Origin of the sequence: Streptococcus sp. HMSC073D05 (genome assembly GCF_001812015.1) — a bacterium.
In the GTDB taxonomy this organism is placed as follows: domain Bacteria; phylum Bacillota; class Bacilli; order Lactobacillales; family Streptococcaceae; genus Streptococcus; species Streptococcus parasanguinis_D.
In genome coordinates this window covers 158,788-215,167 of sequence record NZ_KV807489.1, presented here as the reverse complement: position 1 = coordinate 215,167, position 56,380 = coordinate 158,788, and the positions used below count along the sequence as shown (strand labels likewise).

At 40.8% G+C, this 56,380-nt stretch carries 60 protein-coding genes, 1 riboswitch and 1 other annotated feature (1 of these 62 cut by a window edge); of the genes, 53 read left to right on the top strand and 7 right to left on the bottom strand.

The window, feature by feature from the left end:
• The 17 genes from HMPREF2832_RS04490 to HMPREF2832_RS04410 all read left to right on the top strand — a co-directional run.
• Positions 1-396: the 3' portion of an SAG1386/EF1546 family surface-associated protein gene (locus HMPREF2832_RS04490; protein WP_049482462.1), read on the top strand. It extends 60 nt beyond the left edge of the window; 396 of the gene's 456 nt are visible here — the last part of the coding sequence; its start codon lies off the left edge, out of view; its stop codon occupies positions 394-396.
• Between the two features lie 14 nt (positions 397-410).
• Complete coding sequence (gene cmk, locus HMPREF2832_RS04485; protein WP_070505709.1) at positions 411-1,091, top strand: (d)CMP kinase; 681 nt, start codon at positions 411-413, stop codon at positions 1,089-1,091.
• 23 nt (positions 1,092-1,114) lie between these two features.
• Positions 1,115-1,243 (top strand) — a sequence feature (ribosomal protein L20 leader region).
• Positions 1,244-1,259: 16 nt separating this feature from the next.
• A complete protein-coding gene (gene infC, locus HMPREF2832_RS04480; protein ID WP_003003721.1) occupies positions 1,260-1,790 on the top strand; it encodes a translation initiation factor IF-3 in 531 nt (176 codons plus the stop codon).
• A 33-nt stretch (positions 1,791-1,823) separates the two neighbouring features.
• Positions 1,824-2,024 carry a 50S ribosomal protein L35 gene (rpmI, locus tag HMPREF2832_RS04475; RefSeq protein WP_003003453.1) on the top strand — a complete coding sequence of 67 codons (201 nt, stop codon included), beginning with the start codon at positions 1,824-1,826 and terminating at the stop codon, positions 2,022-2,024.
• A gap of 49 nt (positions 2,025-2,073) precedes the next feature.
• Positions 2,074-2,433, top strand: coding sequence for a 50S ribosomal protein L20 (gene rplT, locus HMPREF2832_RS04470; RefSeq protein WP_000124830.1), 360 nt, complete (start codon positions 2,074-2,076; stop codon positions 2,431-2,433).
• A 249-nt stretch (positions 2,434-2,682) separates the two neighbouring features.
• Entirely contained in the window at positions 2,683-3,150 is a 468-nt protein-coding gene (locus HMPREF2832_RS04465; protein ID WP_141561980.1) for a deoxycytidylate deaminase, read from the top strand.
• 173 nt (positions 3,151-3,323) lie between these two features.
• Positions 3,324-3,764: a hypothetical protein gene (locus tag HMPREF2832_RS04460; RefSeq protein ID WP_070505706.1), complete on the top strand. Its 441-nt coding sequence runs from the start codon at positions 3,324-3,326 to the stop codon at positions 3,762-3,764.
• A gap of 137 nt (positions 3,765-3,901) precedes the next feature.
• On the top strand, positions 3,902-4,333 hold the full coding sequence (locus HMPREF2832_RS04455) for a hypothetical protein (protein ID WP_070505704.1): 432 nt from the start codon (positions 3,902-3,904) through the stop codon (positions 4,331-4,333).
• Between the two features lie 136 nt (positions 4,334-4,469).
• Positions 4,470-5,696, top strand: coding sequence for an ABC transporter permease (locus HMPREF2832_RS04450; protein ID WP_070505702.1), 1,227 nt, complete (start codon positions 4,470-4,472; stop codon positions 5,694-5,696).
• A gap of 409 nt (positions 5,697-6,105) precedes the next feature.
• Entirely contained in the window at positions 6,106-7,296 is a 1,191-nt protein-coding gene (gene metK / locus HMPREF2832_RS04445; RefSeq protein WP_070505700.1) for a methionine adenosyltransferase, read from the top strand.
• A 192-nt stretch (positions 7,297-7,488) separates the two neighbouring features.
• Positions 7,489-8,748, top strand: coding sequence for a UDP-N-acetylglucosamine 1-carboxyvinyltransferase (locus tag HMPREF2832_RS04440; protein ID WP_070505698.1), 1,260 nt, complete (start codon positions 7,489-7,491; stop codon positions 8,746-8,748).
• A gap of 56 nt (positions 8,749-8,804) precedes the next feature.
• Complete coding sequence (locus HMPREF2832_RS04435; RefSeq protein WP_070505696.1) at positions 8,805-9,356, top strand: GNAT family N-acetyltransferase; 552 nt, start codon at positions 8,805-8,807, stop codon at positions 9,354-9,356.
• A complete protein-coding gene (gene spxR / locus HMPREF2832_RS04430; RefSeq protein ID WP_070505694.1) occupies positions 9,349-10,626 on the top strand; it encodes a CBS-HotDog domain-containing transcription factor SpxR in 1,278 nt (425 codons plus the stop codon). The genes HMPREF2832_RS04435 and spxR overlap by 8 nt, the downstream gene beginning before the upstream one ends.
• A 20-nt stretch (positions 10,627-10,646) precedes the next feature.
• Complete coding sequence (locus tag HMPREF2832_RS04425; RefSeq protein ID WP_003003694.1) at positions 10,647-11,507, top strand: methionyl aminopeptidase; 861 nt, start codon at positions 10,647-10,649, stop codon at positions 11,505-11,507.
• A gap of 83 nt (positions 11,508-11,590) precedes the next feature.
• Complete coding sequence (locus HMPREF2832_RS04420) at positions 11,591-12,562, top strand: YihY/virulence factor BrkB family protein (RefSeq protein WP_049497323.1); 972 nt, start codon at positions 11,591-11,593, stop codon at positions 12,560-12,562.
• Between the two features lie 250 nt (positions 12,563-12,812).
• Positions 12,813-13,277, top strand: coding sequence for a MarR family winged helix-turn-helix transcriptional regulator (locus HMPREF2832_RS04415; protein ID WP_049497321.1), 465 nt, complete (start codon positions 12,813-12,815; stop codon positions 13,275-13,277).
• Positions 13,274-13,981, top strand: a complete 708-nt coding sequence (locus tag HMPREF2832_RS04410; protein WP_014713165.1) for a B3/B4 domain-containing protein — start codon at positions 13,274-13,276, stop codon at positions 13,979-13,981. The genes HMPREF2832_RS04415 and HMPREF2832_RS04410 overlap by 4 nt, the downstream gene beginning before the upstream one ends.
• Positions 13,982-14,005: 24 nt before the next feature.
• Here HMPREF2832_RS04410 and HMPREF2832_RS04405 read toward each other — a convergent pair whose 3' ends face one another.
• Positions 14,006-14,449, bottom strand: coding sequence for a GtrA family protein (locus HMPREF2832_RS04405; protein WP_049497318.1), 444 nt, complete (start codon positions 14,447-14,449; stop codon positions 14,006-14,008).
• Positions 14,450-14,477: 28 nt separating this feature from the next.
• Positions 14,478-14,584: riboswitch (PreQ1 riboswitch) on the top strand.
• Between HMPREF2832_RS04405 and HMPREF2832_RS04400 the strand changes: the two genes are divergently transcribed.
• From HMPREF2832_RS04400 to pulA, 4 genes are all read left to right on the top strand, one after another.
• Positions 14,582-15,091, top strand: a complete 510-nt coding sequence (locus HMPREF2832_RS04400; RefSeq protein WP_003006740.1) for a QueT transporter family protein — start codon at positions 14,582-14,584, stop codon at positions 15,089-15,091. (Overlaps the previous riboswitch by 3 nt.)
• 85 nt (positions 15,092-15,176) lie before the next feature.
• Complete coding sequence (ligA, locus tag HMPREF2832_RS04395) at positions 15,177-17,135, top strand: NAD-dependent DNA ligase LigA (protein WP_049497316.1); 1,959 nt, start codon at positions 15,177-15,179, stop codon at positions 17,133-17,135.
• A gap of 9 nt (positions 17,136-17,144) precedes the next feature.
• On the top strand, positions 17,145-18,107 hold the full coding sequence (locus HMPREF2832_RS04390; RefSeq protein ID WP_003006748.1) for a diacylglycerol kinase family lipid kinase: 963 nt from the start codon (positions 17,145-17,147) through the stop codon (positions 18,105-18,107).
• A gap of 78 nt (positions 18,108-18,185) precedes the next feature.
• Positions 18,186-20,495, top strand: a complete 2,310-nt coding sequence (gene pulA, locus HMPREF2832_RS04385; RefSeq protein ID WP_049497313.1) for a type I pullulanase — start codon at positions 18,186-18,188, stop codon at positions 20,493-20,495.
• A gap of 52 nt (positions 20,496-20,547) precedes the next feature.
• Here the strand turns inward: pulA and HMPREF2832_RS04380 are convergent, their stop codons facing one another.
• Positions 20,548-22,707 carry an LTA synthase family protein gene (locus tag HMPREF2832_RS04380; protein ID WP_049497311.1) on the bottom strand — a complete coding sequence of 720 codons (2,160 nt, stop codon included), beginning with the start codon at positions 22,705-22,707 and terminating at the stop codon, positions 20,548-20,550.
• A 230-nt stretch (positions 22,708-22,937) separates the two neighbouring features.
• Between HMPREF2832_RS04380 and HMPREF2832_RS04375 the strand changes: the two genes are divergently transcribed.
• The 20 genes from HMPREF2832_RS04375 to HMPREF2832_RS04280 all read left to right on the top strand — a co-directional run bounded on the left by HMPREF2832_RS04375 (position 22,938) and on the right by HMPREF2832_RS04280 (position 42,750).
• Complete coding sequence (locus HMPREF2832_RS04375) at positions 22,938-24,101, top strand: class I SAM-dependent rRNA methyltransferase (protein ID WP_049497309.1); 1,164 nt, start codon at positions 22,938-22,940, stop codon at positions 24,099-24,101.
• Positions 24,098-24,775: a type I 3-dehydroquinate dehydratase gene (gene aroD, locus HMPREF2832_RS04370; protein WP_003014374.1), complete on the top strand. Its 678-nt coding sequence runs from the start codon at positions 24,098-24,100 to the stop codon at positions 24,773-24,775. The genes HMPREF2832_RS04375 and aroD overlap by 4 nt, the downstream gene beginning before the upstream one ends.
• Positions 24,765-25,637, top strand: a complete 873-nt coding sequence (gene aroE / locus HMPREF2832_RS04365; protein WP_049497305.1) for a shikimate dehydrogenase — start codon at positions 24,765-24,767, stop codon at positions 25,635-25,637. Before aroD ends, aroE begins: the two co-directional genes overlap by 11 nt.
• A 161-nt stretch (positions 25,638-25,798) precedes the next feature.
• Positions 25,799-26,872: a 3-dehydroquinate synthase gene (gene aroB / locus HMPREF2832_RS04360; RefSeq protein WP_049497303.1), complete on the top strand. Its 1,074-nt coding sequence runs from the start codon at positions 25,799-25,801 to the stop codon at positions 26,870-26,872.
• A gap of 6 nt (positions 26,873-26,878) precedes the next feature.
• Entirely contained in the window at positions 26,879-28,045 is a 1,167-nt protein-coding gene (gene aroC / locus HMPREF2832_RS04355; protein WP_049497302.1) for a chorismate synthase, read from the top strand.
• A 16-nt stretch (positions 28,046-28,061) separates the two neighbouring features.
• On the top strand, positions 28,062-29,168 hold the full coding sequence (locus tag HMPREF2832_RS04350) for a prephenate dehydrogenase (RefSeq protein WP_049497300.1): 1,107 nt from the start codon (positions 28,062-28,064) through the stop codon (positions 29,166-29,168).
• Positions 29,169-29,268: 100 nt separating this feature from the next.
• Positions 29,269-29,607: a YlbF/YmcA family competence regulator gene (locus tag HMPREF2832_RS04345; protein WP_003014453.1), complete on the top strand. Its 339-nt coding sequence runs from the start codon at positions 29,269-29,271 to the stop codon at positions 29,605-29,607.
• 172 nt (positions 29,608-29,779) lie between these two features.
• Complete coding sequence (aroA, locus tag HMPREF2832_RS04340) at positions 29,780-31,063, top strand: 3-phosphoshikimate 1-carboxyvinyltransferase (RefSeq protein WP_049497297.1); 1,284 nt, start codon at positions 29,780-29,782, stop codon at positions 31,061-31,063.
• A complete protein-coding gene (locus HMPREF2832_RS04335; protein ID WP_049497295.1) occupies positions 31,056-31,541 on the top strand; it encodes a shikimate kinase in 486 nt (161 codons plus the stop codon). The genes aroA and HMPREF2832_RS04335 overlap by 8 nt, the downstream gene beginning before the upstream one ends.
• A complete protein-coding gene (gene pheA, locus HMPREF2832_RS04330) occupies positions 31,532-32,386 on the top strand; it encodes a prephenate dehydratase (protein WP_049497293.1) in 855 nt (284 codons plus the stop codon). The genes HMPREF2832_RS04335 and pheA overlap by 10 nt, the downstream gene beginning before the upstream one ends.
• Positions 32,383-33,696 (top strand): LCP family protein, encoded by a 1,314-nt coding sequence (locus tag HMPREF2832_RS04325; RefSeq protein ID WP_049490723.1) that lies wholly within the window; start codon positions 32,383-32,385, stop codon positions 33,694-33,696. Before pheA ends, HMPREF2832_RS04325 begins: the two co-directional genes overlap by 4 nt.
• Positions 33,697-33,758: 62 nt before the next feature.
• On the top strand, positions 33,759-35,117 hold the full coding sequence (rlmD, locus tag HMPREF2832_RS04320) for a 23S rRNA (uracil(1939)-C(5))-methyltransferase RlmD (protein ID WP_070505692.1): 1,359 nt from the start codon (positions 33,759-33,761) through the stop codon (positions 35,115-35,117).
• 238 nt (positions 35,118-35,355) lie between these two features.
• The gene (locus tag HMPREF2832_RS10400) at positions 35,356-35,511 is read left to right on the top strand and encodes a hypothetical protein (RefSeq protein ID WP_173019390.1); all 156 of its coding nucleotides are present in this window, start codon (positions 35,356-35,358) and stop codon (positions 35,509-35,511) included.
• 20 nt (positions 35,512-35,531) lie between these two features.
• Positions 35,532-36,023, top strand: coding sequence for a phosphoribosylanthranilate isomerase (locus HMPREF2832_RS04310; protein WP_070505690.1), 492 nt, complete (start codon positions 35,532-35,534; stop codon positions 36,021-36,023).
• 630 nt (positions 36,024-36,653) lie between these two features.
• Positions 36,654-37,082: an aminoglycoside 6'-N-acetyltransferase gene (gene aac(6'), locus HMPREF2832_RS04305; protein ID WP_049497276.1), complete on the top strand. Its 429-nt coding sequence runs from the start codon at positions 36,654-36,656 to the stop codon at positions 37,080-37,082.
• Positions 37,083-37,202: 120 nt separating this feature from the next.
• A complete protein-coding gene (locus HMPREF2832_RS04300; protein ID WP_013903433.1) occupies positions 37,203-38,078 on the top strand; it encodes an aminoglycoside phosphotransferase family protein in 876 nt (291 codons plus the stop codon).
• Between the two features lie 133 nt (positions 38,079-38,211).
• Positions 38,212-38,829, top strand: a complete 618-nt coding sequence (locus HMPREF2832_RS04295; protein WP_013903434.1) for a DNA alkylation repair protein — start codon at positions 38,212-38,214, stop codon at positions 38,827-38,829.
• Between the two features lie 684 nt (positions 38,830-39,513).
• Positions 39,514-41,055, top strand: coding sequence for a streptosactin export ABC transporter GggC (locus tag HMPREF2832_RS04290; RefSeq protein ID WP_070505687.1), 1,542 nt, complete (start codon positions 39,514-39,516; stop codon positions 41,053-41,055).
• 33 nt (positions 41,056-41,088) lie between these two features.
• The gene (locus HMPREF2832_RS04285; protein WP_070505685.1) at positions 41,089-41,874 is read left to right on the top strand and encodes an alpha/beta fold hydrolase; all 786 of its coding nucleotides are present in this window, start codon (positions 41,089-41,091) and stop codon (positions 41,872-41,874) included.
• A gap of 21 nt (positions 41,875-41,895) precedes the next feature.
• Entirely contained in the window at positions 41,896-42,750 is an 855-nt protein-coding gene (locus tag HMPREF2832_RS04280) for an ADP-ribosylglycohydrolase family protein (RefSeq protein WP_070505683.1), read from the top strand.
• A 104-nt stretch (positions 42,751-42,854) separates the two neighbouring features.
• Here HMPREF2832_RS04280 and HMPREF2832_RS04275 read toward each other — a convergent pair whose 3' ends face one another.
• The 3 genes from HMPREF2832_RS04275 to HMPREF2832_RS04265 are packed head-to-tail and all read right to left on the bottom strand — an operon-like array spanning position 42,855 to position 45,183.
• Entirely contained in the window at positions 42,855-43,571 is a 717-nt protein-coding gene (locus HMPREF2832_RS04275; protein ID WP_070505681.1) for an ABC transporter permease, read from the bottom strand.
• The gene (locus HMPREF2832_RS04270; protein ID WP_070505679.1) at positions 43,568-44,383 is read right to left on the bottom strand and encodes an ABC transporter ATP-binding protein; all 816 of its coding nucleotides are present in this window, start codon (positions 44,381-44,383) and stop codon (positions 43,568-43,570) included. Before HMPREF2832_RS04270 ends, HMPREF2832_RS04275 begins: the two co-directional genes overlap by 4 nt.
• Positions 44,380-45,183: a MerR family transcriptional regulator gene (locus HMPREF2832_RS04265; RefSeq protein ID WP_186823066.1), complete on the bottom strand. Its 804-nt coding sequence runs from the start codon at positions 45,181-45,183 to the stop codon at positions 44,380-44,382. Before HMPREF2832_RS04265 ends, HMPREF2832_RS04270 begins: the two co-directional genes overlap by 4 nt.
• A gap of 424 nt (positions 45,184-45,607) precedes the next feature.
• Between HMPREF2832_RS04265 and HMPREF2832_RS04260 the strand changes: the two genes are divergently transcribed.
• From HMPREF2832_RS04260 to HMPREF2832_RS04245, 4 genes are all read left to right on the top strand, one after another.
• A complete protein-coding gene (locus HMPREF2832_RS04260; protein ID WP_049497549.1) occupies positions 45,608-45,901 on the top strand; it encodes a type II toxin-antitoxin system RelB/ParD family antitoxin in 294 nt (97 codons plus the stop codon).
• Positions 45,894-46,232, top strand: coding sequence for a type II toxin-antitoxin system RelE/ParE family toxin (locus HMPREF2832_RS04255; RefSeq protein WP_070505675.1), 339 nt, complete (start codon positions 45,894-45,896; stop codon positions 46,230-46,232). The genes HMPREF2832_RS04260 and HMPREF2832_RS04255 overlap by 8 nt, the downstream gene beginning before the upstream one ends.
• A gap of 524 nt (positions 46,233-46,756) precedes the next feature.
• Complete coding sequence (locus HMPREF2832_RS04250) at positions 46,757-47,143, top strand: hypothetical protein (RefSeq protein WP_070505673.1); 387 nt, start codon at positions 46,757-46,759, stop codon at positions 47,141-47,143.
• A 36-nt stretch (positions 47,144-47,179) separates the two neighbouring features.
• On the top strand, positions 47,180-47,935 hold the full coding sequence (locus HMPREF2832_RS04245) for an alpha/beta fold hydrolase (protein ID WP_070505671.1): 756 nt from the start codon (positions 47,180-47,182) through the stop codon (positions 47,933-47,935).
• Positions 47,936-48,097: 162 nt separating this feature from the next.
• Here HMPREF2832_RS04245 and HMPREF2832_RS04240 read toward each other — a convergent pair whose 3' ends face one another.
• Positions 48,098-48,883 (bottom strand): CPBP family intramembrane glutamic endopeptidase, encoded by a 786-nt coding sequence (locus HMPREF2832_RS04240; protein ID WP_049472773.1) that lies wholly within the window; start codon positions 48,881-48,883, stop codon positions 48,098-48,100.
• Between the two features lie 4 nt (positions 48,884-48,887).
• A complete protein-coding gene (locus HMPREF2832_RS04235; RefSeq protein WP_070505670.1) occupies positions 48,888-49,775 on the bottom strand; it encodes a helix-turn-helix domain-containing protein in 888 nt (295 codons plus the stop codon).
• A 411-nt stretch (positions 49,776-50,186) separates the two neighbouring features.
• Here HMPREF2832_RS04235 and HMPREF2832_RS04230 point away from each other — a divergent pair, with 411 nt between their 5' ends.
• The 8 genes from HMPREF2832_RS04230 to HMPREF2832_RS04200 form a co-directional block, all read left to right on the top strand.
• A complete protein-coding gene (locus HMPREF2832_RS04230) occupies positions 50,187-50,387 on the top strand; it encodes a helix-turn-helix transcriptional regulator (protein ID WP_003003382.1) in 201 nt (66 codons plus the stop codon).
• Positions 50,374-50,892: a DUF3278 domain-containing protein gene (locus HMPREF2832_RS04225; protein ID WP_061604577.1), complete on the top strand. Its 519-nt coding sequence runs from the start codon at positions 50,374-50,376 to the stop codon at positions 50,890-50,892. The genes HMPREF2832_RS04230 and HMPREF2832_RS04225 overlap by 14 nt, the downstream gene beginning before the upstream one ends.
• A gap of 85 nt (positions 50,893-50,977) precedes the next feature.
• Complete coding sequence (locus HMPREF2832_RS04220; protein ID WP_013903449.1) at positions 50,978-51,418, top strand: GNAT family N-acetyltransferase; 441 nt, start codon at positions 50,978-50,980, stop codon at positions 51,416-51,418.
• Positions 51,419-51,604: 186 nt separating this feature from the next.
• A complete protein-coding gene (locus HMPREF2832_RS04215; RefSeq protein ID WP_061604578.1) occupies positions 51,605-52,624 on the top strand; it encodes a DNA/RNA non-specific endonuclease in 1,020 nt (339 codons plus the stop codon).
• Positions 52,625-52,744: 120 nt separating this feature from the next.
• Positions 52,745-52,921 (top strand): hypothetical protein, encoded by a 177-nt coding sequence (locus tag HMPREF2832_RS10395; protein WP_173018723.1) that lies wholly within the window; start codon positions 52,745-52,747, stop codon positions 52,919-52,921.
• A 186-nt stretch (positions 52,922-53,107) separates the two neighbouring features.
• Entirely contained in the window at positions 53,108-53,983 is an 876-nt protein-coding gene (locus HMPREF2832_RS04210; protein ID WP_049497573.1) for an Abi family protein, read from the top strand.
• A gap of 221 nt (positions 53,984-54,204) precedes the next feature.
• Positions 54,205-55,962 (top strand): glycoside hydrolase family 13 protein, encoded by a 1,758-nt coding sequence (locus HMPREF2832_RS04205; RefSeq protein WP_070505668.1) that lies wholly within the window; start codon positions 54,205-54,207, stop codon positions 55,960-55,962.
• Positions 55,963-56,072: 110 nt separating this feature from the next.
• A partial coding sequence (locus HMPREF2832_RS04200) for a hypothetical protein (RefSeq protein ID WP_070505666.1) occupies positions 56,073-56,380 on the top strand: 308 nt, incomplete at its 3' end.

Sequence of the window (56,380 nt, the reverse complement as noted above, 5' to 3'; positions counted from 1 at the left end):
ACGAGTAAGTTAAATGGAATGAAGGCAGATCGTCTATTGACAATTTTAGCCATTATTTTCTTTGTAGTAGTAGTAGCGATGGTCTGCTTGTTGATTTTCCTTTCAACAGGTGGCAGCAATAAATCAAAACAAATGTCTGGTTTCTACAATGGAGAGACTAAGGTTGAACAGAAATCATCAGCCCCTGCAGCACAAACTGACCAAGCGGCTAAAGACGATAGTTCAAAAGATGAGAACTCTGAAGAAGGCACGATCACTGTTCAAGCAGGTGAAGGGGAAGCAGCGATCGCTGCGCGTGCTGGTATTTCCATTGCCCAATTGGAACAGTTAAATCCATCTCATATGTCTACAGGATCTTGGTATGCCAATCCTGGTGATGTCGTTAAGATTCAGTAGGAGTTGAGGACAGCATGAAACAAATTCAAATTGCCATTGATGGACCGGCTTCTAGTGGAAAATCCACAGTTGCAAAGATCATTGCCAAGGATCTAGGCTATACGTATCTAGATACGGGGGCTATGTATCGTGCAGCGACTTATCTAGCTTTGCAAAATAATCTGACAGCTGAACAGGTTGATGACCTCTTAGCCCTTTTAGATCAGTATCCAATTAGTTTCGGTCGATCGGAAGAGGGAGAGCAGCTTGTCTTTGTAGCAGACGTGGATATTACCCACCCAATTCGCGATAACCAAGTGACCAACAATGTTTCATGGGTTGCAGCGCTTGCGCCAGTCCGTGAAAAACTTGTCACTCTACAGCAAGAAATTGCAGCAGAGGGGGGCATCGTTATGGATGGACGCGATATTGGGACGGTCGTCCTTCCACATGCAGAGTTGAAGATCTTTTTGGTCGCTTCGGTAGAGGAGCGGGCAGAACGTCGTTATAAGGAAAATGTTGAAAAGGGCATCACAGCGGATCTTGAATTGTTGAAAAAAGAAATCGCTGAGCGTGACTATAAGGACAGCCACCGTACCGTTTCTCCTTTGAAACCTGCAGCTGATGCCATTCATTTTGACACAACGGGTGTTGGAATTGCAGACGTTGTTGCATTTATTGAAGAAAAAGCAAAAAAACTTCTTGACAAAGAATAAAAAACTTGATATCATATAAAAGTTGAGAAAAGCAGAAGTGAGAACTTCTCGCCTTGTGACGCAAGTTGCTTGGCCCCTACGGATCAAGTTTCAGTAATGAAATACATCATGTAGTTCGGGCCTGTTTTGCAGGTCCGTTCTTTGTTTTTCTCGAATAATAAAAAAGAGGTGAAAACCATAGCAAAGCAAGACTTATTCATCAATGATGAAATTCGTGTACGTGAAGTTCGCTTAATCGGTCTTGAAGGTGAGCAATTGGGTATCAAACCACTTAGCGAAGCGCAAGCACTTGCGGACGATGCTAATGTTGACTTGGTTCTCATTCAACCTCAAGCTAAACCTCCTGTTGCGAAAATTATGGACTACGGTAAGTTCAAATTTGAGTATCAGAAGAAGCAAAAAGAACAACGCAAAAAACAAAGCGTTGTGACCGTGAAAGAAGTTCGTTTGAGCCCAGTGATTGACAAGGGTGATTTCGATACAAAACTTCGCAATGCTCGCAAATTCCTTGAAAAAGGAAATAAAGTGAAGGTATCCATTCGCTTTAAGGGTCGTATGATTACCCACAAAGAGATTGGTGCTAAAGTTTTAGCCGACTTCGCTGAAGCGACACAAGATGTGGCGATCATCGAACAACGAGCTAAGATGGATGGACGTCAAATGTTCATGCAATTGGCGCCAGCAACTGACAAGAAATAATCTGTCAGAAAGTTAAAAAAAGGAGAAAATATCATGCCAAAACAAAAAACACACCGCGCATCAGCTAAACGTTTCAAACGTACAGGTTCTGGTGGACTTAAACGTTTCCGTGCTTACACTTCTCACCGTTTCCACGGAAAAACTAAGAAACAACGTCGTCATCTTCGTAAAGCATCTATGGTGCATGCAGGAGATTTCAAACGTATCAAAGCAATGCTTACTCGCTTGAAATAATCGCGTATTCGTAAGTAAAGAATTCTAGGAAATATTGGAGGAAATATAAATGGCACGTGTTAAAGGTGGCGTTGTATCACGCAAACGTCGTAAACGTATTCTTAAATTAGCTAAAGGTTACTATGGAGCTAAACATATCTTGTTCCGTACTGCAAAAGAACAAGTAATGAACTCTTACTACTATGCATACCGTGACCGTCGTCAAAAGAAACGTGACTTCCGTAAATTGTGGATCACACGTATCAATGCGGCAGCTCGTTTGAACGGACTTTCATACTCACAATTGATGCATGGTTTGAAATTGGCTGAGATCGAAGTGAACCGTAAAATGCTTGCTGACTTGGCTGTTAACGATGCAGCAGCTTTCACAGCTCTTGCAGATGCAGCTAAAGCAAAACTTGGTAAATAATGTTTATGAGGCTGGGCAAAAGTTGTCCAGCCTTTGATGTATGATAGAAATAACTGTATGACGCAGTGGTTGATTGGTATCTTTATTCGCTTTTAAGCTCTAAAGATGACCTAATCAACTATGCGGGGGTGGGAAAACGAACTCTTTTTTACTAGTCAGAGTTCTTTCCCACTCCCTTTTTTTCTTGCTGATTTCATGCTATAATGAAATCAATTATAGGAGTAATCATATTAGATGGAGGAGCTAAAGGTGACACACAATCGGCTAGCATGGGATGAGTATTTTGCGGCACAGGCCTTACTGATTTCGAATCGTGCGACCTGTAATCGGGCGAAAGTAGGGGCTGTTCTGGTTAAGGATAATAAGGTCATTGCAACCGGCTATAATGGATCTGTTTCTGGAACAGATCATTGTTTAGAGGATGGCTGCCTTATGGTCGAGGGACACTGTGTCCGCACGATTCATGCGGAAGTCAATGCTATTTTGCAAGGAGCTGAAAGAGGGATTCCAAAAGGCTTCACAGCTTATGTCACGCATTTTCCTTGTCTCAATTGTACTAAGCAGTTACTTCAAGTTGGCTGCAAGCGGGTGGTATACATCCATCAATACCGCATCGATGAATATGCAGAATACCTCTACCGTGAAAAAGAAGTAGAACTGGTTCATCTGCCAATTGAAGAAGTGAAACGAGCCATTGCTGAGGCAGACTTCATTTAAAAAAATCCTGTCTAAAACTTGATATAGATCTAATAGAAAGCTTGTTTTTGAGATCATGCTTGGCTGATTCGTCTAGAGGAAGAAGAGTGGGATGATACGTAAAATTTGCTATCTAATTTTCTTATTCGCCCAGGGACCTGGGGCTGTTGTTATATGAAAGGTAGGAAACCGTGATGACAGACCAAGAGAAACATTTTGAAGAAAATAAGGAACATAGTAAGATCAGTGAAGATCATCCCAATTCTGTATTTGTTCAGAATCCTCCAAAAGAAAATAGCTTACATTCTATTCTTCTTTCAGTGACCTTTTACTTATCCATTATCTATCTTGTATTGTTTGTCTCTCTCTTTGCACTTTGGGGTTATGGATGGGGATTTGTCGTTTTGATTTTCCTTGGACCAAACTTATTAAGTCTTGCGATTGGGGCCTTTTTACTTCGACTAGGGATGAAGAAAGGGAATAAAAGCCTTCTTTATGCGAGTATTGGACTCTATCTGCTGTCTATCATCTTGGCTTTTGATCCAGACTGGGAAATATTTCGAATTGCTCCCTTATGTTTAGGTGTTCTGGATTTAATCGGAACACTCCTGGTTAAAGAAGAGAAAAGCTTTTAATTAAAAGATAGGTATGGGCCACTTTACTTAATAAAAAGTATTCGGGTCGATCAAAGCGATCGTTAAATCAATTCTTTTTGTCGATTTTTGAGTACTATTATTTTAAAAGATAACTAAGAACTTTAGGAAGAAATGAAATGTCAGATCAACCAAAACATTCTGCAGTAAAAAAAGAGAAAGAGGAAAGGATTACAGATGAAGTTCGTTCACCTGTTGGTGAATTTGATTCAGAAAAGAGAATTGGGAAATCTGGAATACTTGCTTTTGCCTCGGTCCTAGCCATTGCTTATATCGTTTTGCTTTTATTAGGTCTCTTTTCACTAGGATCATGGGTTGGTGGTTTTTTGTACTTTTTGGGAATCCATATGATTAGCTTTGTTATTGCCACTATCCTGCTTTGGAATGGAAATGTGAACGGCAATAAAGCAACTCTTTATATAGCAGCAGCTATTTATGTTTTTTCATTTATTGCTGCGGGTGATCCTTCTTGGGTGATTAATCATATACCACCGCTTGTGGTAGGAGTGCTGGTATTGATTGGAACTGTATTGTTAAAAAATGAAGAGTGATGATAGGAGGTAGGGTGTTCAATCCTATCTTTTTTATTTATTACTGATAATACGCCAGGAAAACGATTACAAACTATGTTATAATTTAAATAAAATGAATAGTTTAATACTTTATTTAGAAAGTGGAGGAGAATCTATGTCTAGAAAAAAATGGTATTGTATACTGCTAATTCTTGAAGCAATTCTTTATCTTGTTTCTTATGGTAGTAGTCTAGTAGAGAGCTATAATGCTCAAAATTTAAATGGAAATACACCACTGTTCAATGCCTCTAGTATTTTTTCTATATGGAATGGAATGATTATTTGCTGGTTAATTTGGAGAATCATGAAGCAACGTTTAAATGTTGAAGGATTGATAGCTGTTCTTCTCCTCTCAATTACTCAACTACTGATGTTTTTTTTACCACCTTTCTCCCTAACAAATCTGATGAACATTTCCTTTGTGCTAAATATCATTTGTTTAATATGGATTTGCTTGCTTATAAAGAATGTAGAAATGAGGGAGCTTTTAAACGATTGGAAAAGTAAAGATGGTTGGAAATCAACGATAACTTATTTAGTACTATTTGTTGCCTCAACCAATATATCTCCATTATTTATATTGTTTGGTATGGATAGAACGAGTGTAATTTACGCTTTTACACTTCAATACACTGTAATGGAGTTAATGTTTCTAATTCTGATTAATGTTATGATCACAAGTACAAGTGATAAACTTCAGAAAGTCTTTTCTCTTTTGCTAATTTTATCTTCTCTTGTTGAGATAGGTGTAGTATACTCTTTTATCTCTCGTATAAGCTTTTACGGTCTCTTTTATCTTCTCTTATCGATTTATATTGTTTGTCGTGTTTTTGGTTTGTTTGATAAAGTTGCAGATAGCTGGGAGTCCAAGGTGAAAGTACAAGATCTATCATCTATTGAAACTAAACCAGAGATGGAATACCCTCAAGTAAAAGGAGAGATAGATGTAAACGATCAGTTGAATGCTGAGATACGATCAAACAATGATAAAGAAAATTCGCCAAAAAGAATTATTCTTCAGTCGTCTTGGTTATGGAGCGCCCTTATAATAGCAGTCTGTCACCTTGGTATTATGATTTTTCCTTTATTTTTAGGAAACCCCATGTATCTACTGATCTTATATATTGGTGCCATCCATTATATTTGTTTTATGATTGCGACTATATTACTTTTCATTGGTATGAGAAAAGGAAGTAAAGGACTCCTAAATGCCGCAGCTATCTTATTTGTTATTTCCATTATAGGTACGCCAGATACTTATTGGATAGGTCCAAATATATTATCCTTTATTCTGGGAGTCTTGGTATTTATTGGAACTATATTATTGAAAAATGGAGACTGATTAAAGTAGATAGGGTTGAAAATTTTTAAAGATATGTTATCATTTAAGTAGATGGTAGGTCATCGAGCACCAATAGGTGCGCGGTAGCCTACCATTTTTGAAGATAAAAAAAGCACCGTGTGAGGGTGCTAGATCTTGCCTACTGAACTCGTAAATTGATAGATACCCTACGGGGTATTTTTTGTCAACTTTTTTAAGTACTTTTTAGGAACTTTGAGGACTGTTTAAGTCGATTTAATTAGATAGCGCATAGCCCGAAAAAGCTGATTTAATGGGCTTCTTGAAAAATCATTTTCCATATCATTTGTAATGTGTTATAATGAAGTGTTATATGGTCCCGATAAGATGATAGACTGTCTATCAGTACTTTGTAACTCTATAACAATATTTTTTAAGGGGGGACATTTTTATGTCAGAACGTAAACTTTTCACGTCTGAATCAGTATCTGAGGGGCATCCAGATAAGATTGCAGACCAAATTTCAGATGCTATTTTAGATGCTATTTTAGAGCAAGATCCAGAAGCACACGTTGCGGCTGAAACAGCTGTTTATACAGGGTCAGTCCATGTTTTTGGTGAAATTTCAACCAATGCCTATGTCGATATTAACCGTGTTGTTCGCGATACGATTGCAGAAATTGGCTATACCAATACAGAATATGGTTTCTCTGCTGAAACTGTTGGAGTACACCCATCATTGGTGGAACAATCTCCTGATATCGCTCAAGGGGTAAACGAAGCCCTAGAAGTACGTGGGAATACGGATCAAGATCCACTCGATTTGATTGGTGCAGGAGACCAAGGTCTCATGTTTGGTTTTGCGGTGGATGAAACAGAAGAACTCATGCCATTGCCAATCTCACTCAGTCATAAGTTGGTTCGTCGTTTGGCAGAGCTTCGTAAGTCTGGGGAAATTAGCTATCTTCGTCCAGATGCCAAATCACAAGTCACTGTTGAGTACGATGAAAACGATCGTCCAGTGCGCGTGGATACGGTTGTTATTTCAACCCAACACGATCCAGATGTCAGCAATAAACAAATCCACGAAGATGTGATTAATAAGGTCATTAAAGAAGTGATTCCAGCTTCTTACCTAGATGATGAGACAAAATTCTTCATCAACCCAACAGGACGCTTTGTTATAGGTGGTCCTCAAGGAGACTCAGGATTGACAGGTCGTAAGATCATCGTCGATACCTATGGTGGTTATTCACGTCACGGTGGTGGTGCCTTCTCTGGTAAGGACGCAACCAAGGTGGACCGTTCGGCTTCTTATGCAGCTCGTTACATTGCTAAAAACATTGTGGCAGCTGGTCTTGCTAAGAAGGCAGAAGTGCAATTGGCTTATGCGATCGGGGTGGCTCACCCAGTATCTGTTCGTATCGATACTTTCGGTACTGGAACAGTCGCTGAAAGCAAATTAGAAGCTGCAGCTCGTCAAATCTTTGACCTTCGCCCAGCAGGAATCATCCAAATGCTGGACCTCAAGCGTCCAATCTACCGTCAAACAGCGGCTTATGGTCATATGGGACGGACAGATATTGATCTTCCATGGGAACGTTTGGACAAGGTAGAAGCCTTGAAAGATGCTGTAAAATAATTTGTTGAAATGGAAAAGTTAGGGTCAAGATGATCCTGGCTTTTTTTCGTTTTGAAAATTCCTACAGATGGAAAAATAGGGCGATCTGTGGTATAATAGATGCAGTATTTTAAATACATTGTCCCTTTTATTTCCGTTGAAAAAAACGATAGTAAAAGGAAAAATACTTGAAAGAGCTAATGAATTATTAAGATGAAAAAAATTGTAATAAATGGTGGTCGCCCTCTAAAAGGAGAGGTAACCATTAGTGGTGCAAAAAACAGCGTAGTAGCCCTGATTCCTGCGACCATTCTGGCGGATGATATTGTGACCCTTGATGGGGTGCCAGATATCTCCGACGTGGCAAGTTTGATTGACATCATGACCATTATGGGGGCTAAGATCGAGCGCAAAGAAGACAGTTTGATCATTGATCCTCGTGGGGTGAAGGATATGCCCATGCCATTTGGAAAGATCAATAGTCTCCGTGCCTCCTATTATTTCTATGGCAGTTTATTAGGGCGCTACGGTCAAGCAACGGTTGGACTACCTGGCGGGTGTGATCTTGGCCCGCGTCCGATCGATTTGCATTTGAAGGCCTTTGAAGCGATGGGAGCTGCTATGACCATGGATGGCTCCAGTATGAAGCTTGCGACAGACGGCAAGCCCCTTCAAGGAGCGATTATCTATATGGACACTGTTAGTGTTGGTGCAACGATCAATACGATTTTGGCGGCCGTCAAGGCTGAAGGTCGGACAGTGATTGAGAATGCTGCTCGGGAACCTGAAATTATCGATGTGGTAACCTTGTTGAACAATATGGGAGCCCATATTCGGGGAGCAGGGACGGATATCATTACCATTGATGGTGTTCCGCATTTGCATGGGACGAGACATCAAGTGATTCCGGATCGCATCGAAGCAGGAACTTATATTGCGCTTGCAGCTGCTATCGGAGAAGGTATCCAGATCAATAATGTCCTGTATGAGCATTTGGAGAGCTATATTGCCAAGTTAGAGGAAATGGGTGTGCGCATGACCATTTCTGAAGATAGCATCTTTGTAGAAAAACAAACAGGCTTGAAGGCGATCCAGATCAAAACGTCTCCTTATCCTGGTTTCGCGACAGATCTGCAACAACCGATCACACCTTTGCTCTTAACTGCTGCAGGACGTGGTCGAATTGTTGATACGATTTATGAAAAGCGGGTCAACCATGTGCCAGAATTGGCTAAAATGGGGGCTACTATTTCGACCTTGAACGACCACATTATCTATGAAGGACCAAATCAATTGACAGGATCCAGTGTGAAAGCGACGGATCTTCGAGCTGGTGCGGCTTTAGTGATCGCAGGTCTCATGGCTTCTGGAACAACAGAAATTACAAATGTAGAATACATCCTTCGCGGGTATTCAGATATTATTCATAAATTGACTCAACTTGGAGCAAATATCCAGTTGGTAGAGGAATAGTGACAGAGCTAGAGATCTGATAGTGGCAGCTGGATACACGAACAATGGAGTTTGAGATGAATATTTGGACGCACTTAGCTGCCTATTCACTAATTGAAACACAAAGGTTGTATTTACGACCTTTTCTCTTTGAGGATGCGGAAGATTTTTATAAGATTGCTTCTAATCCTGAAAATTTACAATTTATCTTTCCTGCACAAGCCGATCTTGCCGAAACCCAGTATGTACTAGCCAATTATTTCATGAAAAATCCTTTGGGGGTTTGGGCCATCTGTGATAAGGAAACTAATCGGATGATCGGCTCCATCAAATTTGAAAAGTTGGATGAAATCAAGGGTGAGGCTGAGTTAGGCTACTTTTTACGCAAAGATTTTTGGGGAAAGGGCCTCATGACTGAAGCGGTCAAAGAGTTGGTCTATCTCTCATTTGAGAAATTTCAACTGAAGGAGCTTAAGATTGTCACCCATGTTGAAAATGCAGGGAGTCAAAAGGTCGCTTTAAAGGCTGGCTTTCGTCTCTTTCGTCAATTTAAAGGGAGTGACCGTTATACGCGTAAAATGCGCGATTATTATGATTTCCGCCTAGGTAGAGGGGACTTCTATGAGTAAACACCAAGAGATTTTAGACTATCTCGAAAAATTACCGATTGGAAAACGGGTCAGTGTTCGGAGTATTTCCAATTTTTTGAATGTCAGTGATGGAACGGCTTATCGTGCCATTAAAGAAGCTGAAAATCAAGGAATTGTAGAAACGCGTCCTAGAAGTGGGACCATCCGTGTTAAATCGAAAAAGGCTGTACTAGAGCATTTGACGTATCGAGAAATCCAGGAAATTACCGGTTCGGAAATTTTAGCTGGTGAAGAGGGGCTCGAAAAAGAATTTAATAAATTCTACATCGGTGCCATGACGGAGAAGCACGTCCTAGACTATGTGTCTGAAGGGGGCCTTTTGATCGTGGGAGACCGCACCAGCATTCAACGATTGGCATTAAAGCATGACAATGCAGTCTTGGTGACAGGAGGCTTTGAGGTGAGTAAGGATGTGATTGATCTGGCCAATCAGGTACAAATCCCAGTCATCCGAACTTCACACGATACCTATACCGTCGCTACTATGATCAATAAGGCCTTATCCAACATGCAGATCAAGACAGATATCTTGACGGTGGAGCAGGTCTATCGGCCTTTCCATGAGTACGGCTATCTTTCTGAAACTGATACGGTAAGGGATTATTTAGATCTGGTTCGAAAGAATCGCTTTAGTCGCTTTCCGGTTGTCAATCAGCACCAGATGGTGGTGGGAGTCGTGACCATGCGAGATGCTGGAGATAAGGCACCTCAGACGACCCTTGATAAGGTGATGTCACGGACCATCTTTACCACCAATCTATCCACCAGCATTGCGACCATTAGCCAACGGATGATCGCTGAAGATTATGAAATGATTCCTGTTGTTCGTAATAACCAGACCTTGCTGGGTGTCATTACGCGTCGGGATGTCATGGATCGGATTAGCAAGGTGCAATTTTCGAGCTTACCAACCTTTAGTGAGCAAATCGGTCAAAAGATTCAAACAGAGAACGACCATTACCAATTCACAGTAGAGCCAAGTATGTTGGAGAAAAGTGGTGTTTTGGCCAATGGGGTCATGATCGAAGTGCTGATGAAGGTTGTTCGCAAGATGATGCAACACAGTGGGCGTAGCTTGATTGTCGAGCAGCTGATTATCCATTTTTTACAAGCGGTGCAGGTGGACGATGTGATCCGCATTGAACCACAACTTGTTCGGCGAACCAGACGTTCAGCCTTGGTTGATTTTAGCTTGTATCTAGATCTGCAGCTGGTCGCGAAAGCAACCATTACCATTAAGATTAATTAAACAAAAGAAATGAGGAGACAATGATTACATTAAAATCACAACGTGAAATTGAAGCCATGGATCGTGCAGGAGATTTCCTTGCCAGCATCCATATTGGATTGCGTGACTTGATCAAGCCAGGGCTCGACCTTTGGGAAGTAGAAGAATATGTCCGCCGTCGCTGTAAAGAAGCCAATGTCTTACCACTTCAAATCGGAGTAGAAGGCAGTCTCATGGACTATCCTTACGCGACTTGTTGCGGTTTAAATGATGAGGTTGCCCATGCCTTTCCCCGTCATGTTATCCTGAAAGATGGGGATCTCCTCAAGGTAGATATGGTCTTGTCAGAACCGCTGGATAAATCTGTTCTAGATGTATCGAAATTAGATTTTGATAATGTAGCGCAAGTCAAGAAATATACTGAGTCTTATAGTGGTGGCTTGGCGGATTCTTGCTGGGCTTATGCGGTTGGAAATGTTTCGCAAGAAGTCAAAGATTTGATGGACGTGACCAAAGAATGTCTCTATAAGGGAATTGAGAAAGCGGTCGTTGGCAATCGCTTGGGAGATATTGGGGCAGCGATTCAAGAGTATGCCGAAAGCAAAGGCTATGGCGTGGTGCGTGATTTGGTCGGACACGGTGTCGGGCCTACCATGCATGAAGAACCAATGGTCCCACATTATGGTCGTGCTGGACGCGGTCTTCGCTTACGAGAAGGGATGGTCTTGACGATTGAGCCAATGATTAATACCGGTACTTGGGAGATTGATACAGATATGGAAACTGGTTGGGCCCATAAGACCCTTGACGGTGGCCTTTCTTGTCAATACGAGCATCAATTTGTGATTACAAAAGATGGTCCAGTGATCTTGACTAGTCAAGGTGAAGAAGGAACATACTAAAAAATAGAGAGGAAAGAATGGAGCTGAAGGCAAGTGTCTGGTTTCGCTCTTTGCTCTTTTTTAGTAAAATGGGGAGGTGACGAATGAAAAAGGTCCTACAAAAAGTACTGGGACAGCCATTTATAAAGGGCTTCGTGCGGTTTTATCAGAGCGCAGAGTCTGATATCACCAGCATTGCTGTAGCCTATTATTTGCTGATCTCCATTTTTCCATTGATGCTGATTGCAGCCAATATTTTACCCTACTTTCATATTCGTCCCACTCAGATTCTTTTGAGCTTACAGAAAGTTTTGCCAGCCTCCTTATATCGAATAGTGGCACAGATGATTTCGAGTGTATTGACCAAGCCTTCGACAGGCTTACTGAGTTTCTCGATTATTTCTGCTTTGTGGATCTTCTCTCAGAGCATTGCCTACCTCCAAAAAGCCTATAACAAGAGTTATGGGGTGGAAAAGGAGCGTGGTATTATCTGGGGGCGACTCTTTAGCTTTCTGATCAGTTTTGCCTTGCAGGGTTTGTTTGGACTTTCGCTGATCCTTTCCATGTTTGGGAAAATGATCGTTCGCTATCTCTATCGGACCTTTTCATTTGATCGGACGATTTATGTGCGCTTACTGAATTTGACAGAGCCGACCATCTATCTCTTGCTCTTTGTCAGTCTGGTCTTGCTTTATTACACTCTTCCAAATGTCAAAATTCCAAAATTTAGATATGTATTGCCAGGGGCGACCTTTGTTGTTGCTGTCCTGTATGCGATCTTGAATATCTTTTGGAAATATGTGGATCGTTATGTGAGTCATTTCTTAGATGCTCGTTTCTTCGGATCGGTCGTCCTAGCGGTCATCATGTTCTGGTTCATCTTGGTAGCTAAAATCATGATTATTGGTTGTATTTTAAACGCCAGTGTCCAATTTGCCAGAGAAGCCAAATTCCAAACGCGTAATGGAGAAATTGTCTCTAAATTAAAGACGGAAGAAGTAGCCTTTCGGCATAAAGAAGTTTCACAAAAATTAAAGCGTCGCTTACGCTTGATAAAAAAAGATAAAACGGAATAAGTGAGAGGGGGACAGAAATCGGTAATTCGTTAGAATTCGATTTCTTTGTCCCGCCTCCGCACAGTTGAGTAGGGCTGTAAAAGCTGATGAAATCAGCGTAGTAGAGCCCACTCAAGCACTGCGTCTTGCTCGATAATCCAAAATAATTGAGAGGCTAGGACTTTTGTCCCAGCTCTTTTTTTATTATCTATTTTGTTGCATTTGCAACAAAAACATGTTATGCTATTGTCAATAGGAAAGGACGAGTGAGATGAGTATTTTGCGTGAGATTGGCATCATTGCGAGAGCACTGGATTCTATAGCAAATATTGAATTTCGAGATTTGGATCTGGCGCGTGGTCAATACCTCTACCTAGTGCGAATTGCCGAGCAACCTGGAATGATTCAGGAAGAACTCTCTGAGCTCTTAAAAGTAGATCGCTCAACTGTTGCCCGATCCGTAAAAAAACTAGAAGAACGAGGAATGATTCAACAGCGCCCAAGGGGTAAAAACCTCAAAACCAAGGAATGGGAATTAACTGAAAAAGGTAAGCAGATTTACCCCTTCATTATAGGGGAGCATCTTTACTCTGAGGAAACTGCCTTAAAAGGATTTTCCAAAGAAGAAGTCGCACAGTTAGAGGAGTATCTCATCCGAGTTCGTGAGAATATCACCTTGGATTGGGAGCTAGTCAAAAAAGGTCAAAAAAGAAATTATAGTGAGGTAAAGCAATGAAAGTGACAGTCGATCAAGCATTTTGGGATTTATTTCCAACAGCTAGAATTACAGTGATGTCCTTGTATGGTATTGATAATACAGTAGATGAAGCCAAGGATCCTTATTTCAAAGAATTGTTGGACAAGGGTACCAAGAGAGCATGGGAATTTATTGATGAAGAAAACTATACCCAGAGTGAGTTCGTTCAAGAGTGGCGCCAAGCTTTTAGCAAGTTTAAAACAAAAAAAGGAGCCCGATCTTCAATCGAGGCACTCTTAAAACGGGTTCACCAGGGACGTGAATTCTATCCGATTAATCCTTTGGTGGATCTTTACAATAGTGTTTCTATGGCTTATGCCCTTCCTTGTGGGGGAGAAGATATGGATAAATTGGTGGGTGGACTCTCTCTAGGCCAAGCGAAAGGAGGCGAACCTTTCTTTCCATTAGGTGCTGAAGAAGATGCTCCAGCTTTGGAAGGGGAGATTATCTACTACGACCAAGAAGGAGCTGTTTGCCGTTGTTTGAATTGGCGTGAGGCTCAAAGAACCATGTTAACAGAAGATACCAAGGACGCTATTTTGGTGATTGAGGCCATCAACGAAGAGCAGGCCAAACGAGCCCAAACAGCCATGCAGGAATTGAAAGATCTAGCCAAGGATTATTTTGGGGTTGAAGGCACCATCTATCAATTAAGTGCAGAGCATGCAAGTATAGAAGTTTAAAAGATAAAGCTTGAAACAATCGTTTCAAGCTTTGTTTTTGTTTTTAAAGACAAAGAGTTTACTAAAGACGTAATTGAGGACCACAATGGCCACTTGTGCAAAGAGGGTTTCAATCAGATTGATCTGGCTCTTGTTATTGTGGACAAATTGCCCGATAATTCCTGGGAACTGCTTGACAAAAATCTCAGTCAAGGCCATGTCCAGTATAAAGGTCCCAGAGCGCGCAATTGCAAATCGGATCAAGCGCTGAAACCAGCCCTTTCTTTCTTGTTTAAAGACAATGGTATCATTGGTCGCAAAGGCAAAGAGGATCCCAGCAATGTTTCCAATTGCGGTCGCTAATCGTTCATCACGAGACACTTGATAGATGAAGAGGCGGGTTCCGACGGAAACAATGGTTGTGGCAACTCCAAAAAAGAGATAGGATAAAATCTCATTATCAAAAAATTTTTTAATTAGTGTTTTCATAAATTCAGTCTACCATAAAACCTCAAAATATGCTATACTTGAAAAGTTGAAGAAATCAAACCTTCAACCCTTGGTGCTTAAGATCCTTTCGCCAAGCATATTACACGTGGGAAAACCGCTAAAGGAGAATAAATGAAACAGTTAACTGCTCGTGATATGGCACAAATTGCTATTGTTGCTGCGATTTATATCGTATTGACCATTACCCCACCTCTCAACGCTATGGCCTACTATGGCTATCAATTCCGTGTTTCGGAAATGATGAATTTCTTAGCTTTTTACAATAAGAAGTACTTGATTGCGGTGACGCTTGGTTGTATGATTGCTAACTTATTTAGTTTTGGATGGATCGATGTCTTTGTCGGTGGAGGTTCAACCTTTGTCTTCTTAGGACTTGGACTCATTCTATTTGGTCGATTCAAAAACAAGTTCTTGTTTGACGGCCTTATTCGCTTGGACCATTTCTTGTTTGCGATATTCTTTTCCATCTCCATGTTTACGATTGCCTTGGAACTTTATTACCTTCAAGGCCAACCATTCTTCTATAACTGGTTGACCATGGGATTGGGTGAATTTGCATCCTTGATTTTTGGAGCGATTGTGATCAATCAACTTTCTAAACGGATCGATTTTACAAAATAAGAAAAGGGAGCTTTGGCTCCTTTTTTTAATGCTAAGAATGCAGTAAATTCAAGGCTAAATTAAGATTTTATGATAAAATAAGAACATGAAAACCAGAATGAAAGAATTAGTGGAATTACTCAATCGATATGCTTACGAGTATTACACAAAAGATGCTCCATCTGTTTCAGATAGTGAATATGATCAATTGTATCGGGAGTTGGTGGAACTAGAAACCGCTCATCCTGATGAGATCTTACCAGAGAGTCCAACTCACCGTGTAGGTGGGGTGGTTTTAAAAGGCTTTACCAAATACCAGCACCAGTATCCCCTTTATAGTTTGCAGGATGCTTTTTCGCGTGAAGAATTAGAAGTCTTTGATCAGCGTGTCCGTAAGGAATTTCCTTCCATCAGCTATGTATGTGAGCTGAAGATCGATGGCTTGTCCATTTCCCTCACCTATGAAAATGGTGTCCTTGTAACGGGCGCAACACGTGGAGATGGTTCTGTCGGTGAGGATATTACAGAGAACCTCAAACGGGTCAAGGACATTCCTTTGGTGTTACCAGAGCCAGTGAACATTACAGTGCGAGGCGAGTGCTACATGCCACGGGCTTCCTTTGATCGGGTCAATCAGATCCGTCAAGAAAACGGCGAGCCGGAGTTTGCTAATCCGCGGAATGCTGCTGCAGGAACGCTTCGCCAATTGGATACGAAAATCGTGGCCAAGCGAAATCTCGCGACCTTCTTGTATCAAGAAGTGAGTCCAACTGATCAAAGCAGTCAGGAAGGCGTGCTTGAGAAATTAGCCCGCTTAGGCTTTGTTGTGAACCGAGAGCGAGTGCTGGCTGAGGATATGGAGCAAATTTGGGACTTTATCCAAAAGGTAGCTCAGCTTCGAGAGGATCTTCCCTACGATATCGATGGGATTGTCATCAAGGTCAATGATCTAGCTGTTCAAGAAGAACTAGGCTTTACCGTAAAAGCTCCTAAATGGGCTGTCGCCTATAAGTTTCCAGCTGAAGAAAAAGAAGCGAAAATCTTATCGGTGGATTGGACGGTTGGACGGACCGGTGTTGTGACGCCAACTGCCAATCTAACTCCAGTCCAGCTAGCAGGAACCACTGTTAGTCGGGCAACCTTGCACAATGTGGACTATATTGCTGAAAAAGACATTCATCAGGATGATACCGTCATTGTCTATAAGGCGGGTGATATCATTCCTGCGGTCTTGCGTGTTGTCAAAGATAAGCGAGTCTCTGATCAAGCATTAGCCATTCCAACTCATTGTCCGAGCTGCCAGAGTGAGTTGCTTCATTTCGAGGATGAGGTGGCCCTTCGCTGTATCAATCCGCTCTGTCCAGCCCAGATTAAGGAAGGATTGAACCACTTTGCCAGTCGGGATGCTATGAATATCACAGGCTTGGGTCCAGCTGTTGTAGAGAAACTCTTCGCGGCTCAGTTGGTAGAGGATGTAGCTGGGATCTACCGGCTCACTGTAGAGGATCTATTGACCTTAGAAGGCTTCAAAGAAAAATCGGCTGAAAAACTCTATGAAGCCATTCAAGCTTCAAAAGAGAATTCAGCTGAAAAGTTGCTCTTTGGTTTGGGAATCCGCCATGTCGGAAGCAAGGTCAGTCAAATCTTACTCCAAGAATTCCATGACCTCGATCAACTGGCTACAGCTGATCCAGAACGGATTGCCAGCATTGATAGTCTCGGTATGGTCGTGGCTGAAAGCCTTAAGAGTTATTTCGCGCAAGAAGGATCCAAGCGTCTCTTGCAAGAGCTCAAAGAAGCTGGTGTCAATATGGCTTATCTTGGTGAAAAAGTCGCTGCTGATGCGGCCCTATCAGGAATGACAGTCGTTTTGACTGGGAAGCTAGAGCGACTCACGCGTTCAGAAGCCAAGGCAAAATTAGAAAGTCTGGGCGCTAAGGTAACTGGATCGGTTTCCAAAAAAACAGATTTGGTCGTTGCAGGTAGTGACGCTGGTAGCAAGTTAACCAAAGCACAAGAATTAGGAATCCAGGTAGAAGATGAGGCCTGGCTTGAAAGTTTATAGAGGATCTTTATGGTAGAACGAATCAAAAAAGCCCGTTTAATTTATAATCCGACCTCTGGGCAAGAAATTATCAAGAAAAATATTGCGGAAGTCTTGGACGTACTCGAAGATGTGGGCTATGAAACTAGCGCTTATCAAACGACTCCAGAACCATTTTCTGCCCAAAATGAAGCAGAAAGAGCCGCTAAGGCAGGCTTTGATTTAATCATTGCCGCTGGTGGAGATGGTACGATTAACGAAGTGGTCAATGGGGTTGCAGGTCTGGAAAATCGTCCGCAGATGGCCTTTATCCCGACTGGTACCACCAATGACTATGCGCGTGCCTTGAAGATCCCGATGGGTGATCCTGTGGCGGCTGCTCGCATTATCGAAAAGAATCAAACCATTCAGATGGATATTGGTCGTGCCTATGGCAGTAAGTATTTCATCAACATTGCTGCAGCAGGAACCATGACAGAATTGACCTTCAGTGTTCCAAGTAGTGTTAAATCTCGCTTGGGTTACTTTGCCTATGTGGCAGAAGCTGCTAAAATGTTGCCACGAAACAAGGCTCGTAAGGTGCGGATTGAGCACGACAATGGTGTCTTTGAAGGGCCAGCGTCTATGATTTTTGTGGCTCTTACCAACTCGATTGCTGGTTTTGAAAGTGTTGCGCCAGATGCTAAGCTTGATGATGGGAACTTTACCTTGATTATCGTAAAAACTGCTAAGCTCTTTAACATGTTGTCCTTGATGATTCAGGCCATTAATGGAGGCAAGCATGTGCACGATGAAAATGTAGAATATCTCAAGACCAAGAAGTTGACGATCGAAATGTTAGGGAAAAATGCTCAACCATTCCGCATCAATCTAGATGGGGAATACGGAGGAGATACTCCAGTTGAATTGGAAGTCTTCCATAATCACTTGGAATTCTTTGCAAATATTGATGAAATCAACAACGATGCTTTGGTTCACCCATCTGAAGAATAAAAACAAATAGTTGGAGTCCGTTACGTGTTTTACAAGCGGATGGTTCCTTCGGTATTAAATTGGAAATAGGAAAATGTTATGCGACAATACCATGTAAAGCTTCATTTTCATAAGCAAAAAGGAAATTATTTTGCCTATGATATGTGGCAGTGGCAGGATCAAGTAGAAGGAAAATCAGTCTCTTTCTCCAAGTTGGATTATTTTGGAGTAGAGGGAAATCTGGTATACGAGAGTGAGGATGCCTTGAACCGGGGCCATGTCCTGGTTAAAGAAGGGGATTGGCTCACCAAGACCCGTGATTTTGAAATCGAACTCTTACCAGAAGGGCATGTTCGAGAAGTGTGGATTCTCGATGGAGACGATACAGTTTATTATTCTTTGCAAGCTGCTTTGACGAGTCATGCCTACAGCCATCGTCAGCCTCATGCCTACGATATGGCGATGCGTCCTAGAGAGTTTGATGCTAAATGGGCGTATCAAGGCTGGCTTGGTCATCGTGAGGAAGAAGGGGAGCATTGCTTTAAACTATGGGCACCTACTGCCAAGAAAGTTGAATTGTTGCTCTATCAATCTACAGACTTGGATGCGCCTATTTGGAAGAGCATGCCAATGACACGAGGCAAACAAGAGTCTAGCTACCACCCAGAAAATACCCACGGTGTTTGGATTTTAGATTTTTTAGGAAATTTAAGTGGCATGGCTTATCAATATCGTGTGCATTTTGAACACCATACTCAAGTGACGCGCGATCCTTATAGCATTGCAACGACAGCGGATGGGATGCGCTCTGCCATTCTTTCAAGAGCAGATCGTCAGTTTGATTGGGGTCCTAAAAAAGGCGCCGATGCAACTCCTTGGCGCTTGGACAATCCTTGTCAAGCAGTGATTTATGAGATGCATCTTCGGGATTTGACCAAGTCACCGACATCAGGTGTGGACGAGTCTTTGCGTGGGACCTATCTGGGGGCTTGCCAAGAAGGAACAGTCAATAGCCATGGTGATGCAACTGCCTTTGATTATATCCGTCAGTTAGGGGTCAATGTCGTGCAACTGCAACCGATCTCTGACCGCTTTAAACAGTACGACGAAGAAGGCCGTGTGACCTACAATTGGGGCTATGACGTTCAGAATTATTCTGCACCAGAAACTAGCTTTTCGACGGATCCATCCAATCCGAAACAAACCATGAAAGAGCTCAAAACCATGATCCGGGCTTATCATGAGGCAGGAATTTCTGTGGTCATGGATGTGGTCTACAATCATATCTACTCGACCGAGCATGGTCCTTTCCAAAATACAGTACCCGATTATTATTACCGGATGGAGCCAGATGGTCGCTTCCAAAATGGGACAGGTGTTGGGAATGAAACGGCTAGTGAGCATGAAATGTACCGCAAGTACATGATTGATTCCCTCACGCACTGGGTCAAGGAGTACCAGATCGATGGCTTCCGCTTTGATTTGATGGGCATTCACGATGTAAGGACGATGAATGCTATTCGGGAGGCTATGGATGCTCTGGATCCTCGTATTCTCCTTTACGGAGAAGGTTGGGACATGGGGACAGGTCTCGCACCAGAAGACAAGGCTAAGAAGGACAATGCAGCGCAATTGCCTCGAATTGGATTCTTCAATGATACGGAGCGCGATGCCATTAAAGGGGCTGAGGTTTATGGTTCCATCAAACGTGGCTTTGTCAGCAGAAAATCAACAGAGTATATCGTTGCGCGTGCTGTTTTAGGTAGTGCAGAGCTTGGCAATTATTTAAGTCCCAATCAGGTCTTGAATTATGTGGAGGCTCATGACAATTATAATCTCTATGACTTGCTTCAGACCCTTCATCCGAATGAAAAAGTAGCAGGATTGGTCAAGCGCTCAGAGTTGGCTACGGCTATGAATCTGCTCTTTCAGGGCATGACCTTTATGCAATTGGGTCAAGAGTTCATGAGGACCAAATTGGTAGCGACAGGTCCTGATGGAGAAATCACTCCTTTGGATCGTGAACGGGCCATGAATTCCTACAATGCTCCAGATTTTGTGAATCAGGTCAACTGGGATCTGGTCAGTCAAAACAAGGAATCAATTGCCTATATCCGAAGCTTGATCGCCTTGAAGACAAGTCTTCCTGTCTTAGGGCTTGAAAGCTACGATAAAATCTACCAACAAGTCTTTATCCAATCTGCAACTGATTGTAGTGGACTTCTGATATTTGAACTTACAGGAGACAAGAAGTACTTGGTCATCTTCAACGCCAGCGGACTTCCTTATTACCTCCAAAATTCAAATAAATTGAAATTGATGGTTGGGAATAGTCGTCATAAACGACCATTCTATGTGGAGAATTTAACAGCTTCTGTTTTTGAAGTCCTAGATGAAGGTAAAGCGTAATCTTTTTAAAGAAATCACAAAATCCCTGAGTTTTTAAACTCAGGGATTCTTTTTATTTAGAAGAACTGCTACTGGTCTCTGTTGAGGAAGAACTATCATCTTCTGGGTGCAATTCTTTATAAGTTGGTGCCTTGAAGAGATCAACGGTAGACTGGTTGCCACGTTGGTTATAAAGGCTGGTTGATTTGTCACCTTTTTCCTTTTCAATCTTCTTCAATGCCTTGAAGGAATTGGTGTAGGAATAATCTTCTGGATTGACTTTTCCAAGATCATTGCCTTTGAAGAAGCGAAGGAGATCACCGGTCTGGATGCTATCGCTAATCTTCAATTGCAGGTTAGCAGCTTCCCTAATCTTATCCAGTTCTTCCTTGGTTTTTTCGTCTGGGTTGGTGATTTCCTCACCTGTTTTGGTGTAATAGGTCCGGCCACTATAGCTCGTATACTCTGGAGTTACAAAGTAGTTAGCGGAGCGGAAGGCGACGATTTGATCATGTTCTGGAGAGAGCATATCTTGACCAACTTGGAGGAATTTATTGGATTCAATGCCTAGCAAATGTTCCAAGGTTGGGAGCATATCAATTTCGCCACCATAGGTATCAATGATGCCACCCTTATCCATACCTGGAATAACTACCATATAAGGTACGCGTTGCAACATGGCATTGTCATAACTTGACCACGTTTCAGAGTTCTTACCAAGTAGAGGAGCAAGAGCTGGGTTGCGGGAGTTTGAAATTCCGTAGTGGTCCCCATAGAGAACGATGATGGAATTTTTGTAAAGACCAGATTCTTTCAGGTAATCAAAGAAGGCCTTGATCGAAGAATCTAGGTAGTTAGCGGTCGCAAAGTAGCCATTGATGGTTTCGTCCTGAGTCTTAGCTAGAGGAAAGCCAAGATCATCTCCTGACAGGCTGGTCGTATAAGGATAGTGGTTGGAAACCGTAATGAACTTCGTATAGAAAGGCTGTTGCAATCTTTCTAGGTATTTGATGGAATCCTTGAGCATGTATTTGTCATTAAGACCATACTGGAAGGAATTGCTGCTATTTTGTTTGGTGAAGTAGCTGGCATCAAAGAAGTAATTGTAGCCCCATTGTTTATAGGCGGTATTTCGATTCCAGAAACTTCCAGCATTCCCATGGAAAACAGCGCTCGAGTTGTAACCATTTTTTGAAAGAATAAATGGTGCAGCCTGTTGGGTATTGGTTCCACCATAGTTCACCATAAAGGAGCCTTGGTTGAGTCCGAAGAGGCCTGTTTCAATCATGGTCTCAGCATCAGACGTTTTCCCTGCCTTGACTTGGTTAAAAACATTTGAAAAGGCAAAGGTTTCTTTCGAGTGGTAAAGTGAGTTTAAGAAAGGTGTCACTTCATATTCTTTATCGTCTACTTTCAACTTGTAATCGATCAAGAATTGTTGGAAACTTTCCAAGTGAATGTAGATAACATTACGGCCTTTGGCCATTCCAAAGTACTCAGGATTAGGCTTGGCATAATGCTGTTGGATATATTCTTCCACCGGTTTTAAATCTGCTTCGGAGGCTTTGGAACGTTCTTTGTTGGCAGCATAGGTCTGATTAGCGCTATAACCCAGAAAGGCTGGTAAGCCTAGGGCACGAACGACATAGTAGTTTGAGAACCCACGAGTCAAGAGCTCAGGTCGGTCAATTTCTGCGAGGAAAAGGTTGGCCGAAAAGAGCATAGCCGATAAAGAGGTAACCGCAAAACTAGCTCGTTTATTGAAGGGACGATTGTCCATTCGAATCCATTTCTTAAAGAAGAAGAAAGCTAGAATAGGGAAATCTAGAATGTAGATCACATCCCAAGGGCGGAACAATTCTAAAGCAGCAGCTCCGAGACCGGCAGAAACCTTGCTGGAAGCCAACATGGTATTGACCGTTACGAAGTCTGTAAACTCTCGATAATAGATGGAGTTGGAAATCAACCAAATAAATAAGAGAAGGTAGATCCCAAAGGCCAAACTATAAAAGAGCTTGGTTCGTTTGATATAGAGTGCTAGACCGATGAAGAGCAGACTGATCGGCAATGGGTTGATCACTGCTAGAAAAATTTGATAGGGTCCTTGAATGTCTAAATTAAAATCAACTGAATAGGCCCACATGGTTTTGAACCAGTAGAGCAACAGAAGGGTCAAGACAAATCCTAGTCTGGTACTCATGAAATTGAGTATCGAATTCGTAATTTTTTTCACAAAATGTTACTTCCTTGTCTTATTTCCTAAAAATTTTCATATACAAGTATACCACATTTTTATGGAGAAAGAAAAAAATGACTGTAAAGGAGAGGAAAGAAATAGGAAAGATCCGGCATTTTATATCATTTGAAGCTAAATGATGAGAGCTAGGATAAAATGGTAAAAAAAGTTCCAGTAAATAAACCCTCTCTTTGTGAAAACTGCAGACTTTTGCTATAATAGAGGGTATGAAAAAACTCACAGTCAGTCGGCAAGTAGCTCGAAAATTAAAACAAGGACAATCCCTTCTTGAAAAGCAAGATTTTGAGTCACTTCCTGCTTTGGATCAAGCGATTCAATTGCTTTCAGGAGATGGACAATCCCTAGGAGTCGGATACTTATCTGAACAAAATAAAGGGATTGGATGGTTTGTTTCACAAGAGTTGGTCGCTTTTGATCAAGACTTTTTTAAAAAGCTTTTCATCAAAGCCAAGCAATACCGTCGTTCTTATTATGCGGATGAAACGACGACGGCCTTTCGTCTCTTTAACCAAGAGGGAGATGGTTTTGGTGGTTTCACGGTTGACTTGTATGGTGAGTTTGTTGTTTTTTCTTGGTACAATCCTTTCGTATTTCAGATCAAGGGAACCATTCTAGCGGCCTTTCAAGAAGCTTTTCCAGAAGTCCGAGGGGGCTATGAAAAGATTCGCTTTAAAGGCTTGGACTATGAATCAGCTCATGTCTATGGAGAAGAAGCTCCGCAAGAATTTTTGATTCTTGAAAATGGGGTCTCTTACCAAGTCTTTCTCAATGATGGCTTGATGACGGGGATCTTTTTGGACCAGCATGAAGTCCGAGGAAGTTTAGTTGAGGGGCTCGCTGCTGGTAAGTCCTTGCTTAATATGTTCTCCTATACGGCGGCCTTCTCTGTGGCTGCGGCAATGGGTGGAGCAGTTGAGACAACATCGGTCGATCTGGCTAAGAGAAGTAGAGAATTATCAGAAGCGCATTTTGTGGCAAATGGCTTGGCGTTGGATGCTCATCGTTTTGTCGTGATGGATGTCTTTGACTATTACAAATATGCCAAACGCCATGACCTAAGCTATGATGTGATCGTGGTTGATCCGCCTAGCTTTGCGCGGAATAAAAAACGGACCTTTTCAGTCGCTAAAGATTATCATCGATTGGTCAGCGAGGCTCTTGAGATTTTAAATCCAGGTGGGACCTTGATTCTCAGTACCAATGCAGCAAATGTGACCAAAGATAAATTTAAAAAACAAATCGAAAAGGGATTTCAAGGACGTAAGCATCGCTATGTAGCGGAATACGGACTTCCGGGAGATTTTCGATGGAACAAGAAAGAAGAAAGTAGTAATTACTTAAAAGTATTTACGATTAGGGTGGATGTATGAAGTTAGTTGTTTCGATTATGCCTCGCTCCTTAGAAGAGGCGCAACAACTAGATAGTTCGCGTTACGAGGATGCAGATGTTATTGAGTGGCGTGCAGACTTTTTAGAAAAAAGCGAGATCTTAACCGTCGCTCCTGCAGTTTTTGAGAAATTTGCTGGACGCGAGATTTTATTCACCTTGCGGACTCGAGCTGAAGGTGGAGAGATGGAGCTGACTAATGAAGAATATGTTGGGATTCTAAAAGATATTCAATCCATCTATCATCCGGATTATATCGATTTCGAGTATTATAGTCACCGTGAAGTCTTTGAAGAGATGTTGGAATTTTCAAATCTTGTTCTTAGCTACCACAATTTCCAAGAAACTCCGGAAAATATGATGGAGATCTTATCGGAATTGACCAGCTTTTCTCCAAAATTAGTCAAGGTATCCGTTATGGCCCACAATGAACAAGATGTTCTTGACTTGATGAATTATACGCGTGGTTTCAAGACACTGAACCCTGAGCAAGAATATGTAACGATTTCCATGGGCAAGGTCGGGAAGATTTCGCGCTTGACAGCTGATTTGACAGGCTCTTCTTGGTCTTATGCTAGAGTCGGAGATGAAAGTGCTCCAGGTCAAATTCCTCTTGAAAATATGAGAAGAATTCGGGAGTTATTAAATGAAGATTGACGGATATACTCGGATGGCAGCGGTCATTGCCCATCCCATTCGTCATAGTATTTCTCCTTTCATCCATAATCTAGCTTATGAATTAACAGCGACCAATGCTGCTTATCTAGCTTGGGATATTGCTGAAGAAGACTTAGAAAGCACCATCAGCCAAATTCGTAAGTTAGATATGATTGGGGCCAATATCTCCATGCCCTATAAGCAGAAGGTCTTTCCTTATCTAGATGAAGTGGATGAGATGGCCCGAAAGATCGGTTCTGTCAATACCATTGTTCACCGTGATGGCAAGCTTAAAGGCTATAATACGGATGGAATTGGTTTCTTTCGTAGTTTACCTCCTGCTTTCTCTATTAAGGGAAAAACAATGGTTCTCTTAGGTGCAGGTGGTGCAGCTTTAGCGATTATTGCACAGGCGATTCATCTAGGTGTGAAACGTATCCTTGTCTTTGTGAGAGAGGAAAGATTGGTTCATTATCGTTCAATAGTTCAGTTGGTTGAAGAAGGCTTTGATTTCTTGATAGAATTGTATGCGATTGAGAAAGATGAAGATGTTCAAAACTCTTTTAATCAAGCTGATCTCATCTTAAATGCCACTGGTGTTGGAATGGATGGTCAGTCTCTTCCAATAGCGAGTCAATTGACCTTTCCCCCACATGCCTTAATCGTAGAGATGGCCTACTATCCGGCAGTGACCCCCTTTCTGCAATTAGCAGTGAATCAAGGAAACCAGAGGGTAAATGGGCTGGGAATGCTCTTTTATCAAGCTGAAGCAGCATTTGAATTAATGACTGGGAAAGTATTTCCTACAGAGTCTGTATGGAAAGCTTTGACAACAGAATATCGCCAATTTGTATGTGACTAAGAGAGGGGTTTACCTTTCCCTATTGAAAAGCTTTATGAGATTAGAACAGGAACTGATTTTTTAAAAAACAGTCTTGCTCTAGTCTCTTTTTCATTTTGTTTGAGACATGTACCTTATTTCATGATAAGATAGAATCAAAGAAAAACGTGAAGGAGATTCCTATGAACGTATCGGTACCTATTCCAGGACATTCCTATGATATTGTGATTGAAAGAGGTGGTCTCAACCAAGTTGGCGACTGGTTGCGTACTCTTTGGGGCGATAAAAAAGTCGCCATTATTTCCGATAACCGCGTGGCTAAGCTATATGCCTCTATCGTAGAGAAGAGCCTTGAGAAAGCTGGTTTTCAAGTGGTGCGCTTTGAGTTTCTTGAAGGAGAAGCCAGTAAGAATCTAACCACTGTTTCAAAAGTTTATGACTTTCTAGCTACTCAAGGCATGACCCGCAGTGATGGAATCGTCGCTCTTGGGGGCGGCGTTGTTGGTGATTTGGCTGGTTTTGCTGCCTCGACCTATATGCGGGGAATTTCCTTTGTTCAGATCCCGACTAGCTTGACCGCGCAGGTTGATTCCTCTATCGGTGGTAAGACTGGAGTCAACACAGCCTATGCCAAAAACATGGTAGGAACCTTTGCCCAACCGGATGGAGTGTTCATTGATCCTGAAGTGTTGAGCACTTTGGGACACCGTGAATTGATCGAGGGGATGGGTGAAGTCATCAAGTATGGTCTCATCCAAGATACGGAACTTTGGGAAGAATTGGAAGACATGGATGGTTCTATCGAGAGTATTCTAGAGCATGCAGAGAGCATTATTTCTCATTCTTGCCTGGTGAAGCGTGACCATGTGGTGGCAGACGAGCTGGACAATGGCATTCGCCTCTATCTCAATTTTGGTCATACCATTGGCCATGCCATTGAAGCAACAGCTGGTTATGGGCAGGTTATGCATGGAGAAGCCGTCAGTATGGGCATGGTGCAGCTCTCCCGAGTTGCAGAAGAAAAAGGCTTGATGCCAAAGGGAATCACTCAAAAAATCGAAGAAATGTGCCGAAAATTTGGCCTTCCGGTGGCCTATGAGCAATGGGATCAAGAAGCCCTTTATCAAGCTTTGACCCATGACAAAAAAGCCCGTGGGACCAGCTTGAAATTGGTGATTGTTCCAGAGTTGGGGAAAGCAGCGATTCATCAAATCCCTCTTCAAGAAATGAAGGACTTTTTAGAAAGAAAGGAATAAGGTCGTATGAGATATTTAACAGCAGGAGAGTCCCATGGACCTCGACTAACAGCCATCATCGAGGGGGTTCCGGCAGGCCTTCCTTTATCTGAAGAGGATATTAATAAAGAGCTCAAACGTCGACAAGGTGGCTATGGTCGTGGTGCTCGGATGAAAATCGAGAGTGACCGTGTTGAGATCACATCAGGTGTTCGTCATGGCTTGACCATGGGAGGTCCGATTACTCTGAATGTGACCAATCTGGATCACCTAAAATGGCTGGAGATCATGAATGTAGCACCGGTCGAAGAGAAAAAGAAAAATCTGCGTAAGATCACCAAGCCACGTCCTGGTCATGCCGATCTAGTCGGAGGGATCAAATACCGTTTTGACGATCTTCGTAATTCGCTCGAACGTTCTTCTGCCCGTGAGACGACCATGCGTGTAGCCGTTGGTGCAGTTGCTAAACGGATTTTAGAAGAGATCGGCGTTGAAGTAGCCAGCCACATTGTTAATTTTGGGGGAATCGAGATTGCAATTCCTGAGAATCTAACCGTTTCAGAAATCAAGGAAAAGGCAGGTCAGTCGGAAGTTTCGATCGTGGTGCCAGAACAAGAAGAAGCCGTTAAGGCTTACATTGACCAAGTGAAAAAAGATGGCGATACCATCGGGGGAATTGTGGAAACCTTGGTTGGGGGTGTGCCTGTTGGACTAGGATCCTATGTGCAATGGGACAAGAAATTGGACGCTAAAATCGCTCAAGGAGTGGTCTCTATCAATGCCTTTAAGGGAGTTGAGTTTGGTCTTGGGTTCGACGCAGGTCGCCTAAAAGGTAGTCAAGTCATGGATGAAATCATCTGGTCTCAGGACACTGGCTATACGCGTCGCACCAATAATCTTGGTGGTTTTGAAGGGGGCATGACCAATGGTGAGCCCATTCTGGTTCGTGGTGTCATGAAACCTATTCCGACCCTCTACAAACCTTTGATGAGTGTGGATATTGAAACTCATGAGCCTTATAAGGCAACAGTTGAGCGCAGCGACCCAACGGCTCTACCAGCTGCAGGAGTGGTAATGGAAGCAGTGGTCGCAACAGTCCTTGCTACAGAAGTGCTTGAAAAATTCTCATCCGATAACTTGGAAGAATTGAAAGAAGCCGTTGCTAAGCACCGGGAATTTACGAAGAATTTTTAAGAGAAAGAGTTTTCCTTTGGAGAAGAAAGTTGTATATATTGCAGGCTTGGGCTTGATTGGTGCATCCCTCGCGCTAGGCATTAAGAGAGCCCACCCAAACGTGACTGTTCTTGGGTACAATCGTAGTGAAGCCTCTCGAACCATCGCCCTTGAAAGAGGAATGGTGGATCAGGTGACGGATGATTTCGCAGCCTTTGCCCCCTTAGCAGATATCATTATTTTGGCCCTTCCCATCAAGCAAACCAAGTCTTACTTAGAAACCTTAGCTAGCTTGCATTTGAAAGACCGGGTACTGGTGACAGATGCAGGCTCTACCAAGGCAGAAATTGTCGCACAAGCTGAAAAAGTGTTTACAGATAAGGATGTACGCTTTGTGGGAGGACACCCCATGGCTGGTAGTCATAAGACAGGTGCTGCAGCAGCAGATGCAACCTTATTTGAAAATGCCTATTATATTTTTACCCCTTCCAGCTTGACGACAGGGGGTGCCATGGAAGAGTTGAAAGAGCTTCTGAGTGGATTGGGATCCCGCTTTATCGAAATCGATGCCGAGGAACACGATCGAGTGACTTCCCAGATCAGCCATTTCCCTCATATTTTAGCCTCGACTCTGGTCGAGCAGGCCGTAGCTTATGGGGAAGAGCATGAAATGACCCGTCGTTTTGCGGCTGGTGGCTTTCGGGATATGACACGGATTGCGGAAAGTGAGCCAGGCATGTGGACCTCTATCCTCTTGTCCAACCCTCAAGCGATATTAGAGCGGATTGCAGATTTCAAAGAGCGTTTGGATCAGGTGGCTGAGACCATTCAAGCAGATAACGAAGAGGCCATTTGGTCCTTTTTCCAAGAAGGTCGCAAGCACCGAAAAGAAATGCAAATCCATCAGCGTGCTGGACGCGATAGTGCCTATGATCTCTTTATCGATGTCCCTGATAAGGAAGGTGTGATCCTCGAAATCTTACAACTCCTACAAGGGATTTCCTTGGTCAATATTCACATTAATGAAGAGAATCGTGAAGATATCCACGGGATTTTGCAACTGACCTTTAAAAATGCAGAGGATCAGGAACAGGCCCAAGAATTGATCAGCCAGGCGATGTCTTATACTGTCCTTGCTCGCTAGGTCTAAAGAAGGATTTGCGTCAAAATGCCTGCTTCATTTTAGGAATATTGAAGGAAAAGCAGTATAATAGAAGTATCTTATCAGTAAAGGAGCCTAGAAAATGGCAAATATTTATGATGTAGCAAACGAACTCTCTCGAACCCTGCGAGACCTTCCTGAATATAAGGCTGTCGTAGAAAGCAAGCAAGCGATCGAAGCAAATCCAGAAGCGAAAACGCTGTTTGACGAATACGTCGCTTTCCAAAATCAACTGCAAGGCTTGATGCAATCCGGTCAACTTCCAACAGAAGCTGTGCAACAAGAAATGAAGGACTACATGGAAAAAATCCAAGCAAGTCCGATTGTGAATGAATTTTTCACCAAACAACAACAATTGTCTATTTATCTTGCAGATCTTGAAAAGATCATCTTTGAGCCGATTCAAGATTTATACAAATAAGAACCACTACCAGAGTTGTCATTTCGACTCTGGTATTTTCGTTCGCCACTAGAGGAAAACAAGCTCAAAAAATGCTTGGAAACATTCGTTTTTTGTTCCAAATTTTTGATCAAAAATTGAATTCATGTCCTATTTATGATAGAATATGTGGAAAAGCACTCTGGAGAAGGCAATGAAATTAAGAACCAATAGCAAGGGTCTAAAGGGAACCATTCGTGTCCCTGGTGACAAATCCATCAGTCACCGATCGATTATTTTTGGAAGTCTTGCAAAGGGCGAAACCAAGGTCTATAATATCTTGCGAGGCGAAGATGTGCTTTCTACCATCCAGGTGTTTCGAGATTTAGGAGTCTCTATCCAGGATGATGGGGATGTGATTCGGATTCAAGGGGTAGGCTTTCAGGGTCTTCAAGCTCCGACCGATCCCCTTGATATGGGCAATTCAGGAACGTCTATTCGTTTGATTTCAGGTGTCTTAGCAGGTCAGGATTTTGCAGTGACCATGGTCGGAGACGACAGTCTTTCCAAACGGCCCATGGATCGTGTGGCGATCCCACTGCGTCAGATGGGGGTAGAGATTTCTGGTCAGGGAGATCGCGATTGCCCGCCTTTGCATGAAAAAGGGACGCACCAGCTTAAAGCCATTCATTACCGTTTGCCAGTGGCATCGGCTCAAGTCAAGTCTGCTCTCATTTTTGCCGCTCTACAAGCTGAAGGTGAATCGACGATTATCGAAAAGGAAAAGACGCGTGACCATACGGAGGATATGATTCGCCAATTTGGTGGAGAGATCCAGGTGAATGGAAAAACCATCCGCATCCAAGGTGGACAAGAGTTTCAAGGTCAAGAAGTCATCGTTCCTGGAGATATTTCCAGTGCAGCCTTTTGGTTAGTGGCAGGCCTCATGCTGCCAGATAGTGTGATCAAGATTGAAAATGTTGGCATCAACCAAACGCGGACAGGGATTCTCGATGTGATTCAAGAAATGGGGGGAGATCTCACCATGGAGGATCGCGATGAAAAAGCGGTCTCTGCGAGTCTCACTGTCAAGACTTCGTCCTTAAAAGGGATTCGAATTGATGGGGAGTTGATTCCACGCTTGATTGATGAATTGCCGATTATTGCTTTACTAGCGACACAAGCAAATGGTCAGACCGTGATTGCGGATGCTGAAGAGCTCCGTGTGAAAGAAACGGACCGTATCCAGGTCGTAGCAGATAGCCTCAATGCTATGGGAGCCACTGTCGTGCCAACGGAAGACGGCATGATCATCACTGGACCGACTCCTCTACATGGAGCAGAATTGGAGACCTTTGGAGATCATCGGATTGGGATGATGGTTGCCATTGCTGCCTTATTGGTGAGTGATGGAAATGTGGTGTTGGATCGTGCAGAGGCCATCAACACCAGTTACCCTAGTTATTTTGAAGATTTGGAGACCTTACTGCATGGCTAAAATTTTACTTGGTTTTATGGGAACAGGTAAAACGACCGTTGGTCGCATTCTTGATCCAAAGTTCCATGATATGGATGAATTAATTGTTGAAGAGATCGGTATGTCGATCAATGACTATTTCGCAGTGGAAGGAGAAGCTGCCTTTCGTCATCGCGAGGCTGAAATGCTAGAGCGTTTGTTGAAAAACGAAGCGGCCATCATCTCCCCTGGAGGCGGGATTGTGGTCAATCCTCATAACCGTGCGCTCTTGGAAAAAAATCCTCACAACATTTATTTGCGGGTAGATTTTGAAACCTTGTACAGCCGCATTCAAAATGACAAAGCCATGCAACGCCCCCTCTTTTTAAACCACACAAAAGAAGAATTCAAGAAGATTTTTGATGGTCGTTTGCCTTTGTATGAGGATATTGCAACCCATATTGTGGATGTTGAGGACAAAACACCTGAAGAAATTGCGGAGATCATTCGATGCTTGTAGGCTTTCTTGGTCCCAAGGGATCTTTTACCCATGATGTGGCCACTCATAGCTTTCCGACTTCTGAACGCATCGCCTATCGGACGATCACAGATGTCATTAAGGCTTATGAGAATCAAGAGATCGATTTTGCAGTCGTCCCAGTTGAAAACTCGATTGAAGGCAGTGTTCATGAGACCCTTGATTACCTCTTTCACCAAGGAACCATCCAGGCCGTTGCAGAAGTGGTCTATCCCATTAAACAACAGCTCTTGGTAGTTAAAAAAGATCGGCCTATTCGAACGGTCTATTCGCATCCACAGGCCTTGGCCCAAGGGAAGGCTTTTCTAAGAGCCCATTATCCGGATGTGGCCATGGAAATGACGGCTTCAACAGCCTATGCAGCCCGCTATGTAGCAGAGCATCCAGACATGGAAATTGCAGCGATTGCCCCTCTGGCAGCGGCCAGTGAGTACGGCTTGGAAGTCCAGGCCAAAGACATCCAAGAAATCGAGGACAATTATACACGTTTTTGGATTTTAGGGACCAAAGAGCCCGCAATTTCAGAAACTTTAAGACCGGCCCTTCAAAAAGTTAGCTTGGCCTTGACCTTGCCAAGTAACCTGGCAGGAGCCCTCTATAAAGGTTTGTCTACCTTTGCTTGGCGGGGGATCAATTTAACCAAGATTGAAAGTCGACCCCTAAAAACAGCTTTAGGAGAATACTTTTTCATTATTGACCTCCTAAATGAAGCGCCTGATCTTTTACAATTTGCCTATCAAGAATTAGACAGTTTGGGCATTCAGACAAAAGTCTTGGGTCAGTATCAGGTCTATACCTTAAAAGATAACGGAATGGAGAAAAGATGAGTAACGAATCCAACTTTCTATCTCACCACGAGCGAAAGCGATTAGAGTACTTATACTCAAATTTTCATTATTTGAATGAACGAGAACAACTAGAATACAATTACCTGCTCAAGAAGAGCCAAGGAGCTTATGAGGAAGCAGAAGCCCTTCAACCTGAGGTAGACGCTACAGAAGAAGTGCAAGGTGAGATTGCTGAACCAATTGGGGATCTCCCTGTTTACCAATCACGTAGCAAAAAGTCTAAGAAGAAAGCAGTTGCTGCGACGAGCGATATACCTAAGAAACCACGGAAAAAGATCCGCGTCAAACGGATTCTCAAGTGGCTTGCTCTCTTTTTCTTGCTCATTATTGGTGGCATGGTCTTCATGTTTGTGAAAGGCCTGAACAGCAAGCCGACAGGTCCAGATGCTAAACCAGCTGTCGTCGAGAAATTTAACGGCAAGAAGTCAAGAGATGGGGTCAATATCCTGATCTTGGGGACAGATGGTCGGATCGGTGAGAAGTCAGATGAGACCCGGACAGACTCCATCATGGTGGTCAATGTCAATAACAAAGAAGGTAAGATCAAGATGGTCAGCTTCATGCGGGATACACTGGTCCATATCGATGGAGTGAGCCAGCAAAATATTCCTGAATATGATGGCTACTACGACCAGAAGCTCAATACAGCCTTCACCATCGGGGAGCAAAATAACAACCAAGGGGCTGAATTGGTGCGTCAGATGCTCAAAGATAACTTTGACATTGACATCCAATATTACGCCATGGTCGATTTCAAGACCTTTGCGACAGCAATCGATACCCTCTTCCCAAATGGGGTCGAGATGAATGCGCAGTTTTCAACGGTTGATGGCGAAAAAGTCAGTGAAGTAGAAGTGCCAGATGATTTGAACATGAAAGACGGTGTTGTTCCGCAGCAAACCATCAAGGTTGGAAAACAACGGATGGATGGCCGGACCCTTCTCAATTACTCGCGTTTCCGTAAGGACGATGAAGGAGACTTTGGTCGGACCCGTCGCCAACAAGAGGTCATGTCCGCTATCATGCATCAGATCAAGGATCCAACCAAACTCTTTACGGGATCTGAAGCCCTTGGGAAAGTCTTTGCCATGACGTCTACCAATGTTCCTTTCTCTTTCTTATTGACCAATGGACTTGGACTAGTCGGAAGTGCTGGAAAAGGAATTGAACGAGTGACCATCCCAGAAAATGGGGATTGGGTCGATGCCTACGATATGTACGGTGGCCAAGGATTGCTCGTCGATTTTGATGCTTATAAAAAGAAATTGTACCAAATGGGACTGAGATGATATAATAAGGGGATAGGAGTTTTGGACTCCACCCCTTTTAATTTGTAGAAAGATAGAAAACGATGTTAAAGAAAAATGAAATTGTAACCGTTGAGATTGTCGATTTGACACACGAAGGAGCAGGAGTGGCTAAGGTCGATGGCCTGGTCTTTTTTGTGGAGAATGCCCTTCCAGGAGAAGTCATCCGCATGCGTGTGCTCAAGGTCAATAAGAAGATCGGCTACGGAAAAGTAGAGGACTACCTAGAAAAATCCCCTCACCGCAATGAAGAGCTTGACCTGGCTTACTTGCGAAGCGGCATTGCCGACTTGGGCCACCTAGCTTATCCGGAACAGCTTAAATTCAAGGCCAAGCAGGTCAAGGATAGTCTCTACAAGATGGCAGGAATCTCTGATATCGAAGTGCCCCTGACTTTGGGGATGGATCATCCCGTCCAGTATCGCAACAAGGCCCAGGTCCCTGTCCGTCGTGTCAATGGTCAGGTGGAGACAGGTTTCTTTCGCAAGAACTCTCATGATTTGATGCCGATTGAAGACTTCTATATCCAAGATCCAGTTATTGACCAAGTGGTCTTGGCTCTTCGAGATTTGATTCGTCGGTTTGACCTCAAGCCTTATGATGAAAAGGAACAGTCTGGCTTGATTCGCAATCTAGTGGTCCGCCGAGGTCACCATTCAGGAGAAATTATGGTCATTTTGGTCACTACTCGTCCTAAAGTTTTCCGTGTGGACCAGTTGATCGAGCAGTTGATCAAGCAATTCCCAGCCATCAAATCCGTTATGCAAAATATCAATGACCAGAATACCAATGCCATTTTTGGAAAAGAATGGCGTACGCTTTATGGTCAAGACTATATTACAGATCAAATGTTAGGCAATAGCTTCCAAATCTCTGGCCAAGCCTTTTACCAGGTCAATACCGAAATGGCAGAAAAGCTCTATCAGACAGCTATTGACTTTGCAGACTTGAGAGCAGAGGATATAGTGATTGACGCCTACTCCGGAATTGGGACCATTGGCTTGTCAGTTGCCAAGCATGTCAAAGAAGTCTATGGAGTTGAGGTCATTTCAGAAGCCGTGGAGAATAGCATTAAGAATGCAGAATTGAACGGTATCACCAATGCCCACTATGTCTGCGATACAGCTGAAAATGCCATGAAAAATTGGCTCAAGGAAGGCATCCAACCAACTGCTATCCTAGTCGACCCACCACGCAAGGGCTTAACCGAAAGCTTTATCAAAGCAAGCGCCCAAACAGGTGCTGACCGCATCGCCTATATCTCCTGTAACGTCGCCACCATGGCGCGTGATATCAAACTCTATCAAGAGTTGGGATACGAATTGAAGAAAGTCCAGCCGGTGGATCTTTTTCCGCAGACGCATCATGTCGAGTGTGTGAGCTTGTTGGTGAAACGCAGTTAATCCTCAAAAGGTTCCCCGAACCTTTTGAGTCCCACAAACGCATCATGTTGATGCGGTATCACTGCTTGTACGAGCTGAGTCATCAGCGAAGTAGAAGTAGATGTTCAGCCCATGGGATAACTGTCGTAGAGTAAGGAGTATACGACGAAACGATACGGTAAGTCCGAACAGCTGAATGTGTAAGCTTGTTTGTGAAATGTGGATAATCGTTCAAAAATCAGAAGGACTAGAGATGTATATGTTGGAATTGTATCAAAATCCTTCTTATAAAGATCTAGTCGCATTTGGGTCCTTAAAAGAAGGAAAAGACTTTGTATCTAAAATAACTGGATATACTCTAGAAAATGAAAATGATTTTGTTCAAGGTAATAAAGTAGAAATAACGAACATTTAGATGAAAGGTTTAGAGTAAACATGAGTCTCTTATTTGAAGAATTTAAAACTATTTGTTTCCATTTAAATCGAGTCGGAATTACACCGACACTGATGGGGTCTTTGGGATTGGAGTATAGAACGAAAGAAAATTGGGAGCCGTCTGACATTGACATTCATGTGCCTGGTGACCCTAGAGGTTGGGAAGCACCTGATCATCTCAGAATTTATGACTGGGACAAGATAATGAAAGTGATGAAAGACTTAGGCTACGTCTTAATAGATATTCATGAGCATGAATTCAAAAAGGATCGAGAGAGCGTTGAATTTGGAAGTATCGATTCCTTACCTGATTTTGCAGGAGTTTCGGAATCGGATATAGAACTTATTCACATTGAAGGCATCACTTTTCGTCTTCCAAGTCTGGAGCAGTATCTAAGTATTTACAAAGCTTCTTCTCAAGACTCATATCGAAATGATCACAATAACAATAAGGATTTTAAAAAGATCGAGTGGCTGGAAAGACATTTGTAAATTATCATATAAAAAGTAGTAAGTTGTAAGACTGGCTGCTATGTTATTTTTATTATCATTTTTATTGCTTATTTAATTTATACAATATTGGCGAGTAATAGAATTAGTAAGGAAACAACATTTTAAAATTTAGATCAGGATATCCATTATTGAATGTAACGATTTGCTAATTAGATGATCTATGTTAGAGAATTATCTATTATAATTTAAAGTGGAGTGATGAATGTCGTTTCTTTTGGAACTGGTGAAAATCTTTCCGTTCCACAGTATCATTTTAAAATGATTTTCATTGTCTTTTGTTTATTAGTATAAAAGCAGAATATTACCACATGTTGAGGCAGTATCACTTCTTGTACGATCTGAGGCTTCAGCGAAATAGAAGTAGATGATCTGCCCATGGGACAAGGTGAGACCGAAGGTCGAGAAGGTGCCCTGGGGTATAGGACTCGTAGAATGAGGAGGGAAACCGACGAAATGATACGGTAAGTCCGAACCGCCGAGTGTGTGACTCTACTCTTCCGATCTGAGACAGCGAAAAGTAGAAGGGTATGGTATTGGTATCAATCAATGAGTAACAAAGTAACAGCTTGATTCGAAACATTTGCTTGTAATTTGCGGAGGAACATCAATATGGATGGAATAACAAAAGATTCTATAAAAACGGCTGAACTAATGAAACAATTATGGCCCCAATTGACAGATAAAGAAGCTATTGATGAAGTAAAAAAATATACGAATGGCAAAAATACTGCAATCTTTACTGAAGTTGAAGGTGACACAATTGTAGGGTTAGCACTATGTTCACTCAGATTTGATTATGTTGAAGGTTGTAAATATAGTCCTGTTGGATTCTTAGAAGGGATTATTGTCGACGAGGAATATCGTTTAAAGGATATTGCTAAAAATCTCTGTACAAAATGTGAGGAATGGGCGAAAAATAAAGGATGTAAGGAATTTGCAAGTGATTGTACTTTAACGAATACGGATTCTATAAGATTTCATCTCAATATTGGATTCCAGGAGGCAAATAGAATTATTCACTTTAAGAAGAAATTATAATTTCAGAACGTGGTCAAAATTTATATATCTTTAGGAAGTGTAAAAGAATGGACGGACTACGAATTACTTTTCATTAGTTAAGAATATAGTAATGTTGTAAAGTTAATCGAGGAGTTATTGATGGATTTTAGTGGTAAGATAGCCATAAATAAAGGGTGGTCAGATGATAAAAAATATTGTGTGACAGATCAAAAACAGCAAAAATATTTCTTGCGTGTTTCTGATAAGGAGAAGTTAGATTCTAAAAAATTTGAATTTGATATGATGGAGAAAGTAGCTTCTCTTGGAGTTCCGATGTGTAAACCAATTAGCATTGAACTCTGCGATGACAAAGTACATTCTTTTCACGAATGGATAGACGGGAAAGATGCAAGAGAAACCATTTTAACTGTTTCAAAAGAACAACAATACATTTACGGAGTAGAAGCAGGAAGAATCCTTCAAAAAATTCATTCACTCCCTGTCACAGAAGTTCGTGAAGATTGGGAGGTCTTTTATAATCGAAAAATTGATGACAAAATCAAAAAATACAAAGAATGTCCCGTTCAATACGAAAATGGTCAGATTTTTATTGATTATTTAAATGCAAATCGAGAATTGTTAAAAGATAGACCTCAGGTTTTCCAACATGGAGATTATCATATCGGGAATTTCATGATTGGTGAAGATCGTAAAATCTATGTCATTGACTTTGATCGATTTGATCTTGGAGATCCTTGGGAGGAATTCAATCGTATTGTATGGTCTGCTCAAGTTTCTCCCTCTTTTGCGTCTGGTATGATAGATGGATATTTTGATGGTAAGGTTCCAGATTTATTTTGGAAGCTTCTCGCTATCTATATTCTAAATAACATAGTTGGTGCTCTGTCATGGGCTGTACCTTACGGAGCTGAAGAAATATCAGTAATGAAACATCAAGCTAAGGAAATTTTAGAATGGTATGATGATATGAAGCAAATCATTCCTAGTTGGTATTTGATTGAGAAAAAGGCTTAATAATAAAAGAGTTTAAATATCAATTTGAAAAAATGTCAAGATTATTTGCTCATATTATAACGAATTCAATTCTTTATTAATACCTATCGAGAATTATCTTGAAACTTGGAATGTTGTTTTGGGGTCAAGTTACATGAAAGAATATATTTTAAATTTAGAAAAAGAATTCTCTTTAATAGAAAATGGATTTAAAGAAGAAGAGAAAAGAGCTCTTGCTGATTATCTATCAAACGATAATGTGTATACCAAAGAATTAGCATTTTTAGCTTTTAAATCCAATGTATATCAAGTTAGAATGTACAGTGTATTTCTCTTTGGCCATTTGTCATCGTATGAAGAAATTTTGATCTTTATGAGGGATGAGGTTTCAAAGGATGACAATTGGAGAGTTCAAGAAGTATTAGCAAAAGCATTTGATGAATTTTGTAAGCAAACAGGTTATGAAAAATCTCTTCCGGTTATTGACGACTGGCTACAAAATAATAATCCAAATGTCAGAAGAGCTGTTACAGAAGGTTTGAGAATATGGACGAGTAGACCATATTTCAAGGATAATCCAGATGAAGCTATTAAACGAATCGCAACATTAAAAGAAGATTCTAGTGAATATGTTAGAAAATCAGTTGGTAATGCTTTGAGGGATATTGGCAAAAAATTTCCAGAGTTGATCAAAGAAGAACTTGATAGTTGGGATGTTAAGAGTAAAGAGATTCAAAAAGTTTACAAGTTAGCAAGTAAATTTATTAAGTGACAATTATCAGCTATAAAGCTTGAAAAATGCTAACTATAAAATAGTTTCATTCTAAAGTTTAATTTTAAACAACAACTTAGTCATTTTCGTTCTATAATATAGAAGTTTACTAGCACCATACGTAGAGTGTGTGAGTTTGTTAGTGAAACGTAGCTAATCCTCAAAAGGTTCACTGAACCTTTTGAGTCCGCACATGCGAGAAGGTGCCCTGGGGTATAGCTGTCGTAGAGTAAGGAGTGTACGACGAAACGGTAGGTAAAAGCGTAAAAACCTTGTAATGAAAGGGATTGTAAAAAGCCTTGAGGTCAAGGCTTTTTTCGTGTACATAGGAAATATTAGAGAAAGAGTATAAGTTTAGTATCTTGGTTTGATAGATGGAATTGTTAGGATTCAATTTCCATTTACCCTTTTATTTTTCTATGTTATAATATTTTAGAGTAGACATAATCAGCTTTTAACTCTTCTCTTAGAGTGATAAATTCGCTCAATAGTATAATAACAAAGCCAGACTAGTCACTTTTATTCTACAATAAAGATGCTTTCCAGCACCACGTTGCATCTGTAGTTCTTCTGGTAGTAGCTTAGAAATATTTGAATGAAATATTTTTAAAGTGTTTGTATCCCAGCAAAGAGTTAAAGAGCGACTATCTAAGTTGGTAAATAACTTTAGGAGGTTTATACGTTATGCTTAGATCTTATGTAACCAAGAAGCACCTATTCTTCTATTTTATAGCGATTATGATTACTTGGCTGGAGGCTATCATTACACCAGCTTTGATTCAGTATATTGTCTCTAGTTTTACCAATCACCAGTTGCATTTGCTATGGCAGGTCTTGTTTTGGGGGATTGTTGGAAATCTGATTCTCTTGCTGGGTTTGGCGGGGAAACGTTATTACTACGCACGAGTGCTGACAGACTTCAAGTCGGGTATTAAGAAGGGGATCTTTCAGACTTTCTTATATAGCCGTCGGATAGCGGATCAAGAAGTTTTGTCAGACTTGGAAAATGATGTAAAACAGCTAGAAGATAATTATATTGAGCCGACTGTTATTATCATTTCTTCTTTGGGATTTACAACCGTCTCTATCTGTTATGCTCTTTGGACTAATTTTTATCTTGGCTTGCTCTTTATCATTTTTTATTCGATACCTGTTCTTTGTAGTGGAATTGGCTCTAAACGTTTGGATGAAATTACGAAGGAGAAGTCCTTGGCTAATCAAGCCTATGTCTCTCAAGCAACCAATATGATCGCAGGTGCTCGTTCCATACGGTATTATAGGGGACAAAGCTTGTTTTACAAACTGTTCTCTAAAGATTTGCACAAGGCTCTTAAGGAAGAAATCGCCTATGAAAAGCAGCGGACTATAAATAGTCTCTTTATCAATGGAATTGATGCTTTTTGCTCTGTTGCGCCTATTGTCATTGGTGGTTTCATGACCTATTATAACTACCTATCTGCAGCCAGCTTTGTAGGGATTTACCTCGTATCGTATAATATTGGCTATCAATTTCAGGAGTTATCTTACTTTATCAATACTAGAAAATCAGCCAAGTCTCTCTGTGATAAATATCAAAAATTGTTGGGAGTAGACTTGGATATGCCTTCTGTTCTCGAAGGTTCCGTCTTTCCTATTCAGTTAGAGAAAGTCAGTGTAGAGCGTGATGGTCAAGAAATCCTAGCTCCTTGTGACCTTACTATTGAGGAAGGTGAAAAGATTGCCATTATCGGAGAAAGTGGATCTGGAAAAACAACCTTACTGAACCTAATCTATGGTGAAATTGAACCTAGTCATGGTCGGATTCGCTACCATGGGCAAGAACTAACCTCGGATGAACTCTATCAGGCAGGAGCTTACATTCTCCAGTCTAGTCATATCTTTGATGGTTTGAGCCTAGAGGAAAATATTGCTTTGGGACAAGAACTTGATACTGTAAGGATGGACGAAATCCTGCATCAAACTGGTTTGAAAGCTCTTCAAAACAAAAACCTTAGCAACCAGACTCTGTCAGGTGGTGAGAAGCAGCGCTTAGAAATTGCCCGTGCTCTCTATCACAATCGCCAATTTATCCTAGCTGATGAGGTCAAAGCAAATCTGGACTTTAAAAATCAAGAGAAAATCAGTCACCTTCTCTTCTCCCTCCCTCAAGCACTCGTAGAAGTGATTCATCACTATAGTGAAGAGGACTTGAAGCGCTATGATAAGGTTATAAAATTGGAGAAATAGGTGGAGGTATAGATTTCAGTAAGGAGTTTAAACATGAAATTCCATGAATTTGGTGATAGGAATTTGCCTCCTATCTTACTAATACATGGCGGTGGCAGTTCTTGGTGGAATTATCTTCGTCAAGCACGGATTTTGTCAGAAGACTACCGTGTTATTCTACCCACTTTGAATGGCCACGGTGAAGAATATCAACTCGATTATATTTCTACGGAAGATTCTGCTTTGGAGATCCTAGACTATGTCAAAGCAAACTGTGGTGGGAAGTTGTTTGCGATCGGTGGTGTTTCACTTGGTGGTCAAATTGCCATGGAACTTTTGTCATTAGACAGCGAGATAGCTGAGAAGTCCATCATAGATGGAAGCCTCTGTATTCCTCAACCAAGGTTAGCTAAAATCAGCATCTTTCTAGTAGCTCTATTTGGTAAACTGATGTTCAGTAAATTCTCTTGCAAACTTCAATTAAGCATGATGAACAAACTCTATCCTAAACTGGCTTATCCAGAGGAAATAAAAGCTTATTATTTGGAGGATTTGCCAAGGACGCCTATCAAAACATTGGTGACCATTTACAAAACCTATATGGGACGTTACAAGCTGAAGGACACGATTTCTGCTAGCAAGGCCCAGGTTCTGTATATCTATGGTGAAAAAGAATTAAACTGTGTGAAAGCATCGGCGAAATTATTTCAGCAGCTACATCCAAATACGATCCTTTATGAAGCAAAGGGCTATAATCACGGTTTTTTATCAGCTTATCTGCCTCAAGAGTGGATTGATTTGGTTGAGCCGTTTTTAAAGAGTGATCCATTGGAAATCTGATATGCTGTAAGGAGGATTCTTATGTTAGGAGCAATAGTAGGAGACATTGTAGGTTCTGTTTACGAATGGGGCAATATTAAAACGAAAGATTTTCCATTATTTCGTGAGGATTGTTTTTTCACTGACGATACGGTTATGACCTGTGCTGTTGCTGAAGCCATCATGAACGGTGGTCAGAAGGATGACTTTATTGATGCCATGAAGAAATATGGTAGAATGTATCCCGATGCTGGGTACGGGGCTAGGTTTAATATATGGATTCAAAGCAATGATTGTTCCCCTTATAATAGCTTTGGAAATGGCTCTGCCATGCGTGTTTCTCCTTGTGCTTGGATCATGGATTGTGGTTTCTTTGCAAGAACAGGTACTTGGCCATCTAGTAGAAATCTTGCGAGAATTTCTGCAGAGGTGACTCATAATCATCCAGAGGGTGTCAAAGGGGCAATGGCGACGTCTGATGCTATCTTTCTGTGTCGTTATTACTTTGGAGGCTACTGTGGCGACTACGAGCAACCAATCAATGATCATCCTACAGAGTGTAAAAAACGCATCAGGGAATATATAGAGAAAGAGTATGGCTACAATCTCTCTCAGTCTCTAGATGACATTCGTCCTACTTATCATTTCAATGAAACCTGTCAGGATACGGTACCTCAAGCCATCATTGCTTTTCTTGAAAGTACAGATTTTGAAGATGCGATTCGAAATGCCATCTCTCTTGGTGGGGATAGTGATACTCTTGCTGCTATCACCGGGAGTATAGCAGAGGCCGCATATGGTATTCCTGATTGGATTAAGGATAAGACCTATACCTATCTTGATGAACCCTTAAAGGATATCCTGAGACGCTGGGAGCAAGAAGTTTCAATAACATAACAGAGATTAGATAAAAACAACCAAAAACACTAAAGCGACGGGATAAGTAACAATCTCGTCGCTTTTGTTTAAAAGTTAATGTTGCCATGGATTTATTCAGGCACCTAGTTAGATTTTTGCTGATTCAAGAGGAGGATACAAGTCATTACTGAGATACAGGATACAAGAATCAGATACCAAAGATTTTCAAGACCAAAACCATGATCTAGCATCAAGCGGTATCCCCAAAAGGCTGGGAAAAGACGCCCGATTCCTTGAAGAAAATCAGGTAGTAAGTTGCTAGGAAACATGATTCCTGAGAGCATAATTGAGGGTAAAAATACAAGTTGCGCTATCATGGTAAGCTTTGCTTGATTTTTTACAGTAAGGCCCAGTATACTTCCGATACTTAACGATACGAAAATGTAGATGACCAGTGCGAGAAAGAATAGGGGAAGTTGATTCGGTAGACTTGCTTTAAATAAAATTGGAGCAAGTAGTAGGATCACTATGCAGGTCATTATCAAATGAACAAAGGCAGAGAGAACCATGGTCACCAATCCTAAGTGAATAGGCACACCATTTGCTTTATAAATCTTTTTTATGTCGCTTCCGTATGTTTCAATCAAGGAAGGCGGTAAGCCGAGAAGGGCCCCCATGGAAACACTCATAACAATCATTGACTGTATGAGTGTACTACCCATTTCAGGCATAACGGAAGTAAAAATACCACCCATGAGAAGAAAGAAAATAAGCGGTACAATATAGTAAGTAACCAAGAGAGACTTACTTCGTATGTCCAATTTCCACTGTAATGCTAGGCTATATAAGAATCCTTTCATTCCGATCCCCTCCTTGCCATTTCGATGAAATGCTGCTCCAGTGTGCCACGATCCACCTTAATATCCAATACATGGATATGTTTCTGTTTGCATTCTTCCAATAATGAAATCAAAGTGTCCTCGATCGTATCTGTTTCAAAAGATTCCTCTCCGTCCCGGGTCTTTAAATGGATGAAATATTTTCTTCCCAACCTGTCTGTCAGTTCTGAAGGAGTACCACAAAAGACAATCTTTCCATTATTCAAAATAGCAATGCGGTCACATAAGGTTTCAACTTCGGCCATATCGTGGCTTGCCAAAACAATTGTCTTGCCCTGTGATTTGAGCTTTCGGATTTGTTCATGGAGGGACAGTCTTCCTTCAACATCAAGTCCCGCTGTCGGTTCATCGAGAAAAATAATATCTGGATTACTGATAAGTGCAAGAGCAAGATGTAATCTTCTTTTTTGACCGGTGGATAATTCTATGTATTGCGACTCCTTCATTTCTTTTATGCCAAGGGCCTTTAGCATAGCATCATCAATGTATGTATGATTCCATTTTGCAAAGAGCTTTATGGCTTCCATTGGTTTGATGTGGGCGGGTAGAGAGGAGGACTGTAGTTGAATTCCGGTTTTCCCGTTTAAAACGATAGTGCCTTCATCATATTTTCTCAGACCTTCGATAGCTTCAAGCGTTGTTGTTTTACCAGCTCCGTTCACTCCGAGTAGAGCAAAGATTTCTCCTTGTTTGATTTGAAAATCGAGACCTCTAAGAACCATATTGCTACCATAACTTTTCTTTAATCCAGAAACCTCTATTGCGTCTTTCATGGTTCTACCTCCTCAAGGGGATTGGTTCCAAGTCTTGAAAAATAGACTTGTAAAGCGGGCCCTAAATAATCATTAACGATTTTTTGTTTTTCTTCCCAAGCGTTTGTAGCGATGCCAATATTCCCAACCTCCATCAACTTCGGAAGCATGCTCATATCACCATTTGTAAACTCCATAATCAAGCTCCAGTATTCTTGCACAACCTGCTGGCTTTGTTCGCTTTCAACTGGCACGTTTTCTTTTTGAAGCTCCACGATTTGATCACTTAGGTGGTTCAACCTATCCATAAAATCTTGCCCGCTTTTTTTGTCAAATCGACTGCGTATCTGGTCGAGCGTATCATCATCAAAGCGCTTAATGAGAGAGTAGGAGTCATTCTTCATCTGTAGATTGACAATAATGTCTGCATATTTCTTAAAATTGACCGTTTGTATTTGTAAAACTTCTACCTTTAACTGCTCTATTGCGATCAAAGAATCCTTAAGTTGCTCTATATTTTTACGAAGAACATCTGCCTGCTCCGTAAGAGCTTTAGCAACATCATGAGGTGTTTTTAAAGAGATCAAACGGCTCTTTATATCCTTGAGAGAAAAGCCCAGTGATTTTAAAGATAGAATCTGATGGAGTAGCACTATATCTTTATCGGTATAAAGCCTGCGACCTCCCTCACTTTCTGCCGATGGGGAAAGTAGCCCCTCTTTATCGTAATATTGTAGAGTACGGATGGTAACGCCCATTTTCTTAGCAAGTTCCCCAACTGTCATAAATCCTTCCGGAATTGCTCTATATTTAGCCATCATTACCCACCTCCTCATACCTATTATACATCGTTACGTAACGTCATGAACAAGATTATTTTAAAAAAATTTGATTGAAAAAGATCTTTTCATTTTCGAGAAAAGAAAGAGAGGTCATAGATAAAATGAAGCATGTGACAAAATATTGACATAATTCCTACCCTTTAGAATATTATTGATGAGTAAGTGTCATGATTTAGAAAAGCAAAGCACAATTACAAGATGATCAATAGCAAACACAAGGTGATAGACAGAACAATCTATCACCTTTTTCTGTTTAAAACTATTTATCACCAGTTATGAACTCAGCTTTCTTATCTATTGCAACTTATATTCGGTGAAAGAAGAATCTATTTTTCACTTGAATCCCTTCTCTTTCGTATGGTAGAATGTATATACAAATTGTATGTACAAAGGAGAGGTAGAAATGGCAAACACGAAAGCAGTGAATTTTCGCGCAGATGCGATGTTTTACCAGAAAACAAAAGAAGTACTTGCAGATGAAAAAATTTCTGTGTCAGATGTCCTGAATGCAGCACTTCGAAAAATTGCCAACGGGACTGTGGATCCAAGAGAATTTGTTTCAAGTGATTTGCAGAACACGCAGTACCAAGTGGCCTTTGAGGACTTAAAGAAGGAGATTTTAGTTGGGCACCAGGAAATTGCTCAAGGAAAAGTCACTTCTGTAGCCGATGTGAGAAAGGAATTTGGTCTTGACTAAGTTGAAACGCTATCAGGTCTTCCTTACAGATCGAGCTAAGCAGGACTTGCGTGATATTCACGACTATATTCTTGTGAATTTTTATAGCCAGCAAGCTGCAGATGGTAAAGTCGATTTGCTTTTAAGTGCTCTTGAGACCCTAGAACTTTTTCCAGAAGCGTGTCCTCTGGTATCAAGCCGAGGGTATGGTGAGATGACGAATGATGGAAAACCCTATCGTTATATGCCAATAGAGAACTATCTCGCATTTTATTATATGGAGAAGCATACAGTGTATGTTGCTCGTATCCTAAGTGCAAAGCAGGATTGGGTCAAGATTTTTTATAAGTAGGATGAGGAACTTTGTGTTGCACTTCATTTTACAACGTGGCTCTTATAAAAAAATAAGACTGAAACCAAGGTGAAAACTATATGGTTCAGTCTTTTATCCTATTTATGTAGTATAATGAAGGGAGTAGGGGTTCTCCTTTTTAATAGATTTTTTCCAAGCTGATCTTAGTCATTCTATTGAGTTAAAATCTAGATTAGAGATAAGAAAGTTAAGTGAATTCGAGAGATTGTTTCTTATTTTATTTTAGAGAATTATCTTATCAGGAAACCATTTCCCTACACTTGGATGACAGGGCTTTTTTTAGGTGTGGGATCTCTCTATCTGTCTATACTTTGGGTGATCCTTTATTTTAGTGCTTTTGTCATCGAAGAGGCCCAAAGGAATATCTGGCTATGGATTGTTATCGGTATAGTTGTTATGGCATCTATAGTAGCAACTCCAATAAGAAGATACTACTTTGATTTATAAGTCATTTTTAATTTTAAGTCAGTTTCTGATGGCAATTATGTAGAAAGAGGAAAAGCATGAAGCAATCACTTGAATTTTTAAAAGATAGAATCACTGATAAGATGCTTTTAGAGGATATGGTAGAAATCTTTGAAGATTTGTGTAGTGTTCCTATTGAGGATGAGATGATTTTATTTGAGACAGGGGCATATTCAGCTATATCTAATAAACCCTTATTTCAACTATCGTTAGTAAGGCAAGCTCCAAATGAAGATGAAGAGTTTTATCAAGTTCACCTTGATATTTTCTATGAAGCTAGTGAAGATAATCAAATCTTCAGTGAAGCCACCTGGGACGAAGATATCGAGGAAAATATTTTTGATTATATTAGAGCCTCAGATGTATTTGCTTATGCTAAAAAGCAAGAATACCTAGCAGTCAATATTTATCTGGATGAAACTTAAGAAGAGTAGTAAAGGAAGGAAATCTGGTGGGAAAAAATGAACATTCTTGATCTTAATTCTAATCAGAAGGAGACGATATTATTAATCCATCCAATGTTATCTTCTGCACAAGGGATGAAATCGCTGATTGCAGATCAGATGGGACAAGAGTATAGATATATCATTCCGGATTTATCTGCACATGGGCAATCAACTTCGACCATTTACGAATCGGCTCTTAAGGAAAGCCAAATGATTTATGAATATTTAAAGGATCATCATATTAAAGACTTGCGTTTAGCGTTCGGTGCTTCCTTGGGTGGAGTCGTTTTACTAAAATTATTGAAATATAAGGATATCGGGTTTGGTAAGGTTGTTTTTGAGGGGGTAAGTTTATGGACAAAATCAGCTTTGCTTGATGTATTTACTAGGTACCTATTGCTAAAAAAACATAGAAAAGCTATACGCAACAGAGATCTAGCTGTTCGAAAGATGGTTTCACTTTATGGAGAAAAAGGAGTGATGATGGCAGATTCTTTCATTGCTATGGATGAAGAAAGCATCAAACATATTTCCCATGATTGTGCATTTGTGGATTTGCCCAACCTTACGCCAGAGGAACAAAAAAGTTGTGTATTCTTTTATGGTTCAAAAGAATTCGACTTGATAGCTGCTAAAAAAGTTCTCCCCCAAAAGTATCCTCAAGCCAAATTTCATATTTGGCAAGGATATGGTCACTGTCGCAAGATCACTGAAAATCCTAGAGCCTACTCTATGATTCTGCGAAATGAAATATTTAGTTCGAACTGTTGATTGGGTAAGCTTGTTACTGAAACAGTAATAGAGTGAAATAGCGATAGATTAAATAATGACTAAACTAAGGAATTTGCAAGTGATTTTATTTTAAAAGTTAATTGTTGGCTTTTTCTCAGAATGGGCTTAAAATTTTGTACGGTTAATGGAGGATTTTTCTCATTATAATCTCTCCACAGTTTTATTTCGTATATGAATTGCAATCGGTGTGATAAGTAGGTATAGTAAGGTCAAAATGATAAAAAATCCGATATCAGCATCCAAAAATACATAAACGATGTTAAAGCCAAAATGCATGAAAATAGAATAAATCAGATTATTATATTTTTCCAAAATAATATTCATACAAATAGTAATAGATGTAATCACAACTATATTAGCAATAATATAAGGAACGGCCCGCCAGTCCGTAAATTTTGAATCTACAACCCACAGAAGTGTATGCCAGAAACACCAGACTAGGCCTTGGTAAATAGAGGATTTAAAAAAATGATATTTTTTATTAAATTCTTCTCTCATATAACCACGCCACCCTAATTCTTCACCAGTCGGACCTGATGTAAATGATAAGAATATACTTAGTGGCAATGATACGGTTCCTAGATTGATGTAGGAGAACATTGTTTTTTGGGTCATAAGTGAGTAGAGGAAGAGTGATAAAATACTGAGCCCAAATGTAAGACCAAATGAAGATAGAAGTGGGAGTAACGACACTTTAGCAGAGAAACACCGCTTAAGGAAAGTTGTTCTTTTCTCATCAGTCCTGAAATACTTCCATCCAAATAAAAGAAGGTATGATGGAGACCATGCGACGATATTTCGTACAATCCACATGATAACAGGTGGAACCTTAAATATTAAACTTGCAGGAGCTGCTACAAAAATAATGAGTGCCCAAACAAGTACATAAGAACTGATGATGTATCTTTTTAAATAATTTACATTCATTTAGTTACCCTCTTTCTTCAGTTGTATAGATAACTAGTTCACTCTTAATACCATTCAATTCAATTATATTATCTGCATCGGGTGAATCGAATGATTCAGTTTTTTGCCCATTTTTTTCATAATAAATATTTGTTCCAATCCCTTTGGTAACAGCAGTAAATAGGCTGTTTTCAGGAATACGAATTCTGGATGTTGCTGAAATCTGGTTAATGTCAATTTCACCGTTTAATGAATGACATAATACTTCCATATCAAGATTACAATTTATTTTTACTTTACCTGAAATATCTTCTAGGCTAATACGAGATGTTTTAAGGTCGAGTTCGATATTGTCACATTCTAGGGAGTGAATTTCTACAGACTCTGAACGAACCGCGCATTCAATGTGACTAATATAGCGAGTTGGGATTTGCACAAAGATACTGACCGTTTCTTTAGCCGTTGCCTCTGTTACACCATTGTAACGTTTTACATCTAGGTCAATTCTTTTTCTACTATCATCAATTTTTACTTTAAAATCATTTTGAAGTGTAGAAAGAAGATTGGATACCAGACGAACTCGAATCTTTTCTCCCTTGTATCCGGACAATACAAACTTTTCTGCGCCTCCAAATTTCATATCATAGCTCTTGATCTTATCGATATCATACTCTGTGATACTCTCAAAAAGATATTCGCTTGTCTTAAGACTAGTTCTTTCATTACAGATTAGCTCATCGATAGAGATGTTAAATAGGTTTGAGATGGAAATCATATTTTCGATATCTGGAATACCAGCACCAGTTTCCCACTTTGTTTCAGCTTGTCTTGATACACCGATTTTTTCAGCTAAAAGTTCTTGTGACATCCCTACTTGTTTACGTATGGATTTTAATTTTTCAGCAAATGTCATGTTGTATGACCTCCTCTATATTCTATGATGTAATTTGTCATAAAGTAGCAATATGACTGATTTTAGTATAGAATAAACGATGATTACAGCACAAGCAAGTAGAGGTTGCATTCTCATTATTTTTGCTACTTTGCGTGGCATTTATCGTTTTAACGTTGATTTTTAGCATTATTTTAGTTATTTTACCATACATTCAAATAATAGAATTAAAAATAATATTTTGAAATCTGAACTGCACCCCAAAAGTTAGACAGAAAAAAATCTAACTTTTGGGGTGCAGTTCAATTTTTTTTTTAAAATTGAGAAAATATTTTTAGAAAACGATGTCAAATATAGTTGACATTAAACAACTAATATTGTAAAATAAATGTATCAAATATATTTGACACATTTGTGATTAGGAGGTGCCAAGTGAACCGGGTGAAAGAATACAGAGTCAATCTTGGTCTTTCTCAATTGGCTTTGGCAAAAAGTATTGGAGTTTCCAGGCAAACGATTAATATGATTGAGAATGGGAAGTATAACCCTTCTTTAGATCTCTGTATCAATCTGGCAAAAGAGCTTGGGACGGATTTGAATTCTTTATTTTGGAGGATCGATGATGATGAATAAAAACTGGCAATTGAAATGTGTTAAAGCCTTCTACGATATTACAGGTGAGCTTGACGAATACAAGGAAAAAGAATTGAGTACCTTTGGGAACAACATGTACATGCTCTTTATGTCGGGGATTATCCTTGGATTCCTGCTCAGTTTCATGTTCACTACAGATTGTGTCGGTGTGATCACGTTTTTAGTATTTTGCTACTCTCTGTACCAACAAGAGCAGGTGATTCATCGTTTGGAACTCGAAATCTATGAGGTTTCAGAAGATGAAGTAGGAGAGGCGAAGAAAAAAATGCTAAAAAGAACTTTCCTTCAAACCTTGATTGTGATGGGACTGGCTATTTTTGTTGCTATCGGTCTTTGGAGAACAGGATTGCTACAAGAAAATAAGATAAACTTTGAAATGTATTTCACTTTTATTTTCCATCTTGTCATTGGGCTGATTACCATTATCAGTTTCTTGAGTAGTTTCATTGCAAATAGAAGAAAAATCAAGGTGATTCGGGAGTAGAGCCATCAGAGATAAGACTGGATATTTATATTAAGATTAAGATAAAAGTAAATGGAACCCATTATGATGAAAGAAATGAGTAAGTATGAATAGAATAGTAGACGATCAGATAGTGCTTATTCCCTATTATAGGAATGATGAGATCTCCCTTCTTTGGTATCAAGATAGTGAGGTTTGCAAACAAGTGGATAATACTGATCAGATTTACGATGTAACAAAACTTCATAAAATGTATGATTACCTATCTTCACATGGTTCTTGCTATTATATCCAATATGAGGGAGTGTTAGTTGGAGATGTGACACTTCAAGATAATTCAGAGCTTTCTATAGTGATCAGCAAAGAGTATCAGAATTTACATATCGGAAGACGATGTGTTTCTGAAATGATACAGTTGGCCAAAGAGAAAGAAATGGTTAAGGTTACTGCTCAAATTTATCCTTTTAATACTCAAAGTCAAAGAATGTTTTTGGCTTTGGGATTTCAGAAAGTAGATGAAGAGTGGTATGAATATAAGTTGATTTAGAATAGTTGTGTATCATTTTATGTATTAAAATAATAGTCAATATTTTATACACTAAAAAATATTAAAGTAAAAATAAACTTATTGAAAAATCTAATTGACATAGGAGAAGAAATTGCCTATCTTCTGTGTTTGTAACCGCTTTTTTCTGCTATAATATCACTAGATAGAAATGTGGGAGTTTCAATCATGGTTACAAAACGGTTTTTGAAAAATGTTATTGTTACGCTGGTCTCGGTTTTTATGTCCTTGGTCGTTGTTCAAGGGGCTAAAGCCCAGCAAACGGGCCTCGATTACCAGAGTCTTCATCTACTGCCTTTTAATGGCAGTAAGCAGCTCGTTCTAGGTGAGTTTGATCATTTAGGTCGGGCGACTTCGGCACATATTCAGCTGCAGGACAAGGATGAGCCAAAGAAAAAAAGAGAACCACGGCTCAACTATAATCCGGTTGGCTGGCACAATTATAAGATTGCTTATGGAAACAAAGGGAAGAAGGCCTGGCTGTTCCATAGAGGACATCTGATTGGCTATCAGTTTAGCGGTCTGACCGATGAAGGGAAAAATCTGGTTCCTTTAACTGCCTGGACCAATACGGGGAATTATAAAGGGACAGCGGATAGTAATGTGGAGGGCATGCTCTACTACGAGAAACGACTCGATAGCTGGCTGGCCACCCACCCCAATTATTGGCTGGATTATAAGGTGACGCCTGTCTATACGGGGGATGAATTGATCCCTCGGCAGGTGACCTTGCAATATGTAGGAATTGATCGAGATGGCAACCTTCTGCCTATCCATCTAAGTAGTCCCAAAGAGTCGGTAGATGCTTATGGGATCACCACTGTTACCTTGGATAACTACTCTAAGAATGCGACTATTGACTATCTGAAGGGGACAGCCAAGCCATCTTTAGTGCCGACGGAACCAAGTAGTCAACCACAACCAGCCAGTCCTTCTGTAGAGACGAAACCAAGTCAAGCCCCTCAACCGAGTCAGCCAGCAGTGCCTGCACAGCCAGTTCAACCTGTCCAGCCTACAGAGCCAACTCGTCAACTAGCTCCAGTTGTTTATGTGGCCAGAAATGGGAGTGCTGATGTTTATTGGTACTCTAAGGATAGCATGCCACGAAATACTAACTTTGCCAAAGTAGTTGAAATGTCAGAAGAGCAAGCGCTAAGTCTTGGAAAACGGCATACAAGTAAGGAATGAGTATCAGTCATTTAGATGATGAGAAAGCCCAATCGCTGGGCTTTTTGTGTAGGGTAAGGTTCTAAATAGGAGAACTAAAATGATTGAAAATATGCTATAATAATAGGACGGAGGTAGAATATGACCTTAGATGTAGATAAAGAAAAAATGATGATTATGGGTGTGATTTTTGACAACAAAAAGGTTTTTAAGAGCGTCTGGTTTGCTCTTAGCACCAATATGATTGAAGGATGGCATCCCACGGTAGAAGACGTGGAGCGACTGAGAGAAGTGGCCATTCTGGAAAGTGCAAACTAGAATGATCTGTTTTTGAACTATACTTGTAGGTTTAATTTTCTGTTTGTATGAATAATTGTGTAAGTAAATTTTAAAAAATACGAATAACACTTGAATTATCTAGTAAAAACTGTATAATGTAGTTAATAGGACCGCCCACCTCTCTTTGATGTGACAAGGCGGACATTTTTTTATCTGGAAGTTTTTATGGATGTTAAAGAATTTAAGACTTGGAAAGAGCAAGTAGCTAAACTAATTGAGCACGGTTGTATAGATATCAAATCGGATGAGTTTGCGATTGATATTTTGAAGAAGGTTAATTATTATAGGCTAACTGCTTATTTTTTACCTTTTCGTGATAAGGAAACGCAGAAATATGATTCTAATAAGGTTTCTTTAGAAAAGATCTATGAAATTTACTGTTTTGATGCAGAGTTACGCTTGCTCATTTTTAAGTACATTGAAGATATTGAATTATACTTTAGAACCCAAGTTGCCTACTATCATGGGAAACTATACGGAGCTTTAGCTTATAAAGATAAAACTTCTTTTAATAAATTTCATAAACATGATGAATTTTTGGAAGGTATTGACAAAGAATTAGGACATAGGAAGAAAAGTCCTATTTATAAACATCATCAGATAAAATATGATGGAGTGTTCCCTATTTGGGTTTTAGTAGAGTTTTTCACCTTTGGTATGACATCAAAATTTTTTGCCGATTCTCCTACAGATGTTCAACAGTCTATTGCTAACAATGTTGGTCTAAAATCTTCTCAAATCAGAACCTATCTAGAAGTTTCTGTAGTCTTAAGAAATTACTGTGCTCATTATAATCGACTATACTATACAAGCTTTACAAAAATCCCTGGTCAACTTCCTTCTTTTATGCATGAAAATAGCAAGTTAAAAAATAGATTAATGGCCCAACTTTATGCTATTAAATGCCTTTATCCTGATAAGAAAAAATGGAATGATGGATTTTTACGTGAATTATCAGAACTTATTCAACGCTATCGAGAAGCGATTCATCTCCATCATATTGGCTTTATTGATAATTGGAAAGAAGTACTAAAGAAATAAAAATATTGAAATAACTATTTAAGAATAATTCCACAAAGATCTTTAAGCCCAATTGCTGGGCTTTTTGTGTTGCACTAGAATCTTAACAAGTTAGTAGTCTAAAATTATCTCACAAGCTCTTGCAAACCTTTTTCTAAAGTTGTATACTAGAGTGAGTTTTGTGTAATCGTTTGCATTAAACGGTAAATGATGAAAAGAGAGTATAGTAGGAGACGAGACAGATGGAATTAACAGCGATTTATCATCGGCCTGAATCGGAGTATGCCTATCTTTATAAGGACGGGCAGCTTCATATTCGCATCCGGACCAAGAAAGAAGATATCAAACGGATTGTCTTGCACTATGGGGATCCCTTTATTTTTATAGAGGATCTTTATGAGGCAACTAAGGAAATGGACAAGGTGACGACAGACGACCTCTTTGATTATTGGCAAGTGTCGGTATCTGTCCGCCATGCCCGGATCCAGTACCTCTTTGAATTAGAGTCCACGGCGGGAGAGAAGACCTTGTACGGAGATCGAGGTGTAGCAGCCTACACCAAGGAGAACCTGGACTTCGTCATGAACGGCTTTAAGCTTCCTTTTATCCATGAGATTGATGGGTGTGCTGTTCCAGATTGGGTGGCGCAGACGGTTTGGTACCAAATCTTTCCTGAGCGCTTTGCCAATGGGAATCCAGCCATTTCACCAGAAGGCGTCCGCCCTTGGGATGCCTCTATTGCTCCTCAAGTATTGGATTTCTTTGGTGGAGATTTACAAGGGATCATCGATCACTTGGACTACTTGCAGGAGTTAGGGATTACAGGGCTCTACCTTTGCCCGATTTTTGAATCTCCAAGCAACCACAAATACGATACCATTGATTATTTTGAAATTGATCGACATTTTGGTGATAAGGACACCTTCCGCCAGCTAGTGAAAGAGGCTCATGCGCGTGGAATGAAGATTATGCTGGATGCCGTCTTCAACCATATTGGTTATGATTCACCCCAATGGCAGGATGTGGTCAAACACGGGGAGGATTCGATTTACAAGGACTGGTTCCATATCAAAGAGTTCCCTGTCTCCTCAGAAAATCTGTGGAATAGTCGCGACTTGTCTTACCATGCTTTTGCCTTTGCGGGCTATATGCCTAAGCTCAATACGGCTAATCCAGAGGTGAAGGCCTATCTCTTGAAGGTTGCGACTTACTGGATTGAAGAGTTTGATATTGATGCTTGGCGATTGGACGTGGCCAATGAAATCGACCATCAATTCTGGCGGGATTTCCGTAAGGCGGTCTTGGCTAAGAAGTCAGACCTCTATATCCTCGGGGAAATCTGGCATTCGTCTCAACCTTGGCTCAATGGTGATGAGTTCCATGCGGTGATGAACTATCCGCTCTCTGAAAGTATCAAGGATTATTTCCTGCGGGGGCATAAGGAGACCCAGCGCTTCATTTGGGAGATCAATAGCCAGTCGATGTATTACAGGCAGCAGATCTCTGAGGTCATGTTTAACCTCTTGGACTCCCATGATACAGAGCGCATTTTGACGACGGCCAAAGGCGATCTTCAGTCCGTCAAGTCTGCCCTCGCCTTCCTCTATCTGCAACGAGGAACGCCGTGTATCTATTATGGAACGGAGCTAGCCCTCATCGGTGGCCCGGACCCAGATTGCCGGCGTGTCATGCCTTGGGAGCGCGTGTCAGTGGACAATGATATGCTGAACTTTATGAAGGATTTGATCCAGCTCAGAAAAGAAGTAGCGGGCATGATTCAACATGGTAAAGTGAGTCTGAAAGAAGTGGAGCCAGATGTGGTGGCAGTAGAATGGCAGCATGAAGGCCACCTTCTCAAAGCCTACTTTAACCACTCGAAGAAAGACGTTGTCTTAGAAAGAACACAAGCAGATCTGATCAGTCTTGGAAACATTTCCGATGATCGATTGATCATTCAGCCAAATGGATTTGTTATTTGTAGAGAAGAACTGAACGGATAAATCAATGTCTAATGGACGCATTTGTGTACTATTTTCCAAAATCCTTTAGTTGTACATTCCTCTACATAGGTGTATAATGTGTCCTTAGATAAACAAATAAGGAGTTTACTATGGATTTAAAAGATTTTACAGAAAAAGAACAAGAACAAATCAAGCAAGGATTGAGCACGGCTGAGATTTCTGATAAGGAAGCGGCGAAGAAGTTGCTCGCTCTTGTTCCACAAGAATGGATTAAACGCATTCCTTTCTTTGTCAGAGGACATGCGACGACCAAGACAGTTGAGCGTGTAGCCAAGCAATACCCTGAACTCTATGCCGTGGCCAAGCGCCAAGGAGACCTTCCTGAAAAAGAAGGAGAAGAGCTCCGTAAGATTATGACGGCCATCTTTGAAGAAAAGATGAACAAACACAAGATTAA

What these genes read in the sequence shown, in the direction of transcription:
- HMPREF2832_RS04400 (WP_003006740.1), top strand. Translation starts at nt 14,582, where the DNA reads ATGAAACAGTTAACTGCTCGTGATATGGCACAAATTGCTATTGTTGCT.
- HMPREF2832_RS04440 (WP_070505698.1), top strand. Translation starts at nt 7,489, where the DNA reads ATGAAAAAAATTGTAATAAATGGTGGTCGCCCTCTAAAAGGAGAGGTA.
- HMPREF2832_RS04265 (WP_186823066.1), bottom strand. Translation starts at nt 45,183, where the DNA reads ATGATGGCTAAATATAGAGCAATTCCGGAAGGATTTATGACAGTTGGG.
- HMPREF2832_RS04220 (WP_013903449.1), top strand. Translation starts at nt 50,978, where the DNA reads ATGAATAGAATAGTAGACGATCAGATAGTGCTTATTCCCTATTATAGG.
- HMPREF2832_RS04455 (WP_070505704.1), top strand. Translation starts at nt 3,902, where the DNA reads ATGTCAGATCAACCAAAACATTCTGCAGTAAAAAAAGAGAAAGAGGAA.
- HMPREF2832_RS04210 (WP_049497573.1), top strand. Translation starts at nt 53,108, where the DNA reads ATGGATGTTAAAGAATTTAAGACTTGGAAAGAGCAAGTAGCTAAACTA.
- HMPREF2832_RS04425 (WP_003003694.1), top strand. Translation starts at nt 10,647, where the DNA reads ATGATTACATTAAAATCACAACGTGAAATTGAAGCCATGGATCGTGCA.
- rplT (WP_000124830.1), top strand. Translation starts at nt 2,074, where the DNA reads ATGGCACGTGTTAAAGGTGGCGTTGTATCACGCAAACGTCGTAAACGT.
- aroB (WP_049497303.1), top strand. Translation starts at nt 25,799, where the DNA reads ATGAACGTATCGGTACCTATTCCAGGACATTCCTATGATATTGTGATT.
- HMPREF2832_RS10395 (WP_173018723.1), top strand. Translation starts at nt 52,745, where the DNA reads ATGACCTTAGATGTAGATAAAGAAAAAATGATGATTATGGGTGTGATT.
- HMPREF2832_RS04250 (WP_070505673.1), top strand. Translation starts at nt 46,757, where the DNA reads ATGAAGCAATCACTTGAATTTTTAAAAGATAGAATCACTGATAAGATG.
- HMPREF2832_RS04460 (WP_070505706.1), top strand. Translation starts at nt 3,324, where the DNA reads ATGACAGACCAAGAGAAACATTTTGAAGAAAATAAGGAACATAGTAAG.
- HMPREF2832_RS04290 (WP_070505687.1), top strand. Translation starts at nt 39,514, where the DNA reads ATGCTTAGATCTTATGTAACCAAGAAGCACCTATTCTTCTATTTTATA.
- HMPREF2832_RS04420 (WP_049497323.1), top strand. Translation starts at nt 11,591, where the DNA reads ATGAAAAAGGTCCTACAAAAAGTACTGGGACAGCCATTTATAAAGGGC.
- aroE (WP_049497305.1), top strand. Translation starts at nt 24,765, where the DNA reads ATGAAGATTGACGGATATACTCGGATGGCAGCGGTCATTGCCCATCCC.
- HMPREF2832_RS04450 (WP_070505702.1), top strand. Translation starts at nt 4,470, where the DNA reads ATGTCTAGAAAAAAATGGTATTGTATACTGCTAATTCTTGAAGCAATT.
- aroC (WP_049497302.1), top strand. Translation starts at nt 26,879, where the DNA reads ATGAGATATTTAACAGCAGGAGAGTCCCATGGACCTCGACTAACAGCC.
- HMPREF2832_RS04300 (WP_013903433.1), top strand. Translation starts at nt 37,203, where the DNA reads ATGGATTTTAGTGGTAAGATAGCCATAAATAAAGGGTGGTCAGATGAT.
- aroD (WP_003014374.1), top strand. Translation starts at nt 24,098, where the DNA reads ATGAAGTTAGTTGTTTCGATTATGCCTCGCTCCTTAGAAGAGGCGCAA.
- HMPREF2832_RS04235 (WP_070505670.1), bottom strand. Translation starts at nt 49,775, where the DNA reads ATGACATTTGCTGAAAAATTAAAATCCATACGTAAACAAGTAGGGATG.
- HMPREF2832_RS04310 (WP_070505690.1), top strand. Translation starts at nt 35,532, where the DNA reads ATGAGTCTCTTATTTGAAGAATTTAAAACTATTTGTTTCCATTTAAAT.
- pheA (WP_049497293.1), top strand. Translation starts at nt 31,532, where the DNA reads ATGCTTGTAGGCTTTCTTGGTCCCAAGGGATCTTTTACCCATGATGTG.
- HMPREF2832_RS04285 (WP_070505685.1), top strand. Translation starts at nt 41,089, where the DNA reads ATGAAATTCCATGAATTTGGTGATAGGAATTTGCCTCCTATCTTACTA.
- HMPREF2832_RS04405 (WP_049497318.1), bottom strand. Translation starts at nt 14,449, where the DNA reads ATGAAAACACTAATTAAAAAATTTTTTGATAATGAGATTTTATCCTAT.
- HMPREF2832_RS04410 (WP_014713165.1), top strand. Translation starts at nt 13,274, where the DNA reads ATGAAAGTGACAGTCGATCAAGCATTTTGGGATTTATTTCCAACAGCT.
- HMPREF2832_RS04280 (WP_070505683.1), top strand. Translation starts at nt 41,896, where the DNA reads ATGTTAGGAGCAATAGTAGGAGACATTGTAGGTTCTGTTTACGAATGG.
- HMPREF2832_RS04260 (WP_049497549.1), top strand. Translation starts at nt 45,608, where the DNA reads ATGGCAAACACGAAAGCAGTGAATTTTCGCGCAGATGCGATGTTTTAC.
- HMPREF2832_RS04295 (WP_013903434.1), top strand. Translation starts at nt 38,212, where the DNA reads ATGAAAGAATATATTTTAAATTTAGAAAAAGAATTCTCTTTAATAGAA.
- aroA (WP_049497297.1), top strand. Translation starts at nt 29,780, where the DNA reads ATGAAATTAAGAACCAATAGCAAGGGTCTAAAGGGAACCATTCGTGTC.
- metK (WP_070505700.1), top strand. Translation starts at nt 6,106, where the DNA reads ATGTCAGAACGTAAACTTTTCACGTCTGAATCAGTATCTGAGGGGCAT.
- HMPREF2832_RS04325 (WP_049490723.1), top strand. Translation starts at nt 32,383, where the DNA reads ATGAGTAACGAATCCAACTTTCTATCTCACCACGAGCGAAAGCGATTA.
- cmk (WP_070505709.1), top strand. Translation starts at nt 411, where the DNA reads ATGAAACAAATTCAAATTGCCATTGATGGACCGGCTTCTAGTGGAAAA.
- HMPREF2832_RS04345 (WP_003014453.1), top strand. Translation starts at nt 29,269, where the DNA reads ATGGCAAATATTTATGATGTAGCAAACGAACTCTCTCGAACCCTGCGA.
- HMPREF2832_RS04225 (WP_061604577.1), top strand. Translation starts at nt 50,374, where the DNA reads ATGATGATGAATAAAAACTGGCAATTGAAATGTGTTAAAGCCTTCTAC.
- HMPREF2832_RS04205 (WP_070505668.1), top strand. Translation starts at nt 54,205, where the DNA reads ATGGAATTAACAGCGATTTATCATCGGCCTGAATCGGAGTATGCCTAT.
- spxR (WP_070505694.1), top strand. Translation starts at nt 9,349, where the DNA reads ATGAGTAAACACCAAGAGATTTTAGACTATCTCGAAAAATTACCGATT.
- ligA (WP_049497316.1), top strand. Translation starts at nt 15,177, where the DNA reads ATGAAAACCAGAATGAAAGAATTAGTGGAATTACTCAATCGATATGCT.
- HMPREF2832_RS04435 (WP_070505696.1), top strand. Translation starts at nt 8,805, where the DNA reads ATGAATATTTGGACGCACTTAGCTGCCTATTCACTAATTGAAACACAA.
- HMPREF2832_RS04275 (WP_070505681.1), bottom strand. Translation starts at nt 43,571, where the DNA reads ATGAAAGGATTCTTATATAGCCTAGCATTACAGTGGAAATTGGACATA.
- HMPREF2832_RS10400 (WP_173019390.1), top strand. Translation starts at nt 35,356, where the DNA reads ATGTTGGAATTGTATCAAAATCCTTCTTATAAAGATCTAGTCGCATTT.
- HMPREF2832_RS04335 (WP_049497295.1), top strand. Translation starts at nt 31,056, where the DNA reads ATGGCTAAAATTTTACTTGGTTTTATGGGAACAGGTAAAACGACCGTT.
- HMPREF2832_RS04390 (WP_003006748.1), top strand. Translation starts at nt 17,145, where the DNA reads ATGGTAGAACGAATCAAAAAAGCCCGTTTAATTTATAATCCGACCTCT.
- rpmI (WP_003003453.1), top strand. Translation starts at nt 1,824, where the DNA reads ATGCCAAAACAAAAAACACACCGCGCATCAGCTAAACGTTTCAAACGT.
- HMPREF2832_RS04245 (WP_070505671.1), top strand. Translation starts at nt 47,180, where the DNA reads ATGAACATTCTTGATCTTAATTCTAATCAGAAGGAGACGATATTATTA.
- HMPREF2832_RS04270 (WP_070505679.1), bottom strand. Translation starts at nt 44,383, where the DNA reads ATGAAAGACGCAATAGAGGTTTCTGGATTAAAGAAAAGTTATGGTAGC.
- HMPREF2832_RS04240 (WP_049472773.1), bottom strand. Translation starts at nt 48,883, where the DNA reads ATGAATGTAAATTATTTAAAAAGATACATCATCAGTTCTTATGTACTT.
- HMPREF2832_RS04415 (WP_049497321.1), top strand. Translation starts at nt 12,813, where the DNA reads ATGAGTATTTTGCGTGAGATTGGCATCATTGCGAGAGCACTGGATTCT.
- pulA (WP_049497313.1), top strand. Translation starts at nt 18,186, where the DNA reads ATGCGACAATACCATGTAAAGCTTCATTTTCATAAGCAAAAAGGAAAT.
- HMPREF2832_RS04375 (WP_049497309.1), top strand. Translation starts at nt 22,938, where the DNA reads ATGAAAAAACTCACAGTCAGTCGGCAAGTAGCTCGAAAATTAAAACAA.
- HMPREF2832_RS04215 (WP_061604578.1), top strand. Translation starts at nt 51,605, where the DNA reads ATGGTTACAAAACGGTTTTTGAAAAATGTTATTGTTACGCTGGTCTCG.
- rlmD (WP_070505692.1), top strand. Translation starts at nt 33,759, where the DNA reads ATGTTAAAGAAAAATGAAATTGTAACCGTTGAGATTGTCGATTTGACA.